At 39.2% G+C, this 57,671-nt stretch carries 51 protein-coding genes and 3 pseudogenes (1 of these 54 only partly in view); 36 read left to right on the top strand and 18 right to left on the bottom strand.

Features of this window, described 5'->3' with window-relative positions:
- Positions 1-228: 228 nt before the first annotated feature.
- From Q4557_RS04360 to galU, 21 genes are all read left to right on the top strand, one after another.
- Positions 229-1,365, top strand: a complete 1,137-nt coding sequence (locus tag Q4557_RS04360) for a polysaccharide export protein (RefSeq protein ID WP_303410935.1) — start codon at positions 229-231, stop codon at positions 1,363-1,365.
- A 32-nt stretch (positions 1,366-1,397) separates the two neighbouring features.
- Positions 1,398-1,841, top strand: coding sequence for a protein tyrosine phosphatase (locus Q4557_RS04355; protein WP_303410933.1), 444 nt, complete (start codon positions 1,398-1,400; stop codon positions 1,839-1,841).
- 106 nt (positions 1,842-1,947) lie between these two features.
- Positions 1,948-4,107: a polysaccharide biosynthesis tyrosine autokinase gene (locus Q4557_RS04350; protein ID WP_303410931.1), complete on the top strand. Its 2,160-nt coding sequence runs from the start codon at positions 1,948-1,950 to the stop codon at positions 4,105-4,107.
- A 209-nt stretch (positions 4,108-4,316) separates the two neighbouring features.
- Positions 4,317-5,387 carry a dTDP-glucose 4,6-dehydratase gene (gene rfbB / locus Q4557_RS04345; RefSeq protein WP_303410929.1) on the top strand — a complete coding sequence of 357 codons (1,071 nt, stop codon included), beginning with the start codon at positions 4,317-4,319 and terminating at the stop codon, positions 5,385-5,387.
- Between the two features lie 82 nt (positions 5,388-5,469).
- On the top strand, positions 5,470-6,339 hold the full coding sequence (gene rfbA, locus Q4557_RS04340; protein WP_303410927.1) for a glucose-1-phosphate thymidylyltransferase RfbA: 870 nt from the start codon (positions 5,470-5,472) through the stop codon (positions 6,337-6,339).
- A gap of 2 nt (positions 6,340-6,341) precedes the next feature.
- The gene (gene rfbD / locus Q4557_RS04335; RefSeq protein WP_303410925.1) at positions 6,342-7,217 is read left to right on the top strand and encodes a dTDP-4-dehydrorhamnose reductase; all 876 of its coding nucleotides are present in this window, start codon (positions 6,342-6,344) and stop codon (positions 7,215-7,217) included.
- Positions 7,217-7,762 (top strand): dTDP-4-dehydrorhamnose 3,5-epimerase, encoded by a 546-nt coding sequence (gene rfbC, locus Q4557_RS04330; protein WP_303410922.1) that lies wholly within the window; start codon positions 7,217-7,219, stop codon positions 7,760-7,762. The genes rfbD and rfbC (Q4557_RS04330) overlap by 1 nt, the downstream gene beginning before the upstream one ends.
- Positions 7,763-7,789: 27 nt before the next feature.
- A complete protein-coding gene (locus Q4557_RS04325) occupies positions 7,790-9,016 on the top strand; it encodes a nucleotide sugar dehydrogenase (RefSeq protein ID WP_303410921.1) in 1,227 nt (408 codons plus the stop codon).
- Positions 9,017-9,048: 32 nt separating this feature from the next.
- The gene (locus tag Q4557_RS04320) at positions 9,049-10,137 is read left to right on the top strand and encodes a glycosyltransferase (RefSeq protein WP_303410919.1); all 1,089 of its coding nucleotides are present in this window, start codon (positions 9,049-9,051) and stop codon (positions 10,135-10,137) included.
- Between the two features lie 93 nt (positions 10,138-10,230).
- Complete coding sequence (locus Q4557_RS04315; protein ID WP_303410916.1) at positions 10,231-11,307, top strand: hypothetical protein; 1,077 nt, start codon at positions 10,231-10,233, stop codon at positions 11,305-11,307.
- An 88-nt stretch (positions 11,308-11,395) separates the two neighbouring features.
- Positions 11,396-12,787: an O-unit flippase-like protein gene (gene wzx, locus Q4557_RS04310; RefSeq protein WP_303410914.1), complete on the top strand. Its 1,392-nt coding sequence runs from the start codon at positions 11,396-11,398 to the stop codon at positions 12,785-12,787.
- Positions 12,788-13,207: a serine O-acetyltransferase gene (locus Q4557_RS04305; RefSeq protein WP_303410912.1), complete on the top strand. Its 420-nt coding sequence runs from the start codon at positions 12,788-12,790 to the stop codon at positions 13,205-13,207.
- 3 nt (positions 13,208-13,210) lie between these two features.
- Positions 13,211-13,666: a serine O-acetyltransferase gene (locus tag Q4557_RS04300; RefSeq protein WP_303410911.1), complete on the top strand. Its 456-nt coding sequence runs from the start codon at positions 13,211-13,213 to the stop codon at positions 13,664-13,666.
- Position 13,667: 1 nt separating this feature from the next.
- A complete protein-coding gene (locus Q4557_RS04295; protein WP_303410909.1) occupies positions 13,668-14,741 on the top strand; it encodes a glycosyltransferase in 1,074 nt (357 codons plus the stop codon).
- A gap of 44 nt (positions 14,742-14,785) precedes the next feature.
- Positions 14,786-15,538 (top strand): glycosyltransferase family 2 protein, encoded by a 753-nt coding sequence (locus Q4557_RS04290; RefSeq protein WP_303410907.1) that lies wholly within the window; start codon positions 14,786-14,788, stop codon positions 15,536-15,538.
- On the top strand, positions 15,538-16,491 hold the full coding sequence (locus Q4557_RS04285; RefSeq protein WP_303410905.1) for an SDR family oxidoreductase: 954 nt from the start codon (positions 15,538-15,540) through the stop codon (positions 16,489-16,491). The genes Q4557_RS04290 and Q4557_RS04285 overlap by 1 nt, the downstream gene beginning before the upstream one ends.
- A 9-nt stretch (positions 16,492-16,500) precedes the next feature.
- The gene (locus Q4557_RS04280) at positions 16,501-17,049 is read left to right on the top strand and encodes a sugar transferase (protein ID WP_303410903.1); all 549 of its coding nucleotides are present in this window, start codon (positions 16,501-16,503) and stop codon (positions 17,047-17,049) included.
- Between the two features lie 110 nt (positions 17,050-17,159).
- Positions 17,160-18,326, top strand: a complete 1,167-nt coding sequence (locus tag Q4557_RS04275) for a nucleotide sugar dehydrogenase (protein WP_303410901.1) — start codon at positions 17,160-17,162, stop codon at positions 18,324-18,326.
- Between the two features lie 16 nt (positions 18,327-18,342).
- Entirely contained in the window at positions 18,343-19,347 is a 1,005-nt protein-coding gene (locus tag Q4557_RS04270; RefSeq protein WP_303410899.1) for an NAD-dependent epimerase, read from the top strand.
- 311 nt (positions 19,348-19,658) lie between these two features.
- Complete coding sequence (locus tag Q4557_RS04265) at positions 19,659-21,590, top strand: nucleoside-diphosphate sugar epimerase/dehydratase (RefSeq protein WP_303410897.1); 1,932 nt, start codon at positions 19,659-19,661, stop codon at positions 21,588-21,590.
- A 48-nt stretch (positions 21,591-21,638) separates the two neighbouring features.
- Positions 21,639-22,517: a UTP--glucose-1-phosphate uridylyltransferase GalU gene (gene galU / locus Q4557_RS04260; protein ID WP_303410895.1), complete on the top strand. Its 879-nt coding sequence runs from the start codon at positions 21,639-21,641 to the stop codon at positions 22,515-22,517.
- A gap of 101 nt (positions 22,518-22,618) precedes the next feature.
- Here the strand turns inward: galU and Q4557_RS04255 are convergent, their stop codons facing one another.
- Complete coding sequence (locus Q4557_RS04255) at positions 22,619-23,797, bottom strand: DUF3596 domain-containing protein (protein ID WP_303410893.1); 1,179 nt, start codon at positions 23,795-23,797, stop codon at positions 22,619-22,621.
- 5 nt (positions 23,798-23,802) lie between these two features.
- Positions 23,803-23,925: pseudogene (locus Q4557_RS04250) on the bottom strand (IS3 family transposase); the annotation flags it as partial.
- 279 nt (positions 23,926-24,204) lie between these two features.
- Here Q4557_RS04250 and glmM point away from each other — a divergent pair.
- From glmM to cysC, 9 genes and pseudogenes are all read left to right on the top strand, one after another.
- Positions 24,205-25,560: a phosphoglucosamine mutase gene (gene glmM / locus Q4557_RS04245; protein ID WP_303410891.1), complete on the top strand. Its 1,356-nt coding sequence runs from the start codon at positions 24,205-24,207 to the stop codon at positions 25,558-25,560.
- 222 nt (positions 25,561-25,782) lie between these two features.
- Complete coding sequence (rfbB, locus tag Q4557_RS04240) at positions 25,783-26,859, top strand: dTDP-glucose 4,6-dehydratase (RefSeq protein ID WP_303410889.1); 1,077 nt, start codon at positions 25,783-25,785, stop codon at positions 26,857-26,859.
- A complete protein-coding gene (gene rfbA / locus Q4557_RS04235; protein ID WP_198590466.1) occupies positions 26,852-27,766 on the top strand; it encodes a glucose-1-phosphate thymidylyltransferase RfbA in 915 nt (304 codons plus the stop codon). The genes rfbB (Q4557_RS04240) and rfbA (Q4557_RS04235) overlap by 8 nt, the downstream gene beginning before the upstream one ends.
- A pseudogene (rfbC, locus tag Q4557_RS04230) lies at positions 27,766-28,347 on the top strand (dTDP-4-dehydrorhamnose 3,5-epimerase). The gene rfbA (Q4557_RS04235) and the pseudogene rfbC (Q4557_RS04230) overlap by 1 nt, the downstream one beginning before the upstream one ends.
- Positions 28,344-29,459, top strand: coding sequence for a dTDP-4-dehydrorhamnose reductase (locus Q4557_RS04225; RefSeq protein WP_303410888.1), 1,116 nt, complete (start codon positions 28,344-28,346; stop codon positions 29,457-29,459). Before rfbC (Q4557_RS04230) ends, Q4557_RS04225 begins: the two are co-directional and overlap by 4 nt.
- A gap of 393 nt (positions 29,460-29,852) precedes the next feature.
- Complete coding sequence (cysD, locus tag Q4557_RS04220) at positions 29,853-30,758, top strand: sulfate adenylyltransferase subunit CysD (protein WP_076537299.1); 906 nt, start codon at positions 29,853-29,855, stop codon at positions 30,756-30,758.
- Between the two features lie 121 nt (positions 30,759-30,879).
- Positions 30,880-32,286, top strand: a complete 1,407-nt coding sequence (gene cysN / locus Q4557_RS04215) for a sulfate adenylyltransferase subunit CysN (protein WP_102475723.1) — start codon at positions 30,880-30,882, stop codon at positions 32,284-32,286.
- 101 nt (positions 32,287-32,387) lie between these two features.
- The gene (locus Q4557_RS04210; RefSeq protein WP_102437577.1) at positions 32,388-34,115 is read left to right on the top strand and encodes an SLC13 family permease; all 1,728 of its coding nucleotides are present in this window, start codon (positions 32,388-32,390) and stop codon (positions 34,113-34,115) included.
- Between the two features lie 73 nt (positions 34,116-34,188).
- Positions 34,189-34,827, top strand: a complete 639-nt coding sequence (cysC, locus tag Q4557_RS04205; protein ID WP_102437575.1) for an adenylyl-sulfate kinase — start codon at positions 34,189-34,191, stop codon at positions 34,825-34,827.
- Between the two features lie 434 nt (positions 34,828-35,261).
- Here cysC and Q4557_RS04200 read toward each other — a convergent pair whose 3' ends face one another.
- The 5 genes from Q4557_RS04200 to Q4557_RS04180 form a co-directional block, all read right to left on the bottom strand.
- Positions 35,262-36,656, bottom strand: coding sequence for an RsmB/NOP family class I SAM-dependent RNA methyltransferase (locus tag Q4557_RS04200; RefSeq protein WP_303410884.1), 1,395 nt, complete (start codon positions 36,654-36,656; stop codon positions 35,262-35,264).
- 193 nt (positions 36,657-36,849) lie between these two features.
- A complete protein-coding gene (locus Q4557_RS04195; RefSeq protein WP_303410882.1) occupies positions 36,850-38,184 on the bottom strand; it encodes a BamA/TamA family outer membrane protein in 1,335 nt (444 codons plus the stop codon).
- Positions 38,185-38,601: 417 nt separating this feature from the next.
- Entirely contained in the window at positions 38,602-39,591 is a 990-nt protein-coding gene (locus Q4557_RS04190) for a phosphoethanolamine transferase (RefSeq protein ID WP_303410983.1), read from the bottom strand.
- A 143-nt stretch (positions 39,592-39,734) separates the two neighbouring features.
- A complete protein-coding gene (locus Q4557_RS04185; protein WP_303410880.1) occupies positions 39,735-40,058 on the bottom strand; it encodes a phosphoethanolamine transferase domain-containing protein in 324 nt (107 codons plus the stop codon).
- Between the two features lie 184 nt (positions 40,059-40,242).
- On the bottom strand, positions 40,243-40,914 hold the full coding sequence (locus tag Q4557_RS04180; RefSeq protein WP_303410876.1) for a DUF2461 domain-containing protein: 672 nt from the start codon (positions 40,912-40,914) through the stop codon (positions 40,243-40,245).
- A 230-nt stretch (positions 40,915-41,144) separates the two neighbouring features.
- Here Q4557_RS04180 and Q4557_RS04175 point away from each other — a divergent pair, with 230 nt between their 5' ends.
- The 3 genes from Q4557_RS04175 (at position 41,145) to Q4557_RS04165 (ending at position 43,480) form a co-directional block, all read left to right on the top strand.
- Complete coding sequence (locus Q4557_RS04175; RefSeq protein WP_102437565.1) at positions 41,145-41,573, top strand: RimK/LysX family protein; 429 nt, start codon at positions 41,145-41,147, stop codon at positions 41,571-41,573.
- Positions 41,574-41,713: 140 nt separating this feature from the next.
- The gene (locus tag Q4557_RS04170; protein ID WP_102475771.1) at positions 41,714-42,352 is read left to right on the top strand and encodes a fumarylacetoacetate hydrolase family protein; all 639 of its coding nucleotides are present in this window, start codon (positions 41,714-41,716) and stop codon (positions 42,350-42,352) included.
- A 168-nt stretch (positions 42,353-42,520) separates the two neighbouring features.
- The gene (locus Q4557_RS04165) at positions 42,521-43,480 is read left to right on the top strand and encodes a diguanylate cyclase (protein WP_303410874.1); all 960 of its coding nucleotides are present in this window, start codon (positions 42,521-42,523) and stop codon (positions 43,478-43,480) included.
- 225 nt (positions 43,481-43,705) lie between these two features.
- Here Q4557_RS04165 and Q4557_RS04160 read toward each other — a convergent pair whose 3' ends face one another.
- From Q4557_RS04160 to Q4557_RS04135, 6 genes and pseudogenes are all read right to left on the bottom strand, one after another.
- Entirely contained in the window at positions 43,706-44,266 is a 561-nt protein-coding gene (locus Q4557_RS04160) for a CBS domain-containing protein (protein WP_102531623.1), read from the bottom strand.
- Between the two features lie 245 nt (positions 44,267-44,511).
- A pseudogene (locus Q4557_RS04155) lies at positions 44,512-44,656 on the bottom strand (IS3 family transposase); the annotation flags it as partial.
- 245 nt (positions 44,657-44,901) lie between these two features.
- Positions 44,902-45,771, bottom strand: coding sequence for a DMT family transporter (locus Q4557_RS04150; RefSeq protein ID WP_303410873.1), 870 nt, complete (start codon positions 45,769-45,771; stop codon positions 44,902-44,904).
- Positions 45,772-45,877: 106 nt separating this feature from the next.
- Positions 45,878-47,467, bottom strand: a complete 1,590-nt coding sequence (locus Q4557_RS04145) for a PAS domain-containing methyl-accepting chemotaxis protein (RefSeq protein ID WP_303410872.1) — start codon at positions 47,465-47,467, stop codon at positions 45,878-45,880.
- 306 nt (positions 47,468-47,773) lie between these two features.
- The gene (locus Q4557_RS04140) at positions 47,774-49,249 is read right to left on the bottom strand and encodes a CotH kinase family protein (RefSeq protein ID WP_303410870.1); all 1,476 of its coding nucleotides are present in this window, start codon (positions 49,247-49,249) and stop codon (positions 47,774-47,776) included.
- A 328-nt stretch (positions 49,250-49,577) separates the two neighbouring features.
- Positions 49,578-50,141, bottom strand: a complete 564-nt coding sequence (locus Q4557_RS04135; protein WP_102520740.1) for an isochorismatase family protein — start codon at positions 50,139-50,141, stop codon at positions 49,578-49,580.
- Positions 50,142-50,421: 280 nt separating this feature from the next.
- Here Q4557_RS04135 and lgt point away from each other — a divergent pair, with 280 nt between their 5' ends.
- The gene (gene lgt / locus Q4557_RS04130) at positions 50,422-51,219 is read left to right on the top strand and encodes a prolipoprotein diacylglyceryl transferase (protein ID WP_303410866.1); all 798 of its coding nucleotides are present in this window, start codon (positions 50,422-50,424) and stop codon (positions 51,217-51,219) included.
- Positions 51,220-51,354: 135 nt separating this feature from the next.
- Here lgt and Q4557_RS04125 read toward each other — a convergent pair whose 3' ends face one another.
- Entirely contained in the window at positions 51,355-51,777 is a 423-nt protein-coding gene (locus Q4557_RS04125) for a DUF6691 family protein (protein ID WP_303410864.1), read from the bottom strand.
- Complete coding sequence (locus Q4557_RS04120) at positions 51,770-52,189, bottom strand: YeeE/YedE family protein (protein WP_076537249.1); 420 nt, start codon at positions 52,187-52,189, stop codon at positions 51,770-51,772. Before Q4557_RS04120 ends, Q4557_RS04125 begins: the two co-directional genes overlap by 8 nt.
- Before the next feature lie 331 nt (positions 52,190-52,520).
- On the opposite strand from Q4557_RS04120, the gene Q4557_RS04115 reads away from it, so the two are divergent.
- Complete coding sequence (locus Q4557_RS04115) at positions 52,521-54,224, top strand: FAD-dependent oxidoreductase (protein ID WP_303410861.1); 1,704 nt, start codon at positions 52,521-52,523, stop codon at positions 54,222-54,224.
- Between the two features lie 352 nt (positions 54,225-54,576).
- Positions 54,577-55,464 (top strand): hypothetical protein, encoded by an 888-nt coding sequence (locus Q4557_RS04110; protein ID WP_303410859.1) that lies wholly within the window; start codon positions 54,577-54,579, stop codon positions 55,462-55,464.
- Between the two features lie 193 nt (positions 55,465-55,657).
- On the opposite strand, the gene Q4557_RS04105 is transcribed toward Q4557_RS04110, so the two are convergent.
- The 3 genes in view from Q4557_RS04105 to Q4557_RS04095 are tightly spaced (at most 47 nt apart) and all read right to left on the bottom strand, a layout consistent with a single transcriptional unit that may run on beyond the window.
- The gene (locus Q4557_RS04105) at positions 55,658-55,915 is read right to left on the bottom strand and encodes a hypothetical protein (protein ID WP_076537243.1); all 258 of its coding nucleotides are present in this window, start codon (positions 55,913-55,915) and stop codon (positions 55,658-55,660) included.
- 47 nt (positions 55,916-55,962) lie between these two features.
- Entirely contained in the window at positions 55,963-57,591 is a 1,629-nt protein-coding gene (pfaD, locus tag Q4557_RS04100) for an eicosapentaenoate synthase subunit PfaD (RefSeq protein ID WP_303410857.1), read from the bottom strand.
- Between the two features lie 9 nt (positions 57,592-57,600).
- Positions 57,601-57,671, bottom strand: the end of a protein-coding gene (locus tag Q4557_RS04095; protein ID WP_303410979.1) for a beta-ketoacyl synthase N-terminal-like domain-containing protein. The gene runs 6,025 nt beyond the window's last position; only the last 71 of its 6,096 coding nucleotides appear in the window; the start codon falls outside the window, past its right edge; the stop codon is at positions 57,601-57,603.

Below are 57,671 nucleotides of genomic sequence, written 5' to 3'. Positions count from 1 at the left end.
TGGATCCAAAGGTTAAGCGAGCGAACAAGAGGTATGGAAACCGAACTGGCACCTATATATGGCCATATTTCAAATGAACAGTTTCTAAAATCAAGCTCAAGTGCTTTGTTCTGTATGATTTGATTGCAATGGTTATAAATTAAATACTGAATTAAAAATGTCATTAGTAGTTTGAAGGTAGTGGCATTCTAAATATTATAATATAAATAAATCAAAACTTTAGGTGAAATGATGCTACAAAAATGGAGTAAGTTATCTAGACTTCTTATTATTACAGCACCTTTGCTACTTGCAGGCTGTGCGATACCCGGCTCAAATATAACTTCAGATGGTAAAAATGTTATTTCGACCAATGAAAATGTCGATTTAACTCAAGTCAATGTGTATGCGTTAACGCCTTCTACTATCAATCAATTCAAAAGTAAGCCTGTTATTTCGCAAAACAATCCTGTTTTAGAAAGTGCTATTGCGAGCTACGAGTACTTAATTGGTGTAGGTGATGTATTAAATATCACAATTTGGGACCACCCTGAATTAACTATCCCTGCTGGTTCATATCGAAGTGCGACTGACTCAGGCAATTGGGTGCATGCAGATGGTACAATTTATTACCCTTACATTGGTAATGTATCAGTAGCAGGTAGAACAGTAAGAGAGGTCAGAACCGAAATTACTCAGCGTTTAACTAAATACATCGAGTCCCCACAAGTTGATGTTAGTCTTGCAGCATTTAGATCTAAAAAGGCTTATATCACGGGTGAAGTATCAAAGCCTGGACAGTTACCATTAACTAATATTCCATTAACCATTCTTGATGCCGTCAGCTTTGTTGGTGGATTATCAGCAGATGCCGATTGGCGCGATGTATCGTTAACCCGTAAGGGCGAAACTGAAAGTTTGTCACTTTTTGCCCTAATGCAAAAAGGTGATTTGCAACAAAATCGTTTACTGCAAGATGGCGATATTGTTCACATTCCTAGAAATGACAATCAAAAAGTATTTGTACTAGGTGAAGTTAAAGATCCAAAACTACTAAAGATTGATCGATTAGGTATGAGCTTAACTGAAGCATTAAGCGAAGTTGGCGGAATTAATGAGTTTCAAGCTGATGCTACCGGCGTGTTTGTCATTCGTAGCCGAAATTCAGAAAACAATAATGAAATGCTAGCGGATATATTTCAATTAGATATATCAGATGCAACCGCATTAGCTATGGGTACAGAGTTTGAATTACAACCTTACGATGTAGTGTATGTGACTGCTGCTCCGATAAGTCGTTGGAACAGAATTCTTTCACAATTAATGCCAACGATAGCAGGGTTTAACGAGCTTACTGAAGGCGCATTACGAGTTAGAAATTGGTAGTTTTTTTGAGTATACAATTGAAGTGAGTAACTATGTTTGATCGAATTTTAGTTGTTTGTGTCGGAAATATCTGTCGTTCGCCGACGGGTGAACGAGTATTGAAAAACTTGCTACCCAATAAGGATATTACATCGGCAGGAATTGCAGTTAAAAGAAGTGGATTAGTTGATAAATCTGCAGATAAAACTGCAACAGAAGTTGCCATTGAGCATAATGTTGATTTGTCTGGGCATAAAGCTAAACAGCTTACCAGCAGCTTGTGTCGAGATTATGATTTAATCTTAGTGATGGAAAAGGGGCATATAAACGCTGTTGCGGAAATAGCGCCAGAAGCAAGAGGCAAGGTAATGCTATTTGGACACTGGCTTGATCAAAAAGAAATACCAGACCCTTATAAGCTAAGTAGAGAAGTGTTTGAACACAGTTATTCACTTATTGAGAAAAGTGCTCAATCCTGGGCGAGAAAATTGACTTAGTCAGTAAACTCAGCCGGTAACTGCAAGGCATAATATATGTATCATAAGATGCAAATATTTAGCTCCAAGCAAAGCAAATTAAAATAATTAATTATTAGAGTGAAAAATGGCCGTTTTAGAAAATAAAGCAACAACAGATTCAACAGACGAAATTGATTTAGGCAAACTCTTTGGTATGTTAATTGACAGTCGTTGGTTGATTATTACTATTACGGGTCTATTTGCTGTCATTGGTGTGGTATACGCACTACTCGCTACCCCTATTTATAAAGCTGATTCTTTGTTGCAAATAGAGCAAAAAAGTAACGGCATGTCAGCATTGGGGGAAATGGGAGACATGTTCGCCCAAGAATCGTCTGCAACCATTGAAATTGAAATCATTACTTCAAGAATGATTTTAGGTTCAACGGTTGATGCCTTAAATCTGCAAACCGTCGTTTCGCCAAGTTACTTGCTATTTTTTGGCAAAGGCTTAGCAAGGATGATGGGTGAAAAAAATAATATAACCGTATCAAGATTTGATGTACCTAAATTATATGATGGCCAAAGTTTTACATTAGTTGTGACTAATGATAATGCAGGCGAATATATTTTAGTCGATGAGAACGAAAATAAGCTGCTTAACGGTAAGGTTGGTGTAGAAGCGCAAGCTAAAGGTATTAGCCTTTATGTGTCAAGTTTAGAATCACAAGATGGTTTTGAGTTTAACATTGGCAAACGTTCTAGATTAGAAGCAATTCAGTGGGTACAAGAAAATTTATCAATTAGTGAAAAAGGTAAGCAAACTGGTATTTTACAGTTATCGTTTAGTGGCGAGGACTCTGTTTTAATCGAAAATGTACTTAACGATATTACTAACAATTATTTCTTACAAAATGTCGCCCGTAATTCAGCACAAGCCGAAAACAGCCTTGTCTTTTTAAAGAAGCACTTACCACAAGTAAAAACGCAGTTAACAGATTATGAAAATACACTGAATTCATATCGACAACAAAATGATTCTATCGATTTAGGCTTAGAAGCTAAATCAGTATTGGAAGTTATGGTTGCGCTAGAGGCGCAGTTAAACGAGTTAACATTTAAAGAAAGCGAAGTATCACAGCGTTTTACAAAAGATCATCCAGCCTATATAGCCTTACTCCAAAAACGCGATACATTGTTATCAGAACGCGAAAGACTAAATAAGCAAGTACAGAAATTACCAAAGACTCAACGTGAAGTATTACGTATGTCTCGAGATGTTGAAGTGAATCAACAAATTTATGTGCAATTGCTGAATAAAGTTCAAGAGTTGAATATTGTTAAAGCAAGTACAGTAGGAAACGTTAGAATTTTAGATAATGCCCAAGCTTATCCAAGACCAATTAAACCTAAAAAACCATTAATTGCGGTATTAGCTACCATGCTAGGTGCCATGCTGTCGGTGGGTTTTGTGTTAGTTCGAGCTGCTTTCCACCGAGGTGTTGATAGCCCAGAGCAAATTGAAGCATTAGGAATCCCTGTTTATGCAAATATTCCCAAATCAGAGTCTCAGGTTAAATTTGATCTTCGCAGAAAAAGAACGAAAGTGGTGAATGGAAAAGATGTGCTACTTGCAGAAAGTCATCCGGAAGACTTAGCCATTGAAGCTTTAAGAGCGTTAAGAACAAGTCTTCATTTTGCAATGATGGATGCTAAGAACAATATTGTGATGGTAACAGGTCCCGCACCTGCAATTGGTAAATCATTTGTTTCTGCTAACTTAGCTGCTGTTGTTGCCAATACGAATAAAAAGGTATTAGTAATAGATGGGGATATGAGAAAAGGCTATATGCAGCGTCATTTCGGTTTAGAGTGTGAAAGTGGTTTATCAGATATTTTATCAGGACAGCTAACGATACAAGAAGTGATAAAGCATACTTCTACAACTAATTTAGATTTAATCACTCGCGGGAGTGTACCACCAAACCCGTCGGAATTATTAACGCATAGTAACTTTAAAACTATGATTGAGTGGGCTTCAGAAAATTACGATTATGTGATTATTGATACACCACCAATTTTAGCGGTAACTGACCCTGGAATCGTGGGTAGGTATGCCGGTACAAGCTTGATGGTTGGCTGTTTTGAAAAGACCACGGCTAAAGAGGTTGAAATCTCTATGAGACGATTTGAACAAGCCGGTATAGAGATAAAAGGCTTTATTTTAAACATGGTGGAGAAAAAAGCTTCTTCGACATATGGATACGGCTATTACAACTACTCTTATCAAAGCGATAAAAAGTAGTTATTTTGAAGGGCCTATTGGGACTGTTTTAAGAAAAAGCATGAAACCTAGGCTCTGTATGGGATAGCGAAGATTCGACTGTCTCAAAATGGATAAAATGTGTCTCAGTTGGGTTTTAAGGGCTGAGGTGTAAATGTGTATATTTTCAGTACTTGTCACTCAAAGATAACCAGCTATTGTGGTTTAATTCATCAAATTTGGTAGTAAAAATGAAAATTCTTGTCACCGGTGGTGCAGGCTTTATTGGCTCTGCAGTTGTTCGTCATATTATCAAAAATACTCAAGATAGCGTTATTAATGTTGATAAATTAACTTACGCAGGCAATCTAGAATCATTAATTAGCATTGAAAATGACGAGCGATATTCATTTGAGCAAGTTGATATTTGTGATGCCGTGGAGCTTGAACGAGTTTTTAAACAACATAAACCAGATGCGGTAATGCACCTTGCGGCAGAATCTCATGTTGACCGTTCAATTACCGGCCCTGCAGATTTCATCCAAACCAATATCGTTGGCACTTATACTCTTCTTGAAGCAACAAGAGCATACTGGAATACGTTAGCGGATGATGCTAAAAAAGCATTTCGTTTTCACCATATATCAACAGACGAAGTTTATGGAGATTTACCACACCCAGATGAAGTACAAAGTGCTGAAGAGTTGACTCTTTTCACTGAAACAACCTCTTACGCGCCAAGCAGCCCATATTCAGCATCTAAAGCATCAAGTGATCATTTAGTCTGTTCTTGGCTACGTACTTATGGTTTACCAACGATTGTAACCAACTGTTCTAACAACTATGGCCCTTATCATTTCCCTGAAAAGTTAATCCCTTTAGTGATCCTCAATGCGTTGGAAGGCAAGCCACTTCCTATCTACGGTAAAGGTGATCAAATTCGAGATTGGCTATATGTAGAAGATCACGCGCGTGCACTCTACAAAGTGGTTACTGAGGGAAAAGTAGGTGAAACCTATAACATTGGTGGCCATAACGAAAAACAAAATATTGAAGTGGTAAACACCATTTGCAGTATTTTAGATGCCCTAGTACCTAAAGCTACGCGGTATGCTGAACAAATAACTTATGTAACAGACCGTCCAGGCCACGACCGTCGGTATGCAATTGACTCGAGTAAAATGAGTCGTGAACTTAACTGGCAACCAGAAGAAACATTCGAAACAGGCCTACGTAAAACGGTTGAATGGTATTTAGCTAATCAAACCTGGTGCCAGCATGTACAAGATGGTAGCTACCAACGTGAACGTTTAGGTATTTAGTCTGCTCTTACAATTTTTAGTCTCCAAGTTTTATTTTTTAGAAGGTAGAACGCAAGACCTCTACACCTAGGAACTTTTGTATATGAAAGGCATTATTTTAGCAGGCGGTTCAGGAACTCGTTTATACCCACTCACAAGAGGTGTATCTAAACAGTTATTGCCTGTATATGACAAACCAATGATCTACTATCCAATGTCAACATTGATGCTTGCTGGCATTAGAGAGATATTGGTTATTACTACGCCAGAAGATAATGAAGGTTTTAAGCGTTTATTAGGTGATGGTACGGATTTTGGCATCAATCTAACCTATGCAGTACAACCTTCACCAGATGGCCTAGCACAAGCATTTTTGATTGGTGAAGAGTTTATCGGTAAAGACAGTGTGTGTTTAGTCTTAGGTGATAATATTTTCTATGGTCAATCTTTTAGTAAAACACTGAAGAGTGCAGCGAATCGAGAAAACGGTGCTACAGTATTTGGATATCAAGTGAAAGATCCTGAACGCTTTGGAGTGGTTGAATTTGATGAAAATATGAAAGCGATTTCTATTGAAGAAAAGCCGATTAAGCCTAAATCAAGTTATGCGGTAACAGGATTATATTTTTATGACAACAGTGTTGTAGAAATGGCAAAACAAGTAGTGCCATCACACCGTGGCGAGCTTGAAATTACCACATTAAATGAAATGTACTTAAACCAGGGTTATTTGAACGTTGAGTTGCTAGGTCGTGGTTTTGCCTGGCTTGATACTGGTACGCATGAGAGCTTGCATGAAGCCTCTTCGTTTGTACAAACCATAGAGCATGTGCAAGGTCTTAAAGTCGCTTGCCTTGAAGAGATTGCATGGCGTAATGGCTGGTTAAGTTCTAAGCAGCTTGCCGATTTAGCTAAACCAATGATGAAAAACAGTTATGGACAATACCTAAACCGTTTAGCAACTGGAGTTTAAGGGTGAAAATATTAGTAACAGGTAAATACGGTCAGGTTGGTCACTGTTTAGTTAAATTACTTGAAGCACAGTCAGATCTAGAGTATCTAGCACTTGATCGAGAACAGCTAGATATCACTAATGCATTGCAAGTTAACAAAATAGTAAATGAATTTAAGCCAAACATTATTGTCAATGCTGCAGCTTATACTGCTGTAGATAAGGCTGAACAAGAACCTGAATTAGCTTATGCAATTAATAGAGATGGTCCTTTAAATCTAGCGTTAGCAGCTAATTATGTCAACGCCGCAATTATTCATATTTCGACAGATTATGTTTTCGATGGTAAAGGTGTTGAGTGCTATACCGAGTCAGCTGTAACATCACCTCAAAGCGAGTATGGACGTAGTAAGCTTGCCGGTGAGCATGCTGTAGCGCAGACTTGTAAAAAATATATTATATTAAGAACCGCATGGGTGTTCGGTGAACACGGTAATAACTTTGTTAAGACAATGCTACGACTTGCTAAAACGAGAACTTCGTTAGGCGTCGTTGCAGATCAATTTGGCGGTCCAACTTACGCTGGTGATATAGCAAGCGCCATACTTAAAATAACAAAGCAGATTATAAGCGATAGTCACAGTTATGGCATCTATCATTTTTCTGGTACCCCCTACGTAAGTTGGCATGCATTTTCTAAAAAAATATTTGAAATAGCATTAGAACAAAATGTACTTAGCCAGTCTGTCCAAGTAAAACCAATAACAACATTAGATTACCCTACTCCAGCTAAACGACCTGCAAATTCACGTTTAAGTTGCGATAAAATCAATAATGAGTACGGGATTAAACAAAGCGACTGGCAAGATGCATTAGCCCGAATTAAAGAGTATTCATAATGAAAGTAATTGATACAAATATCCCGGATGTAAAAATTATCGAACCAACGGTATACGGTGATGAGCGTGGTTTCTTTATGGAAACCTGGAATCAAAAACAATTTGAGGAATTAGTTACAGGAAAACCGACGCAATTTGTTCAAGATAATCACTCGAAATCTAAAAAAGGAATTTTGCGAGGTTTACATTATCAAACCGTCAATACTCAAGGCAAATTGGTAAGAGTCGTGTCTGGCGAAGTTTTCGATGTCGCAGTTGATATTAGAAAGGGATCACCTACGTTTGGGAAATGGGTGGGAGAATATCTTTCTGCTGATAATAAACGTCAATTATGGATTCCAGAAGGCTTTGCACATGGTTTTTATGTAACAAGTGAAGAGGCTGAATTTGTTTATAAGTGTACAGATTATTATTCTCCATCATCAGAATGTTCAATTATATGGTCAGATCCAGAAATAGGAATCAAATGGCCAATTTTAGTTAATCCGTGTTTATCTGAAAAAGATGAAAAGGCTAGTTTACTATCAGCCTCAATATGTCTTTAAATTTAAAGTAAATTAAGTAGGAATTGTATGAAAGTTACTAAATACAAAATTTGTGTGATTGGTTTAGGTTATGTAGGTCTTCCATTGGCTGTTGCTTTAAGTAAAAAATATTCAGTTGTTGGCTTTGATATAAATAGTAAGAGGGTAGACTCGTTAAAAAATAATATTGATTCAACTTTAGAGTTAAGTTCAGAAGAATTAATGTCAGCTGGTAATATATTGTACACACATAAAAAGGAAGATATCGTTGATTCAGAAATCTATATTGTAACAGTACCTACACCTATTGATGACAATAATACCCCAGATTTGAATCCTGTTATTAAAGCAAGTGAATTGTTGGGCGGCGTGATAAGTTACAATAATATTGTTATATATGAGTCAACTGTTTATCCAGGTGCAACTGAAGAGGTTTGTGTTCCTATATTAAGAGACACTTCAGGACTAGAATATAACAAAGAATTTTTTGTAGGTTATTCACCCGAACGTATAAATCCTGGTGATAAAAATAATAGATTAGAAAATATTAAGAAGGTTACATCAGGTTCGACAGTGGAGACAGCTAATATTGTTGACTCTATTTATTCTAGTATTATAAATGCTGGAACATTTAAAGCAAGTTCAATAAAGGTGGCTGAAAGCTCTAAGATAATAGAGAATGTACAAAGGGATGTAAATATAGCATTAATAAATGAGTTTCATCAAATATTAAGTTGTCTAAATATAAATACAGTTGACGTAATCGAAGCTGCTTCTACAAAATGGAATTTTATGAAACTGCACCCAGGGTTGGTCGGTGGTCACTGTATTAGCGTTGATCCATATTATTTGATACATAAGTCACAATCAGTAGGTTATATTCCTGATTTGATCAAAAAATCAAGAGAAATAAATAATGGAATGCCATCTTTTGTTGTTAATGACTTCATTAAGAAGCTTATACTGAACAAAATAAATCCAATAGAACTAAAGGTTGTTGTTTTAGGCTTTTCATTTAAACCTAATTGCCCAGATGTAAGGAATACTAAAGTTTTCGATGTTTACAATTTGCTTATAAAAAATGGATTTAATGTAATTGTTTATGATCCTATTGTCGATAAAGAAGAAGTATTTGAAGAATACGGGATTGATGTTATTACCTCAATTTCGGAGATTGATTTTAATGATTATACAGTTTCATTTATTGGTACGGAACATAATGATTTCAACGAATTGAGTAAAGAATTTAAGTTTACTTATAACTTTAAATCATAAGGATTTAGGGCCTAAGCTCTTAAATGAAATTGATGAAAAAAATATTATTTCTAACACACGAAAATATAAGTAAAACTGCTGTAGCTAAAGCAATGTTCTATGATGTAGCTTGCGAATTGAAAACTAAATATCATATATCTTTTTTTTCAGCTACAGATAGGCAATTTTTTTTGGGGGATGAGATTGAACACTTTGTGTTTAAGAGGAGGTATCAAGGTAGAATTTCAGTTTTAGATTTATTTAGTCTGTTAAAATCAATTTTTTTATTAACTAAGTTGTTAAAAGAAATAGATCTTGTTTATATTCGTTCTTATCCTATGGCAATAGTTATGCTATTACCATTGTTGATATATAAAAACAAAGTCATTTTTGATACAAGAGGCCTTTTTTTTGAAGAGTTATTTGATTCTGGTAAAATAAGGCGGTTGAAAATTATTCAATTGATTTTTAATTATATAGAATCATTATTGCTTCGTAATAGCGACTGTGTAATTTGTGTAAGTGAGGCGCAAAAGGAATACTATAAAAAAATATCCCCATCAAGTAGATGTGAAGTAGTTTATAATGGGACAAGAACTAATGGGATTGTAAAGTATTTAAAAGAAGATAACGTTACAATTGGGTATGTTGGTTCTTTAGTTTCATGGCATTTACCTAAAAGGACTGCAAATATACTCAAGATTTGTGAAGAGCAAGGCTTAAATTTTGTTTTCCATTGTCTAACTCGTGATATAGATATCGCTCAGGTTGTATTTAAAGATTTAAAAAACTTTAAAATTTATAGTCATAACTATCGAGATGAACCAATAAAGTTTGATCTTGGACTTTGTTTAATAATGGACTCTTTGTCTAAAAAAGTTTGCTTCCCTGTGAAGTTTTCAGAGTATCTTTCAGCTGGGGTTAAAGTTATATTTTCAGATAATATAGATGTTTGTGTTCAATTGGATAAAAAATATGTACTAGGTTTGCCTGTTTCTTTAAATGATAGTGACGAGGTTATTGCGCAAAATATTTTAGATTATTGTAGTAATAAAAAAAATCTTAATTTCACAACTTTCCCTAATGAATTAGAATTTTCAACTATGTTGGAAAAAATTAATTCTATTCTGAAATCATTATAGAAAATGAATTTGTATAATCACGAAAATAATTATCAAAAAATATTTTTTTCAATTATATTTTTTTTGATTCTGTCATATATCATGAGGTTCTTATTGCCTTTTGGTAGTGAGCCTGATTTTTTACATAGAATTAACAAGATTGTATCTGGTGAACGGTCACTATCTGCGGAATTTCTATTTTATTTTTATGGTGGTTTTGATTGGAACCCTACTTGTGCTTATACATATTCAATGAGTAGTATTACCGGTAATGTAGATGGTTTTATGTGTGGGGAGACGCTAGAGCAGAAATTTATAAGGTGGTTACTTCAAGTAAGCTATTTCATACCATTTTTTATTATTGTATTTAAAATGTACTTACTAAAAAATTTAGGGATACTAAAAAATAATGAGCTTGAATTTCGTTTTGTTGCACTTTTTTCAAGCCTAACATTTCCAAGTCTTATTTACTTTACTGGGGTTGCGGCTGAAGAGCAAATTACGCTTTTTTTATCTTTGTTTATTTCAGTTTTTATTAGAAACTTATTTGTAACACTTCTGCTTCTCTTTCTTATTTTCTTTGTGGAAATAGGAACTGCTATGGTGGTTAGTTTATTTCTTCTAAACTATTTTTTTTATCATTTCATTTTAAAAAAGGCTTCAATAAAATTTATAGAGATTTTATCTTTATTTCTAATCGTTATCTGCTTCATTTTTAAAATGCAATTATTAACAATATTGTTTTACTTACCAATTATTGGTAATAAAGTAATGGTTATTTATAATGCTTATACTTTAACTAGTTATGCAGATGTCGTAGATAAATACCCTTTATTATTTAGACCTCTTATGACTTTTATCTCAGGTGTTTTTATGACGCCACATGGTATAAAAGTGATTCTACTTTATCCGATTGTATTTTATTTTCTTATTAGATTGTATTTAAAATCAAGGAGATATGCATATGATTATAATGCTAAAAGTGGTTATGTAACATTGCTTCTTATTTTTACATTTATAACATGTACTGTATTTGTATTGCCTGGATATAGTAATGCTAAGTATTATATTTTTGTTTTACCATTTATTTTGCAAAATGCTATAGCTATTTATGGTTTTAAACCGGTTGTTCATTTTTCTATTTTTTGCAGCATAGTGGTATGCATTCAACTAGTTTTGGCTCGTATGTAGTGTAGCTAGTATAAATGTTTATCATATTGTATTTTTATAAAGTTAATTTATGTTTTTTATATTAAGTGCTGTATCTTGGTGGTATTAAATGTTGAATTTTTCTTCTGTCAAATTAGGTTATATTAGTCAAGGTCTAAGCGCTGGTATAAATTTGTTGATGTTACCTTTTGTTCTATTTTATTTGCCTAGTTCTTCTGTTGGTATTTGGTACAATTTTTCATTACTTTTAGCTTTGGTGTTGTTACTTGATTTTGGAATGTCATCAACTTTATTGCGTCATACCGCTTATGCATGGGCTGGAGCAATTGATATTCGTAAAGTTGGTTTATCTGAGCAATTTTCCGGGAGTGTTAATCAAGAATTGCTTTCAGATGTTTTTCGTTCAGGAGTTTATATATATCGAGTTATTTCAATTATCTCATTTATAATCATTTCTACTGCTGGTAGTTATTATATTTATAATATTGCCAAAACAGAATCTGATTTTGATATTGTTTTTATTTCATGGGCAATTTATGCTGCTGCTGCATGTTTCAATATTTATTCTTGTTACTGGATTCCTATATTAAAAGGAATAGGTTCTATATCTGAGTACTATAAAGTCAATGTTTTGATTAAATTGATACAATTAGTGTTGACTATTTTGGGTTTAATATACGGCTACGACTTAATTGCTATTTCCTCTGCTTACTTTATCAGTGTAGTAGTAGGTAGGTTTCTCTTTAAGTTAAAGTTTTTTAAAGCACTTGAAAGGGAAGATATATCTAAAGATTATTTTTTGTCCCTTTATGATAAAAAAAGAGTTACAGACTTAGTTTTAGTTTCTAAAACTAGTATTTTTAAGCAAGGTGGTTTGTCAATTTCCAACTATGTGTTAGATAAAGTTTCATTATTGTTTGTAACAATTTTTCTGGGGCTTGAATACTCCGCTAGCTATGGGTTGACAGTTCAAGCATTCAGTGTTTTGACAGTAACAAGTAATGTTTATTATCAAACTATGTCACCAAAAATAATTAACTTAAAAGTCCTAGGTGAAACACTTGAGTCTTTCAGGTTATTTTGCAAGTGCCTTAAAGTACAGTTTTTTATAATTTTGTTAGGTAGTTTATTTATTATAACTTTTGCGCCTACTCTGATTTCAATTTTTGAATCTAAGACTCAGTTACTACCATTCCATTTTTTGTGTATCCTTTTTGTTTATTATATTATTTTCAACTTTCAACTTTTGTGTGTTAATTATCTTATTATTAACAACCGATTCGATATGTTATTTGCATACATTTTATCAGGCTTTTTATATATTGTTTTAATGTTTTTATACAACTATTTTTTTGAAGTGGAATTAATATTTATTATACTTGTTCAATTGTTAATACTTATTTCTTACAATGCATGGAAGTGGCCTTATGTAGTTGTTAAAGATTCAGGTTTGACTCTTATATATATTTTGAGAAATTACTTTTCGATTTGGAGGTTATAGATGGATTCGAAGGTTGTGAAATTATACAGGATTAGTCATTATTTTTATCTAAAAAAAAGATTTTTCTTATCTAAAATAGTGCGTGTTATTATAAGGATTCTCTTTTCAGCTGAAATCCCCCCAAGTTGTTTATTAGGTAAAAATATTCAAATTAAGCATGGCGGTCTTGGAGTTGTGCTGCACGATAATTTAGTTGTCGGTGAGGATTGTGTCATATATCAAAATGTAACTATTGGTGGACGTGAAAAATCCGGAACACCAAAAATCGGTAACAATGTTTATATTGGTGCTGGCGCATGCATATTAGGCAATGTAAAAATTGGTAATAATGTCAAAATTGGTGCAAACTCCGTGGTAATTAAAGATGTTTCAGATGGTGAAACTGTAGTCGGTATTCCTGCATATGTTATTAGGAGGTAAGGGGTGAAAGTTGTAAAGTTGTTATTTCCTTTTATGTTTCACTCTGAGAAAATAATTTTTCTTCACCGAATTGGTGCTTTTTTCTATGAAAAAAACTATTTAAGATTGTCTTTATTCATCGAAGGCATTATTTTAACATTTTTTTCTTGTGCTATATCTTCACAGGCTAAAATAGGAAACAATTTCAAATTACCTCATCCACTTGGAGTCGTTATAGGCGCTGGTTGTATAATTGGTAATAATGTTTCGATATATCAAAATGTTACTCTCGGTAGGAAATCTCATGATCTTCCACTTTATCCTCAGTTGTTAAATAATATAATAATTTATCCTAATTCAGTCGTTTTAGGCGATGTTACAATTCATGATAATGCTATAGTAGGTGCATGTAGCTTAGTTATCAATCATATTGATAAAGATTCTATTAATGTTGGCTCTCCATCTAAAAGGATCCGTTAAGTTGAAAATTACACTAATATATCACCGAGTAGGTTATGGTGGTGCTAGTAAAATGTTTGTTTTTTTGGCTAATTTATTGTCAAGAAGTGGTTATACTGTAACAGTTCACACTTACTCAGATATTGATAATCCACATTACCCTTTAGATCCTAAAATAGTTCTTATAAAACGCAAAGTGTTGATTCACACTCCTATTGTAAAACGTTTTTTAGATTTTATTAGTGTTTTTAATGTTATTCGTTTAACTAAACCTGATTTAGTTGTTACTTTAATGTCGTCTAATAGCTTTTATAGCTATATAGCATGCCGTATTTTAGGTGTTAAAGTAATTGTCTCTGAACGAGGTGACCCTCATAAAGAAGTCGGTATATTTTCCAAACTTAAGCATTTAACTATGAATAATGCAGACGCTGCATTTTTTCAAACGCCAGGCGCAATGTCTTTTTTCTCTCAGAAACTGCAACGTAAATCTATTATACTACCTAACCCTGTCATTCCTGAGCATATTAAAATAAAGGCCTGGTCAAGCAGGGTAAGCGATATATCCTTTGTCGGTAGGTTCGAATTGAAACAAAAGCGTCAAGATGTAATGTTAGACGCGCTTGTTTTAGTAATAAAAAAGTTTCCGAATATCATTCTTAATTTTTATGGTGATGGTCAAGATCTAGATAAAGTGAAATTATTATCGCAACAAAAATCCTTAGATAACAATGTAAGGTTTTTTGGTGCTGTTAGTGATGTAAAACATAGGCTTGCTAATTCGAAGTATTTTGTCTTAACTTCAGATTACGAAGGTATACCTAATGCTTTAATAGAAGCTATGTCAGTTGGATGTGCATGTATTTCTACTGATTGTTCGCCTGGTGGTGCAAGATTTTTAATTCAAAATAATGTTAATGGTCTTTTAGTTCCTCAATCTGATTCCTCTGCGGTAGCAGATTCTTTGATTTATCTATTGCAAAATTCAGATGAGGCTGAGCGTCTCTCACATTTAGCGACTAATGTTAATGAGCAATTTAAACCTGAAGTTATTGGTGATAATTTTTTGAAGTTTATAAAATCAGTTATTAGTTAGCTTTTTTTATATAACTCTTTGATTTTTTTTGGAACTCAATTTAAATGAACAATATTTATATTTCTATTGTCAGTCATGGTCACGAAGATATGATTGTAAACAATGCGGAACTACTAAAAATCTCTATGTTAGAATTTGTTTTTGTTATCATCAAAGATAATCTATGTAGTGATAAGTTGAAGCAATTTTGCCAAGAAAAAGAGTTGCATTATATTAGAAGTAGCAATCCAATGGGGTTTGGTTGTAATAATAATCACGTTTTTGATTATGCTTCAAATATTGGGCTGGATTTTGAGGATTGGTTTTTAGTAATTAACCCAGATGTAAATATTTCAATTAATGAATTTTTAAAATTGAAAGCTTGTTTAACTGTCTCAAAATCAAGTCTCTTAACAGTAGATCTTTATAGTGATAAGTATTTAACTGTTAGTGATGATTCGCTTAGATTTTACCCAGGTTATTCAAGTTTACTTAATTTAGTAAGAGGTAGACCTGTCACTGATAGCTATAACAAACAGAACCTTAATAATCTTTCTGAAGTAGAATGGGCCTCTGGTGCTTTTTTAATTTTTCAGGCTGGTTTATATCACAACTTATCAGGTTTTGATAAAAAGTACTTTATGTATTATGAGGACGTAGATATTTGTTTTCGAGCAAATAAGTTATTTAATTCAAAGGTTACTTTTTTGAAAGGAATTAAGGCTTATCATAAAGGAGCTTTTGCTAACAGACGTATTTTTTCAAAACATTTTTGGTGGTACATATCTAGTCTATTTAAATTTTTAGTAGGTCGTTAATGAAAAATATATTATTGACTGGAGCTTCTGGCTTTATTGGTAGGAACTTGCTTAAATCGTTGAATGGTTTTAATGTAAGTACTTTGGGAGGAAAAGGAGATCCTTTTTCTAACGGTTATGAATACGACCGAGTAGAAATAAATTCGCTGACTGATTTCACTGAATGTTTAAAGGATATTAGTGTAGTTGTTCATTGTGCTGCAAGGGCACACGTTATGAGTGATATATCTTCAGATCCTCTTCAAGAATACCGTGAGGTAAATACATTTGGAACTTTAAACCTAGCTAGGCAATCAGTTGCAGCGGGTGTTAAACGTTTTATTTTTATAAGTAGTATTAAGGTTAACGGTGAATCGACAAGCTTTGGAATGCCATACAAACATAGCGATCCACATAATCCTCAAGACTTTTATGGTCAATCAAAATCTGAAGCTGAACTTCAGCTTATAGAATTATCAAATAAGACTGATTTAGAGGTTGTAATTATTCGTCCAACTTTAGTTTATGGGCCTGGTGTAAAAGCAAATTATTCTTCTCTACTAAATTTAGTGTCAAAAGGTTTACCATTGCCTTTCGGGCTTATTAATGATAACAAACGTAGTTTAGTTTCAGTAAAAAACCTTGTTGATCTGATAATAACTTGTATTAGTCATTCAAAAGCTATTAATCAGGTATTCTTGGTTTCCGATGATCATGATGTGTCTACGGCTTCAATCGTAAAGCATATGTCAGTAGGACTCGGAAAATCGAGTCGATTGCTGCCAGTACCTTTATGGTGCTTCCGCCTAGCTGGTAAGTTATTAGGCAAGTCTGATGTAGTCGACAGATTATTAGGAAGTCTGCAGGTTGATATCAAACATACTAAGGACACGTTAGGCTGGACACCTCCACAAACACTAGAAGAAGGCTTTAAAGATACCGCAGAAGCTTTTATTCTTAATAAAAATATTTAGGGTATTTAAATGATTCGTGTATTAGATTTTTTAGCAGCTTTTTTGGGTTTGTTGTTTCTTTGGCCAGTGTTACTTATTGTTACGATAATTGGCATGTTTGATACCGGTTCACCTATTTTTGTTCAAACCCGTGTTGGCCGAAAAAAAAAGCCGTTTAAATTGATTAAGTTCCGTACAATGTCAGTTGAAACCAAATCAGTGGCTAGTCACTTAGCGAGTAATGCTTCAATTACTAAGATGGGTACGTTTTTACGTAAAACTAAGATTGATGAGTTGCCTCAATTAATTAATGTGGTTAAAGGTGAAATGAGCTTGGTTGGTCCACGTCCAAATTTATTTAACCAAGAAGAATTAATCAAAGAGCGTGATGCTTTAGGTGTTTATGATGTTTTACCTGGTATTACAGGTTTAGCTCAAGTTCAAAATATTGATATGTCTACGCCTGCTTTGTTAGCAAAAACAGACAAGCGCATGATTGATAGCCTAAATGTTAAAGATTATTTTAAGTATATTATGATGACAGTTACCGGTAGTGGTTCAGGTGACGCGGTAAAATAATAGCTCCGCTCATCTATCTATTTTCCCTCGATTAAGTTTTGTTCTTTAACACCTGCTTTGCAGTTTTAAAGTTCTGAAAGTTATAAAATTAAAGGTTTATTAAAATAAATATGAAGATTGCTATTGCTGGTACGGGTTATGTTGGTTTGTCAAACGCTATGCTACTTTCGCAGCATAATGAAGTTGTTGCCATAGATATTGTCGAAGAAAAAGTTGAAATGTTGAATAATGGTATTTCGCCAATTGTGGATGAAGAAATAACAGACTTTCTTAAAAATCATGCTCTTTCATTTACAGCTACATTAGACAAAGAGTTTGCGTACAAAAATGCTGAGTATGTAATTATCGCAACTCCGACAGATTATGACGTTAAAACAAACTTTTTTAACACGTCGTCTATTGAAGCTGTAATTAAAGATGTAATGTTAATTAACCCAAAAGCGATAATGGTTATCAAGTCAACTGTCCCAGTTGGTTACACAAGTCGAATTACTGAGGAGCTGGGTTGCAGTAACTTGATCTTCTCACCCGAGTTTTTACGTGAGGGTAGGGCGCTTTATGATAACCTTTATCCTTCACGTATTATTGTTGGCGAACAAAGCGAGCGAGCTAAAATTTTTGCGAACTTACTAGTTCAAGGCGCAATTAAAGAAAATATCGATGTTTTATTTACAGACTCTACTGAGGCTGAAGCTATCAAATTGTTTTCTAACACTTATTTAGCGCTTCGTGTTGCTTATTTTAATGAGTTAGACACCTATGCTGAATCTCATGGCTTGAATTCACGTCAAATCATTGAAGGGGTTGGTTTAGATCCTCGTATCGGCAGTCATTACAATAATCCTTCATTTGGTTATGGTGGCTATTGCTTACCTAAGGACACTAAACAATTACGCGCAAACTACTCAGATGTACCAAATAATATCATCGGTGCAATTGTTGACTCAAATACCACGCGTAAGGATTTTATAGCAGATGCAATTTTAAAGCGTGAACCTAAAATAGTGGGTATTTACCGTTTAATAATGAAAACTGGGTCAGATAATTTCAGGGCATCGAGTATTCAAGGGATTATGAAACGCCTGAAAGCTAAAGGAATCCAGGTAGTGGTATTTGAGCCAGTGATTGAAGAAGACCACTTTTTCCACTCTGAAGTTATAAAATCGCTGGAAGACTTTAAAGCTTTGTCAGATGTTATTGTATCTAATCGCATGGTTGATGAAATCCGAGATGTAAGTGATAAGGTGTATACTCGTGACCTTTTCGGTTCAGATTAGTTTTTGAGGTAATGATATGAAGTATTTGGTCACTGGTGCAGCTGGATTTATTGGTAGTGCAGTTGTTGAAAAACTAGTAGCAAGCGGACATGAGATAGTTGGTATTGATAATATAAACGATTATTACGACCCTGATTTAAAACATGCACGTTTAAAACGTATCGAAAATGATAACTTTCGCTTAATTAAGCTGGATATCGCAGACAGAGAAGATGTTAAACAGTTATTTGAAAATGAGCAGTTTGATCGCGTTATTCATTTGGCGGCACAAGCTGGTGTGAGGTATTCGATTGAGAATCCTCATGCCTATGCAGATTCGAATTTAGTTGGTCATTTAAATATTTTAGAAGGGTGTCGCCATAACAAGGTACAACACCTTGTTTACGCATCTTCTAGCTCTGTTTATGGATTGAATTCTAAAACCCCATTTTCGACGTCAGACAGTGTAGATCACCCAGTTTCGCTTTACGCGGCTACCAAAAAGTCTAATGAGTTGATGGCTCATAGCTATTCGCACTTGTATGACATCCCAACTACCGGCCTACGCTTTTTTACTGTATATGGAAGTTGGGGCCGCCCTGATATGGCGCCGTTTATCTTTACTAAAAAGATCTTAGATGGCGAGACTATTGATATTAACAACAACGGTGATATGTGGCGTGATTTTACTCACGTTAATGACATCGTTGAAGGTGTTGTGCGTATTGCTGATGTTATACCCAATCGAGATGATTCTTGGACTGTCGAGAAAGGTTCTCCCGCGGCAAGTTCAGCCCCATACTCCGTCTATAACATAGGCCATGGTTCACCTATTAATTTGATGGGTTTTGTAAAGGCCATTGAAGATGAGTTAGGTATTGAAGCCAATAAAAACTTTAGAGAAATGCAACCTGGTGATGTGTACCAAACTTATGCGGAAGTAGCTGACTTATTTGAAGCAACTGGCTATAAACCGAGTGTAGGTGTCAAAGAAGGTGTTGCTGAATTTGTGAAATGGTATCGAGAGTTTTATAACAAATAGATCTATCTATCTATCTATTATGATTTTAGCGCTAGAGTATTGATTTACTTAAACTAGCGCTAATTTTTTCTGTCTCATTATCAAAAAAGTCGATAAAAATGTGTCTCATTGGTTTTTTGTTCACATTTATTCCTACAATTCCAGAGTAGTGCACAAGTTAAGTTTTTTCTTCGTGTTCTTTCATGCTCTCACATATAATATCCTAAGCTAGTTGTACGCATTACTCATATTACCCTGTAAATGGTATAGTGGATAGGCGTTCGTATTTAAAGAAGTAATACACTATGATTTTTAAGTTTATGGAGCGGAAAATGGATTTTTTGCAAAAGTTGTTTCGTTTAGAGCGTAGTCAAAAACGTTTAGTGAGTATCGCAATTGACACTGTTTTTCTAAGCTTTGCCTTTTGGGCTGCGTTATTAGTCAGAGTTGATGATGTCAGTGTGTTGCTTAATGGGCATTACTGGGCTTTGGTTGCTACAAGTATTCCTTTCAGCATTTTAGCGTTCGCCAAGCTTGGTTTGTACCGCGCGGTATTGCGTTATATGAGCTTACAAGCAATAACGGCTATTTTACTTGGTATTGTCGCGTCAACTGTCACTTTAGTGTTCGTCTCTTATTTTACTGAAGCGCATCTGCCTCGCACTGTTCCTATCATATATGCCATGTTCGCTTTGGTGTTTGTAGGGGGAACGCGTGCACTTGTTCGTTCTTTAGTTGGCTCAGGTATTAAACGTCACGGTGAGCCAGTGATTATTTATGGTGCAGGGGTCAGTGGTCGTCAATTACTGAACTCTTTGGTGCTAAGCCATGAATATTACCCTTACGCTTTCGTCGATGATGATGAAGCGCTACATGGCAGCGTAATCCAAGGTGTTCACGTTCATTCACCCTCAATCATACGTAAACTCATCACTCAAAAAGCAGCAACCAAAGTGTTGCTTGCAATACCCAGTGCAACCAGAGCCAAACGTAAAGACATTCTTAATCGTTTAGAGTCGTTATCTACTCAGGTGTTAACCATTCCTGCAATGGCCGATCTGGTAAGTGGTAATAAACTTTATAGTGATATTAAAGAAGTTGAAATTGATGATTTATTAGGGCGTGATTCGGTCGCGCCTAGACAAGATTTATTAACCGCCAATATTACCGATAAAGTGGTTATGGTGACTGGTGCTGGCGGCTCTATCGGCTCAGAATTATGTCGTCAAATTTTAAAAAAATCACCAAAAAAATTAGTGTTATTCGAACTGTCTGAATATTCGCTTTATGCCATTGAAAGAGAGCTATCTGCTACTGCAAAAGAGCTTGGGCTTAATGTGCGCATTTTGCCAATGATGGGCTCGGTTCAGCGTGAAAATCGTGTTCAAGCGATTATGGAATCTTTTGGCGTTCAGACTGTATACCACGCCGCAGCTTATAAGCATGTGCCACTGGTTGAGCACAATGTTGTTGAAGGCGTTCGCAATAACGTGTTTGGCACCCTATACACAGCAAGAGCGGCTATTGCTGCAAAAGTTGAAACCTTTGTTTTAGTTTCAACAGATAAAGCGGTACGACCAACTAACGTTATGGGCACAACCAAGCGTATGGCAGAGCTTGTGTTACAAGCTTTTTCAAAAGAGGATCATCAAACTCGCTTTTGTATGGTGCGATTTGGTAATGTTTTAGGGTCATCAGGCTCTGTAGTACCGCTATTTAGAACCCAAATTGCTAATGGCGGTCCAGTTACTGTGACTCACCCAGACATCACCCGTTTCTTTATGACCATTCCTGAAGCGTCGCAATTGGTTATTCAGGCTGGTGCTATGGGTAAAGGCGGTGATGTGTTTGTATTAGATATGGGTAAATCAGTCAAAATTGTCGATTTAGCCAGTAAAATGATCCGATTAAGTGGTTTTGATGTCCGTGATGAATTGAACCCTGAAGGTGAAATCGCGATTGAATATAGTGGATTACGCCCAGGAGAAAAACTCTATGAAGAGTTACTAATTGGTGATGATGTCACGGGTACTGAACACGAAAGAATTATGACAGCCAATGAGGTTCATCTGTCATGGGCAGAGTATTCGAAAATTCTTGAGCGCTTAGATTCCGCTTGTCATGCTTTTGACCATGCCACAATACGGGACATTTTATTAACCACGCCGACAGGCTTTGCGCCAACGGATGGTATTTGTGATTTGCTTTATCAGCAAACAGAAAAAAACAAACCAGCTGTTCAAAATGTGGTTAATTTAGTCTAGTATATTTTTATCATTATTTTTCAGTCACCTAATTAAATAAGGTTTTTCATGAAAGTTGTTATTCCCGTTGCAGGCCTTGGCACACGTATGCTTCCTGCAACTAAAGCGATTCCAAAAGAAATGCTACCTATCGTGGACAAGCCGCTTATTCAGTATATCGTTAATGAGTGTGTAGCTGCTGGCGTTAAAGAAATTGTACTGGTTACCCATGCCAGTAAAAATGCCATTGAAAACCACTTTGATAAATCTTACGAACTTGAATCAACGCTTGAAAAGCGTGTTAAACGTCAGCTGTTAGAAGAAGTACAGTCAATTTGCCCTAAAGACGTTTCTGTTATTAGCGTTCGTCAAGGTGAGGCTAAAGGCTTAGGGCATGCTGTGTTGTGTGCTAAACCTTGTATCGGTAATGAACCTTTTGCAGTGGTATTGCCTGATGTTATTTTAGATGAATATACAGCCAACCAAAAAACTGAAAATTTAGCTGCGATGATGGCACGTTACCATACCAGTTTTGCTAGTCAGATTATGGTTGCGCCAGTACCAGATAATGAAGTGAACAAATACGGTATTGCAGATTGTAATGGTGAAGAAATCTCCCCAGGTGATTCAGCTAAAATCAAAGCTATGGTTGAAAAGCCTGCCATTGGGACTGCTCCATCAAACTTAGCTGTTGTTGGTCGTTATGTGCTATCAGAAAAAATCTGGAATCTATTAGCTAAAACACCAGCGGGCGCGGGTGACGAAATTCAGTTAACAGATGCGATTGATATGCTAATTGAACAAGATACTGTTGAAGCGTTCAATATGACCGGTAAATCACATGATTGCGGCGACAAACTAGGTTACATGAAAGCCTTTGTTGAATATGGCCTGCGCGACAAAAAGCTCGGTGATGATTTTGCTAAAGTAATTAAAACATTGCTCTAGATTAGATTACTTCGCATTACCAATAAAACCAACTCACAATGAGTTGGTTTTTTGCTTTTAGAGGCAAAATTATAAAATGGGGATTTTAAACCCAAAGCTATTTACGAAAAGCCTTCACTTCGCATCAGCGTATCAAATGCATTTCCATCAGTACGTGATGCATTAGCTACATAAGGAGCATATACGTCAAACAATAAGCGAGTATCGCTGTGACCAAGCATTTGAGAGATGTACAAGGGATTCTCAAGGGCTGCGATATGAAGCACTGCTGCAGTGTGGCGCGTCTCGTAAGCGCGTCTGCGTTTAAGTCCAGCTTTAATCAATGTTGGGTACCATAATGCTTTACTCACATAGTGGGTATCCAGTGGCGCACCTGATTTGCCGGTAAACACAAAGTCAGAATAGGGGGCATAACCAGCCTCATACGAATCTTTAATGCGTTTAAAGGCTTCGTAGATGGTATCGCACACCTTTAAGTCTCGGCGTGATTTAGGCGTTTTAACATCACACACTTCACCATTTACCCAGTTCTGACGGATACGAATTAAACGGTGTTCAAAATCAATATGCTGCCATTCAAGGCCGTGTATCTCGCAGCTACGTATCCCAGTCCAAAATCGGATAATAAAGTAATCCTTCCACTCTTGTGGCACCTTGTCTAAAAACTTGCGCACCTCTTCAATCGTCATTGGGTATGACTCTGCTTTTTCTTCCTTGAGCGCTTTGTAGCGTCTTAAGGGATATTCAAATTTACATTCTTCAGCGGCCAAGCTAATGATGGCAATTACAGGCCAAAGTAAGAAATTAATACGGCAATTGGATAATTGACGTGTATCACTGTCTTTCATTATTTCCATCAGTTCCTGACGAAAATAATCTATTTGCGACAGGGTGATTTCATTTACCAAGGTATTACCGAATTCGGGTATAAGGTATTTATCGAGCGTGTTGCGCATGGTGCTTTTATAACTGTTTTTCCAAGCCCCTTTTTTGCGTTTAAACCATTGGTTGGCAAAATTATCAAAGAAAGGGTATTCACGATCAGGATGTTTGTCGCGTTGCCGTTGCTCAAATTTAGCGACCTTTTTACTTTTCGGAAAATAGTCACGATATTGAAAGCTGCCTAAATCAATCTCAGCATTCATTTTTTTGAGCATGGCTTTAGCTTGGGTGAGGTTTTTAGGGGTTGCCATCAGTTTACTGCCTTCACGAAAACGGCAGCCATAAAGCTGCATGTCGAACTGAATGCGCCCGTTTGGACGTATGCGAATATGAGCCATAGTGGTCAACCCAAACTGGACACTTTTAGTTGGAAATTTTCAAACGCTACTGGTGACAGATCACCATTAGCGGAATGTAGCCGTTCTAAGTTGTAATATTTCATATAAGTAGCCACGTCTTTTTCGAGACTGTTACACCCTCCCAGATTTCTTCATCCATTAAAGATAGCAGCACTACATAATCACCATTTTATATTTTTGAATTCTTTAAATACCAGTAAGGCTGCACCAAATCGCTTTGCTGTCTTGCTTTAATCCACAAAATTCAATTAAAGATTGCAGTGGCTTAAAAATGTCACAATTAGATGAGTAATTGCACTGCCTTTTCGTATATAATTTGCCTCCACTTGAAAAAGTGACCTTACTTTTGTTTTATACCAACATGGACTGTTGGTTTTGGAGTTGTTATGTCTCGTAAATATTTTGGCACTGATGGTGTGCGAGGAAAGGTGGGTGAGTTTCCGATTAACCCGTCTTTTGCGATGAAATTAGGTTGGGCTGCTGGGACGGTTTTAGCGTCAGCAGGCACCAAAGAAGTCATTATTGGTAAAGATACTCGTATTAGTGGTTACATGTTAGAAACCGCCATGGAAGCAGGCTTTTCTGCAGCAGGGATTAATATTGCTTTGGTTGGCCCAATGCCAACACCGGCTATCGCGTATTTAACTTCGACTTTTAGAGCTGATGCAGGTGTGGTGATCAGTGCATCACACAATCCGTATTACGATAACGGCATCAAGCTGTTCTCAAACTCGGGTACCAAGCTTAACGATGCTCAAGAATTAGAAATTGAACACTTACTTGATCAAGCCATTAATCATGGCGCAATGTCGTGTGTTGATTCGGCAAAGCTCGGTAAAGTGCGCCGTATTGCTGATGCTGCAGGGCGTTACATTGAGTTTTGTAAAGGTACTTTCGATAAGAATAAGTCCCTTGCAGGATTAAAAATTGTGGTTGATTCGGCTAATGGCGCAGCGTATCACATCGCTAAAGAAGTGTATGCAGAGCTCGGCGCTGAAGTGATCAGCATTAATGATAAGCCTGATGGCTTAAACATTAATGAGCGCTGCGGCGCAACTCACCTTGATAGCCTGCAAACTGCAGTGATGGTGCATGAGGCTGACTTAGGTATTGCTTTAGATGGCGATGCTGACAGGGTGTTGTTTGTTGATCACAATGGTCATGTGGTTGATGGCGATGAAATCATCTTTATTTTAGCCCAAGCGTTTCAACAAGCTGGTGAGTTAAACGGTGGCGTTGTTGGTACCTTGATGTCAAACCTAGGTTTAGAGCTGGCACTTAAAGAAATGGATATTCCCTTTATTCGCGCCAACGTGGGCGATCGCTACGTGGTTGAGCAGCTTAAAGAAACCGGTTGGTTGCTTGGCGGCGAAGGCTCAGGCCATATCTTAAGCCTTAAGCATACCACCACAGGTGATGGCATTGTGGCATCGCTGCAAGTGCTTGATGCTGTTATTGAGTCAGGTAAAAGCTTAGCTGAAGTTAAGTCAGGTATGACAAAACTGCCTCAAGTGCTGATCAATGTTCGCTTAAGTGCCAACAACGCCGATGAAATTATTGCCTCTGATGCCGTGCAGCAAGCAGTAACCGCTGCTGAGCAAGTGATGGGTGATAATGGCCGTGTTTTATTGCGTAAATCGGGTACTGAGCCATTAATCCGTGTAATGGTTGAATCAACCGATGCGGATATGACCCAAACCCAGGCGCAATCAATTGCGGATGTGGTTAAAGCGGCAAGTTAATAATTTGTCTTATCAATCAGGGTAGATTTATCTATGCTATTAAATGCCAGAGTATTGATACTCTGGCATTTTTGTTATGCGTGAGACATCAATTTCTATTGATAATTGGCGTATAATACCTTTAAAGCACTTTGATATAAGCACTTTGATATAAGTACTTTGATATAAGTACTTTGATATAAGCGCTTTAAAGGTCATTTTAATGTTGAAGGTTTACTGAGTATGATTTTAATCACAGGTGGTGCAGGTTTTATCGGTAGCACCTTAATACGTTACTTGTTAGCTCATACTCAAGAATCTATCGTGAATCTTGATGCCTTAAGTTACTCAGGTAACCTTGATTCATTAAAAGATGTCGCGAACTCAGAACGATATCACTTCGTTCATGCAGATATTTGTGATGCCAATAGTCTAAAACAGGTTTTTGCCAAGTTTAAACCGACAGCGGTAATGCACCTTCCTGCAGAAAGTCATGTGGATCGCTCCATTGATAATGCCAGTGCTTTTATGCAAACCAATATCATCGGGACATTCACATTGCTTGAAGTGTGCCGTGAGTATTGGAACACGCTAGCAACTGATGCTAAAACAGCGTTTCGATTTCATCATATTTCAACCGATGAGGTTTTTGGTGACTTAGATAGTGATGAACTGCCATTTTCTGAGCAGACGTCATATAAACCAAGCTCGCCTTATTCTGCCTCAAAAGCTTCTTCCGATCATTTGGTCAATGCTTGGCAGCGTACTTATGGTTTGCCAGTGCTGGTTAGTCATTGCTCAAACAATTATGGTCCTTACCAACTTCCTGAAAAATTGATCCCCCACACCATTTTAAATGCCTTAGCGGGTAAGCAGTTAACCGTTTACGGTAATGGCCTGCAAGTAAGGGACTGGTTACATGTAGAGGATCATGTTCGCGGCCTTTATCAAGTGCTGACACATGGCGAAGTAGGCCAAAGCTATAATATTGGTGGTCTTAATCAAGTGACCAATATTGATGTGGTTAACAGCATATGTGCGCTATTAGAGCAATTGGCACCAGAGGCTAAGCAAGGCTGCCAATCTTATGCTGAGTTAATTACCTATGTTGACGATAGGCCCGGTCATGATAGTCGCTATGCCATTAATGCATCGAAAATTCAAACACAGTTAGGCTGGCAACCCGTGCATGATTTTAATTTGGGGTTAGCTGCAACGGTTAAATGGTACATCGATAATCCTAGCTGGTGGCAACAGATCTTAACTGGTGACTACCGCCTTAACCGACTTGGGCTCGCTAATGGAAATATCAATGAGTAGTTTAAGCGCTGTGCAGCCCATCACTTCTGCACAGTATAAAGGCATTATATTAGCGGGTGGCACGGGCAGTCGCTTATTTCCGCTAACCCTTGGCACTTCTAAACAGTTATTACCTGTCTATGATAAGCCGATGATTTATTATCCCTTATCGGTACTCATGCTGGCGGGTATTAATGACATTTTACTGATCTCAACCTCTGAAGATCTGCCCAGCTTTAAACGCTTATTAGGCAACGGTGAACGCTTTGGTATTAAGCTCAGTTATGCAGAGCAAGCAGCGCCAGAGGGTTTAGCGCAGGCGTTTATCATTGGTGAGCAGTTTATTGGTGATAGTAACGTGGCATTAGTGTTAGGCGATAATATTTTCTATGGGCAAAACTTTACTGAAAAGCTAAAACAAGCTACAGCCAAAGCGTCTGGTGCAACCGTATTTGGCTATCATGTTAGCGATCCCGCGCGATTTGGGGTCATTGATTTTGACGATAATGGCATTGCCCTAAGTATTGAAGAAAAACCGAGCGTCCCTAAAACCAACTTTGCCGTTACAGGGCTTTATTTTTACGATAATGAGGTCGTATCCATTGCTAAAAGTATTACACCCTCATTAAGAGGTGAGCTTGAAATTACCGATGTGAACATGGCTTATCTGGCTAAAAAAGCCTTAACTGTGGATATATTAGGGCGAGGGTTTGCTTGGCTTGATACCGGAACCCATGATGCACTGCTTGAAGCGAGTCATTTTGTGCAGACCATTGAGAAACGCCAAGGCTTAAAGGTGGCCTGTCTTGAAGAAATCGGTTTCATTAATGGTTGGTTATCTGTTGATGAGTTAGCGCAACAAGCACAATTTCATCAAAAAACGGCATATGGCACTTACCTAAGCCAACTCGTAGAGGAACATCGTTGATGAAGGTTATTGATACTACCATTTCTGATGTCAAAATCATTGAGCCTGAAGTGTTTGAAGATGAACGTGGCTTTTTTATGGAAACCTTTCAACAAGCTCGTTTTCAACAATTGCTAAAAGCCAATCAATCCTTTGTGCAGGATAACTAATCACGCTCACATTATGGTGTGCTTAGAGGGCTTCATTTTCAAACCCAGAAGCCGCAAGCTAAATTAGTGAGAGTCGTTAGAGGCAAGGTGTTTGATGTGGTTGTTGATATCCGCCCACAGTCATCAACTTATGGCGCTTGGGTTGGGGTTGAGTTATCTGAGACCAACCAGCGACAATTGTGGGTGCCTGAAGGCTTTGCCCATGGCTTTGTTGCTTTAGAAGCGTGTTGTGATGTTGAATACAAATGTAGCGATTATTATGACCCTAAAAATGAAGCTTGTCTTAGCTGGGACGATGCTGACTTAGCCATTAATTGGCCTATTAGGGAGGTCATTCAATCTGCTAAAGATCAACAAGGGTTATCTTTTCAGGCGTTAAAAGCAATGCACAATGAGCAGGCGTTAACCTTAAAGCCGGACATCACAAAGTGAAGCTGTTATTAACAGGCGCTAATGGTCAGTTAGGTTTGAGTATTAGGCGCTGCATTGCAGATCATAATGCCTTTTTAGCCAAGAATAATGGCAACTATTCTAGAATTATTAGCAGAAATATTAGCAGTGTTAATAACACCGACTTGTCATCTCAATGCATGCCAAATGAGCTACAACTTCTCACGGCAGATAAATCAGATTTAGAGATCAGTGACGCTAATGCGGTCATGGAAATGATTGATAGGCTTAACCCCGATTTAATCATCAATTGCGCCGCCTACACCCAAGTGGACCAGGCTGAAACACATCAGCAGCTTGCTGATGATGTGAATGCCACAGGGGCGAAGAATCTTGCCTTAGCGGCGCTAAAAGCATCTATTCCACTTATTCATATCTCAACCGATTATGTGTTTGATGGCAAAAGTGGCAGGCTGCCATCTCAAGCTGCAAGTTCAGCGCTGCCTGTAGATGAGCCCAAGCTTGCTGGTGGCCTTGAAGCAACCTTTGCAACCGCCTCTAACACTGCTATTGAAACTGCAATTGAAAACAGTCCAAGCCCATATTCTGAAACTGCTGTGCCAAATCCGCTGAATATTTATGGCGAGTCTAAGTGGCGCGGCGAGCAATTGATTACTGATATTCTGCCGCAGCACATTATCATTCGAACGTCTTGGCTGATAAGCGAATTTGGGCATAACTTTGCTAAAACGGTGCTGAGATTAGCCAAAACTAAACCGACTCTGGCGATGGTGGCCGATCAAATAGGTTGTCCTACTTATGCGGGGGATTTAGCCAAAGCGATATTAAACATCGCTGCGCAAATTCAGCAGGGTAAAACAGTTTGGGGCACTTTTCATTACTGCGGCGATACAGCTACCAGCTGGTATGGTTTAGCAAAAGCCATTGTCGATGAAGCAAGTGTACAAGCTAAGTTACTAACAGTTCCTACACTCAAGGGGATTGATACTCAGGACTATCCTTTGCCTGCTAAGCGGCCACCCTACAGTGTGCTTGATTGCCAGCAGATAAAAATGGCTTGGGGTATCGATGCTTGTGATTGGCAAGTATCAATTAAAACTTTGATTAGAAATCTCGATATTGATGTTTTATAACTTTTTTTAAGAGTATTTATAACGGTTTACAGATTTTGCTCAAGCTCAGCTTAAGTAATCGGCTACACAAATGCTAACTCATTAATCGGCCTAATCCTCCCAGTGTCTTTGGTTAACATCTAACCTTTCGCAGTTAGCTTTTCAGTTGTCACTCTCTACCACTTAGATGATTGGAGGAGTTAGTTATTACTTTTTAGATCATTATTCCAAACAAACCTTTTCATCCTTTTTATTCCTTTTTGTTATATTCAACCCTTCATTAATAACTTTTACTATCAGTTGATACTGGTAATATGATTGCATGCAACTTTGGATTAACAATCATCGTTATGAGACGGATCATCATTTGTCTGTTTAAAGCGTATGAATTATTAAAGGTTTATTGGAATAGATATGTCGACACAATTGACTCATTTAAAGCAACTTGAAGCAGAATCCATTCAAATTATGCGTGAAGTCGCCGCAGAATTTGATAACCCTGTCATGCTCTACTCGGTAGGTAAAGACTCCTCGGTTTTATTGCACCTTGCGCGTAAAGCTTTCTATCCCGGCAAAATTCCATTTCCTTTGATGCATGTTGATACCAACTGGAAGTTTAAAGAGATGATTGCTTTTCGTGATCAAATGGCCGAAAAGTACGGCTTTGACTTAATCGTTCATAAAAACCCTCGCGGTTTAGAAATGGGCTGTAGCCCGTTTGTTCATGGTAGTGCTAAGCACACCGACATCATGAAAACTGAGGGCTTAAAGCAAGCGTTAGATATGCATGGTTTTGATGCTGCTTTTGGCGGTGCACGTCGTGATGAAGAAAAATCCCGTGCCAAAGAGCGTGTGTATTCTTTTCGCGATAACAAGCACAGATGGGACCCTAAAAACCAACGTCCTGAGTTATGGAATATTTATAACGGTAAAGTGGATAAAGGCGAAAGCATTCGCGTTTTCCCATTATCAAATTGGACTGAATTAGATATCTGGCAATATATTTATCTTGAAGGTATTGAAATCCCATCGCTTTATTTAGCTGCAGAAAGACCAGTTTTAGAGCGTGATGGCACCTTAATCATGGTTGATGATGACCGAATGGAGCTTGAAGAAGGCGAAGTCATTGAGCATAAGATGGTGCGCTTTAGAACATTAGGTTGCTATCCACTCACTGGCGCAGTTGAGTCGGTTGCACAAACCTTACCTGAGATTATTCAAGAGATGCTGCTTTGTACAACATCTGAGCGTCAAGGACGAGTGATTGATAATGATTCATCCGGTTCAATGGAAAAGAAAAAAATGGAAGGGTATTTCTAAGCTTTTTAAAACCTCATTTTTATGAAGTGTTTGGCACTTCTGATTATTTGAACCATTACATTACCAATGTGTTGCTGCAGTTGAATATACGCTCAGAGCAGCGCGTTAGCTTAAGGAATTTATGATGTCTAATACCGCTTTAATCGCTTCAGATATTGAAGCTTATTTAAACGTCCATGAAAATAAAGATATGCTGCGCATTTTAACCTGTGGCAGTGTTGATGATGGTAAATCGACCCTTATTGGTCGTTTGTTGTATGACAGTAAAATGATTTTTGAAGATCAAATGGCGGCCATTGAAAAAGACTCAAAACGCTTTAATACCACAGATGAGTCGTTCGATTTAGCCTTATTGGTTGATGGCCTGCAGTCTGAGCGTGAGCAAGGTATTACCATTGATGTGGCTTATCGCTATTTTGCCACCGAGCAACGTAAATTTATTATTGCTGATACTCCAGGTCATGAGCAATATACCCGCAATATGGCAACGGGCGCTTCGACTGCTGATTTAGCGATTATTTTGATTGATGCAAGGCATGGGGTGCAAGTACAAACTCGCCGTCACAGCTTTATTTGCTCTCAGTTGGGTATTAAGCACGTCATCATTGCCATCAATAAAATGGACGCGGTGGATTACGACCAAAGCGTTTATCAAAATATTAAGAAAGACTATCGTGAGTTTGCTGAAAACCTGCAGTTTAACGATATTCGCTTTGTGCCGATTTCAGCATTAAAGGGCGACAATGTCGTCAACGAGAGTGCCAACATGACTTGGTACCCGGGTTCAACCATGATGAAACTGTTAAATACCGTGACGGTTGCCAAAGATAAAACCCACCCATTTCGTATGCAAGTGCAATACGTTAATCGTCCAAATCTGGATTTTCGCGGTTTTTGTGGCACGGTTGCATCGGGCGATATCCGCGTTGGTGATACCGTCAAAACCTTGCCTTCAGGTAAAGAAAGTAAAGTTAAATCTATAGTGACCTTTGATGGCGAGCTTGAAAAAGCCACTATCGGCATGGCAATTACCATCACCTTAGAAGATGAAATTGATATTAGCCGTGGTGACATGCTAGTTCGCCCTCATGAACTGCCATTATCAAGCAGCAATTTTGAGGCCGATGTGGTGTGGATGACTGAAGAGCCATTACATGTCGATCGTGAATATGCCATTAAAATGGGCAGTAAATCAGTTTATGGCTATGTCGAGAATGTGAATCACAAAGTCGATGTGAACACCCTAGAGACATTTGATGCACATCAACTTGAACTTAATGAAATGGGTAACTGTAACTTTGCAGTCAATGAAGCTGTGCAGTTTGATGCTTATGATATCAATCGAACCACTGGTGCGTTTATCATTATCGATCGCCTAACCAATGTCACCGTGGGCGCGGGGATGATAAGAAATTCATTAGAAGGCAAAGCAGCAACCACTGAAGCCAAACCTTCAGCATTTGAAATCGAATTTAACGCATTGGTTAGAAAACATTACCCTCATTGGGGCGCAAAAGTCATAGGCTAAGCTAGTACAGATGAGCACCTAGGCTTTATCAAAAAGCTGCAATGCGATTGATTAGCTTGCAGCTTTTTTTGACTTTGTATCCTTGAGGTTGGTTTCTATTTATGTCTACAGATGCATACTTAACAATAAGTATTTTCATACTAACGATTTGTGGTTTATTAAAATTTCAAAGTCGACCTGCTGCCGTGTGCGGTGTGACCTTATTATCATTAGTTGCACTTGGGTTGGTGTCTAAAGCGCAATTATTATCGAGTATTGCTAACCCTGGGTTAATCACACTCATTCTATTAATCATTTGCTCTTTCGGGTTAGAGAAAACCCGATTGCTGAGAGTTATTGCCTCAAAAGTGATTGTTGTTGGCTATAAAGCCACTTTTTTACGGCTGTTTGGTGTCACCACGATTTGTTCTGCGCTACTTAACAATACCGCGGTGGTGGCGACGCTTTTGTCGCCAATACGTAATAACCCGCATCATTTTGCCAGTAAATTATTATTGCCTTTATCCTACGCGGCAATTCTCGGTGGCACGCTGACTTTAATTGGCACCTCAACCAATTTGATTGTAAATAGCCTGTATATTGATGTTGAAGGGCGTTCATTAGCCTTTTTCTCTTTTACCGCTATCGGCTTAATACTGGTGATTTGTTGCGGGGCCGTGTTAGCTGTGTGTGTCAGGTTTTTGCCAGAAAATGAACAGACTCTTGATGGTAATAAAGGTTATTTTATTGATGCAAAAATCATCGAAAACTCAGAGCTGATTGGCCGCTCTGTCGAGGCCAATGGTTTACGGCATTTAGAGTCATTATTTTTAGTTGAGGTCGTTAGAAAGGGAAGGTTAATCACCCCGGTCGCGCCAACAGAAGTGTTACAACAAGATGATCGACTTATTTTTAGTGGTGATATTGCAAAACTAGGACAATTAGGCCAGTTTTCAGGGCTTGAAACATTTGCCCATAAAAATGATTTAAAAGGCTCAAATCTCACTGAAGTGGTGGTAAAGCAAGAAAGTATTTTAGTGAGAAAAACACTAAAGAAAGTCGGCTTTAGAGCACTATTTGATGCCGCCGTGGTGGCGATTCGCCGAGATGGCGAAAATGTCTCTGGCAAACTTGGTGAAGTCGAGTTACAAGCGGGTGACTTTTTAGTGTTATCTGTCGGTGAGGATTTTAAATCTCGACGTAATTTAAGCAAAAACTTTATTGTGCTTAGCGGCGTCGAAACTGAGATACGCCTTAACGGCTGGAGGGCATGGTTAGCTGTCGGTGGCTTTTTAACTTCAATAGCCCTTGCCGCATTTGGGGTCATTGATTTACTTGAAAGCTTAGTGATTTTATTAGGGCTACTGGTGTTTAGTCAGTCACTTAACGTCAATGAAGTGATGCGCCGATTACCGGTCAATATTTGGCTCATCGTCGCCTCTGCCATTTTACTTTCCCATGCATTGGTTAATGCTGGCGTTGTCGAATTAATTGGTGATGTGGTTAATCAGAGTGTCGATAAAGAGCATGCTTATATTGCCTTGATTATGGTTTATATTCTCACATGGTTGATGACTGAATTAGTGACCAACAATGCTGCTGCAGCGCTAATGTTTCCCATTGCTTATAGTTTGGCGCTCGGTTTTGGGGTGGATGTTTTACCTTTTGTGATGACTGTGGCATTTGCTGCCAGTGGCAGTTTTATTAGCCCTTACGGTTATCAAACCAATTTAATGGTGTTTAATGCAGGTCAATATAAGCTAAAAGACTTTGTCAAAGTCGGTTTGCCCGTCAGTATTGTTTACGGCTTAATCGTGAACATCAGCGTGCCAATATTTTTCCCGTTTTAATGGGCAGCTTTAAACAATAAAAACATAATATTTGTCAGTATTAACAGAACTAAAAAGTGAACAAGGAATAATCATGTCAAATACACCCTACCAAGACGTTAATGTGCTTGGTGACAAGTCAACAGATGTTGTTTGGCACTTGGCAAGTGTGTCTCGGGCACAGCGCATTAAGCTAAATGGTCATAAGCCTGCCGTTTTATGGTTCACAGGGTTAAGTGGCTCTGGTAAATCTACAATTGCCAATGCAGTTGATAAAATGCTTCATGATCTAAACTGTAAAACCTATGTGCTCGATGGTGATAACGTTCGCCATGGCCTAAATGGTGACTTAAGCTTTACTGATACTGATAGAGTTGAAAATATTCGTAGGGTTGGTGAAGTATCCAAGCTATTTGTCGATGCGGGGCTGATTGTGTCTACTGCTTTTATTTCGCCTTTTTTAGCTGATCGCGACATGGTGCGAAGCCTGTTGGCAGCAGATGAATTCATCGAAATCTTTATTGATACCCCGTTAGCGATTTGCGAACAACGCGACCCTAAAGGGTTATATAAAAAAGCCAGAGCGGGCGAGATTAAACACTTCACCGGCATTGACTCAGCTTATGATGCGCCGACGAATGCTGAAATTCATGTGAAGACCGCAGAGCAAGATATTGAGCAATGTGCTTTACAAGTGATTAGCTATTTAACAGATAACGGTTACTTATCGTAAGGCTTGGTTTTAAGCATGGTAGAAAGCACTTCTCAGCCAAAGATTTTTACACAAGGTTTGGCTTCAAAGAATCCACATTTGATCCTATGGTGCTTATGGCTAGAGTAAAAAATATTGAAGCGGCTCAAAAAGCATTAATATAAAGGATGTAAAGTGTGCCTAATAATTATTCCTGCTATTCAGAGAGCTTGAACAAGTGCGGCACACTAAAGTAACAAACTTTATTATAAGAAAACGATATCCGCCCTCAGAAAATTATTAAACTATTGAGTTATAACCGTTCATGGTAACCATATTTTTTATCAAATTTTAATACGGGCGTACAGTACTGCTATTGAGTGCTGCCATTGAATAATTAAAAAGGCCTTCACAAATATTTGTGAAGGCCTTTTTTGATAATAGTTATTGTCATCGTTTATTGATAAATAGGGACATTACTTTCTCATCATTCTCACCACATACATGCCGTCACTATTGGCTTCAAAGGGCCATACGGTAATATGCTCAAGCTTAGCTTGGGTAAATGGGTGTACGCTGGTGATCAACTCAAAGTCACTATTGTGTTGTAAAAATTGCTGCACCACTTGTTCGTTTTCAAGCGGTGATAATGAGCAGGTTGCGTAGACGAGTTTGCCGCCTGGTTTTACCGCCTTTGAACTGCGAGTTAAAATATCTAACTGCAGTGCGGGTTTATCTTCGATACAGCTTGGCTCATCTATCCAGCGCATATCTGGGTTTCTGCGCCATGTGCCAGTGCAACTACATGGGGCATCAACCAGTACGCCATCAAAATGGGCTTTGGCTACCGGTAAAGCATCGCTTTTCCAGCGCGCCACAGTAATGCTGTCAAAGTTTGCTCGTTTAGCGCGCTTATTAAGCTCTTCTAGGGCTTTTGAACGAATATCTGATGAGGTAATAGTACCTGCTGTATTGTTGTTTGAGGCGGCATTTTGCAGCATCAATGAGCGCAGCTGTAATGTCTTACCGCCCGCGCCACTACAGGTGTCCCACCATTGCTCGTTTGCTAAAGGCTGACAGACATTGCCGATAACTTGCGAGGCTAAATCTTGAATTTCAAGTTTGCCCTGTTTGTATAAATCAACGTCATTGAGGTTAATGCTTTTGCTGCCAAGGCTTAATGCATCAGTAAAGTATTCATTGGCTAGGGCATCAATACCAGCTGCTTGTAATGTGGTAACAGCTGATGCTGTATCAATGCGCTGCGCTCTTGCCCAAATGGGAGGACGGCTACTCATGGCTTCAATCAATTTTAGTTTGTTTTGCTGATCATCAATGGTGCATAGCGCCCAAAACCAATCGGGTAATAGTTGAGTTTCAGCAAATTCAATGGTCGTGAATAACTGGCCCATAAGGCTATTTTTATGGCTAACATCAAAGTTTGCACTTGATTGCGGATTAGATGAGTTAGCAACATCATTAGCGTCAATGGTTTGATTTATCAAGCTGACTTGTTCGGGGCTTAAGCCGCCAAATTGTTGCCACGCATCAGCAAACTGACGCCATTGATGCTGCTCAAGTAAGGCACAAGTGCTGAGCATTTGATACCAAGTTTGTTGCTCATGCTGAGAACCCAGCTGTTTTAACCAGCCCCACCAACGAAATAGCCCAAATAAGGTTTCGCGGATCACGCGGCGATCTTTTGAGCCATGCTTTTTGTGCTCACGGAAGTAGTTTGCCACAATCCTATCAGCAGGCATTTTGGTGTCTAATACTTCATCGAATAACTTTTTGATGGTGGCAGAGTAGCTTAATGCTCTTTTTTCTGCGGGAGTATTAGCTTGAAGATGGGGTTGATTAACTGGTTCCATGACTCACTCAGGTTGGCTTTGCAGCGCAATGGGGATAATAGTGCTGCAGTTTACCATGACTGCTACTGTTGTTAAATCCGTGGTTGCAAGGTCAACAGCGGTTAAATCAAGGTATGTGACCTCAAATGCGACTAATCCTTAGATTAGTCGCCTTCCATTTTGTGGATAAAAGACAATTTAGTAAACAGCTCTATTAAAATGGGTGGTCTACCATCACCCAAGCATTGGTGGCTTCATCTGATTGGGCGATATCAAACCTTACAATGATCCCTGCGGTTAATGCTCTAAGAGAAACGCCGTAATCAAATTTCAAATCGGTTAATAATTCATTGGCGGTATAAGCCTCGCCAACGCGGCCAGCTTCAACAAAGCCCACCAATTGAAACCAATCTAGACGTAAAAATTTAAGCCAGTTTACATCTTCGATGGGGTTGTTTTTGAAGGTATAGCGATATTCTGCAGTGCCGTATATGGAGGCTTTATCATGAAAACGACTGTTGTCATAACCGCGCATTCGATAAAAACCACCAAGTGTTGCGCCTTCGCTGTAAGGGGCATCATTGGTGATCCGCCTGCCTCCTTCGTCGTTATACTCAAGCTTCCATGAGGGCGAGTAACCTGTCCAAAAATTTAACGCTAATATACGCTGGGATGCCCAGTCGGAGGCGCCAAAAGAGAAGTATTTACTGGCTTCAAATTCGATAAATGTCCACTGATTATCAGAATCTAGCCAAGCCGCATCATGGGAAATGGCGACAAACTGCTTACTGCCGTAACTGGGGTTTCGTGAAAAGTCGGTATTATCATAAAGCAGTCCTAAACTCATCGCATGAACGGCGCCATCTAATTCTCCGTCTTCAAATTCAAAGGTTTCAAAGCGGTTAAATTGTTTCAGTGTCGCCACTGTGGCTCCAGACTCAAGCGGATTCCAGCTGTCACCGCCAGAGGGTTTTGAGCTCAGCAAGCCGCGGGTTAGTTCATAGTGTACTTGGCCTTTATCACGTGTTGCGCCAATGGGTAGGGTGTATTCAAGCTGTATATTCCACCAGTTTGACGAGCCATCAGCTTGTAAAAACTGTTCATTTGATGAGTCATTACTACCAGGGATAGGTGTGCCTGCAGGGGTATAATTTAAGGTGCCCCCTGCGTAGGCTTTTTTCTGTGGATAATAACCGACAAAGCCAACGGCACTTAAAAAGAAGCGTTCGGTTCGTGGTATTTTAAAGTTCCAAATTCCTGCGCCAACACCGTAACTGACATCGCCACCATAGACAGTAGCGCCAATCGTCATTTGTTCTTGTCCATAACCACTGACCATAGTGCCAATGCCTAAGTTTAATCCCATTGAGTCAGTGCTGAAAGCGTAGGGGAGTATCAGCTCTTCGGTACCAACCCTTGGGGACTCAGCGCGATTAACGATGGATTTGATATTCTTTGGCGCGCTATGGGCAAAAGATTGCGTCAGTAATAGTGAAAAGGCCAAAAGGGCGGTGAAATAGTATCGAGTCGAAGCTCGGGAAAAGCGCATTTTTATCATCCGTGAGCCTTTAACATTGTCGGTGAGTACGTAATTAACGGGCTGATAGCTAATCATTTTATTTATTAGATAAATATAGATGAAGTTGATTAAAAATCTAATTCGGCGGCTAATTTAGGCCATATTTATTGCGACTAGTTTGAGGGCGACGAGTGATAGCAGAGATTAAATCGCTATCACTAAATGCTATTTTGTCCCCAAAAGCTCAGTTGTTTGCTTGCAAGAATGGCTAAGATCAAGCGAAGTATCGAGTAAATGGGTATCGACGCCATACAAGCCGATAAGCGTATTAAACAAATTGTCATGGGAATGTGTCCCCTGACTCACTTGCGTGATGATACATTGACGGTCGAGTTGCTTTGACTGGGTGTAGCTTTCTGGTAACCATAGATACCAAGGCACATGGGTTTACTCTGCTGGCGCAAAGGCATAAGGGGTGCCATGAAGATACATGCCGCTTTCACCTAGTGATTCACCATGATCAGAGATATACATCATTGCCACTTCATAATCGCTGGCATATAGCTCTAATAGTTTTACGATTTCTGACAAAATATAATCGGTATAAACTAAGGTATTGTCATAGACATTGATGATTTCTTCATCACTGCAATTTTCAAGATCGCTGCGCTCGCAGGCGGGGCTAAAATGCTGCTTATCTTTAGGGTAACGCTTGAAATAGGTAGGCCCATGGCTCCCTATCGTGTGCAATATCAATAATTGATTGGTTAAGGTTTGCTGCTTATTTTCTAATCTCTGCTCGATATGTGAAGCGAACTCGCGCACCAGAACTTGATCATAACAGCTACTACCGTCACACAAGTCATCACTTGAGTCAGTCGGAATATTAAACTCAATCACATGGGCTGCCAGATGTTTATCACCGCCATCATTGTCAAGCCACACCACTTCTGCGCCTGCTGTATGAATAATGTCTAGTAGGTTGTCACTGGCCAGTGCTTTTTCACGGTTATAATTATCGTGAGTGAGGTCGGAAAACATGCAAGGTAATGAATGCGCGGTCGCGGTGCCACATGAGCTGACGTTATTAACAATAATGAAGTCTAAATTTTCAGTGTAAGGATTGGTGTTTCGATGATAACCGTAATAAGCCATATTTTGAGCGCGGGCTGTTTCGCCGACGACCAGTACAAATAAAGTTGGCTTAGTTGGGTTGATATCGATTAAGCGTGCATCTTGGCCTCTAACGGTATAAGGCAAGGGGGTGACAAAGTTGTTTTTATAAAGATATTTTACCGTATTGAAAGCATGGGCTGGTATGATCATTTTTTTAAGGTAAGTATTATTTCGCCCCATGGACACATAGTCCTTATAAAAGCCTAGCAGCACGACTCCTATTAAACCTAAGCCTACAACCACTAATGTTGAGCGTCTCATTAAGGATTTAACTACGCTTTGTGATGGCGTTAGGCGCACTCACCACAACCATATGGTTGGAATTAGTCCAAAACCACGATATATAAAATAGACGTGGTGCTGATATAGGACAGGGCTTCGCCAGTATTGGTTTCAAAGATATTTTAAATCATGGCGTAATCAAAATATACCTGGTATTTCATGGTGCCATACATGGCTGCTGCAGAGGTGAGCAGTAAGATTGTCAGTAAGGGTTTAAAGATAAACCGAGACGAAAATAAACAAAAAACAATGATAAAAATGCCCAAGAGTACGAGCGCCGGCGTAAGAGAGAACACTAAATGGCTATCAGTTGATAATTGAAAAATACGTTGGATAAGCCCAAAGTTAATCACCAGCGCAAAATACAGCGCCATCAGCACTATCATCGTTTCTTTGCTGAGTTCTTTTGGATTAATGGCAGAATATAGGCGCGAGAATGCTGTCATCTTAAATGCCTTCTGCTAATGTTAGTCTCTAGTTTTATACTAGTTGAAATTTGGATAATTGGCCGCTAATTCACCGACACTGGTTTTCAGTGTCTTGGTTAGTCTCGTTTAGCGGCGAATGTTTATCTCTTTAAAGCAAACTCTATCCACGGCCGTTTTATCACGATGATATAAGTCATTATCACTAAAAATCTAAGTCTAAGGCAAAGCATAAATAGCTCATTAAACCAATGGTATGCTTGAACTCTTCAGCGCAGAACTCAACAAAATTATCAGCGCAAACTTGCTCAATGGTGACAGGTTTGATGGCAATAAAATCTTTGCGCTTTAATTCTTCAATGAATGGATGATCTTTATCAAATCCACGCGGTGGTCTTATTAAACTGTCCCCAGATAACTCAAACCCAGCTGCGGCTAATTGTACCGAAGCCTTTTTATAACCGTTAGGGTTTTCATCAATACAATGACGAATGGCATTGAGGGCTTTTGATTCAGGATGCCATATTCCTGCCGCTAAAAAACAACCATCATTGGCAAGGTGTAAATATATGCCCGGGGCATGGACATCTTTTGCTTGAAAATGCCGAAACTGAATACCGACGTTAAGCTTATAAGGGCTTTTATCTTTACTGAATCGACTGTCTCGTTGAGGGCGCATCATACTGCCACCGACTTTTTTAGGTACTGCAGTCAGCCTTGGCGATAAGCTGAGGATGGGCCCTTGCATGGCTTCGATAAACTTAAGGGTTGGGGTGCGCACCAAATCTTCATAGGTTTGCTGATGTTGCTTAAACCATTCTCGGTTGTTGTTATCAGCTAATTGACTTAAAAAATTAAAGCTTTGTTGAGAATACATTGGCTGCCTTATTAGTCTTAATCATTCATTGTCTCATAACGGCATATGATAACCATTAGTTCAAATACTTGTTCAATCATATAGATTAAGGTTAAATTCAATCTATTAACAGCTAGGGTTAAGTATCAGAAAGGCTTATATTAAGCTAGCGCTATGCACTGTCAAAGGCTAATTATTGCAGTATTGATAGTCTAGCCTTGGGATTAAACAGAAAACGTTAAAGGTTTACCATGACGACATCGTTACAAGTGCTTGGTTGGTGTGAATGGGCCACATTTCCAGAAATTGCTAATGAACGGGTCAATATGAAAATTGATACCGGCGCCAAAACATCATGCTTACATGCTTTTAAAATTGAACCCTTTATAAAAAATGACCAAGATTGGATTAAAGTGTGGTTTCATCCTCAGCAAAAGTCGCTGCGTGAAGTTGTGTGTGAGTTTGCGGTGTTTGATCGTCGTAATGTCAAAGATTCTGGCGGACATATAACCAGCCGTTATGTGATAAAAACGCCGATTATCATTGGTGAGCATCATTTTGATATTGAGCTGACATTGACTGCTCGTGACAATATGCAATTTAGAATGCTGCTGGGCAGAAGGGCATTATCAGGAAGATTTTTGGTAGATTCATCCGCATCATACTTGCTTGGCGCTTAATTTAAATTGGTTTTTATTCACAAAACTGAGTCATAAAATAAGGACTTATCGTGGCTTTACATTCCGTATCAATCATCAACCCAACCGTTAGCTCATCGTCTTCGGCTTTAGCTGCTATTTCTAATTCAAGCCCTGTAAAGATGACGCCTTCTAAAATCGTCTGTATTGGTCGTAACTATGTCGATCATATCCAAGAGCTGGGCAATGAGATACCTGCAGATATGGTGGTATTTTTAAAACCCAATTCGGCCATCACAACAGAGCTTATTGCCTTTCAACAAGAGCCTATTCATTACGAAACTGAGTTATGTTTTGTCATGAAAAATAACCAATTTTCAGCTGTAGGTGTGGGGTTAGATTTAACCAAAAGGGCACTGCAATCTAGCCTCAAAACCCAGCAACTACCTTGGGAACGGGCAAAAGCCTTTAACGGCTCGGCGCTATTCAGTGACTTTATTCCCCTTGATTCATTAGGTAAATCAGCCTGCGAAAAGTGGGCTTTTCAATTATCAATCAACGAAAAAGTTATCCAAGTGGGTCACAGCGACTTAATGATGTATAGCACATCTGCCATTAAGCAATCGTTAACTGAATTTATCAGTTTAGAAGACGGTGATATTGTGATGACCGGTACCCCAAAAGGTGTGGGAATGGTTAATGCTGGTGATGTTTTTACCATTAAACTATGGGCAGGAAAAGAGTACCAGGATAGTCATTCAATTGAGGCTTACATGTCGAACAATACGCCTTTGCTAACCCAGCAATGGTTGGCTAAATAGTTTTGTTCAAGATAGTAATCTGATGCTTAGCCGCGAAAGCTTAAAGAGGAAATTTTGATTTTAAGGTCTATACTTTTAGCGAAAGACCTTTATCTTAAATCCTGCTAAAAGGAAAGTTAGTCTGTTATCAGGCTAATAAATTAGCTATAAATGAGCGGCTAATTAAATATGACATTTCCTAATTCCTGTATAGAAAAGTATTATCATTTATATCAAAACTTGTTCAATTTCTCTGGTGTGTCATGGTGGTTAATCGATTTATCTGAAGACTCTAATACCTATTATTGCAACGATAGTATGTGTGACATGTTTGCTTTGGATAAACAATTAAATCATCACAGCGTTAAAAGAACCTGTCCCATTGCTGGAGATTACAATAAAAATATTGCTATCAAAGATTCCCAAAAAGCCAACAAGATCCGCGATGACTACCTTAAATTAAAAAATGGCGTTATCGAAGAGTTCAATAATCGTTTTCCTTATTACGACAGTCGCGTTGATGAAGTACTTTATTTTACCAGTAAGGCAAGGGCGGTTCTGCGTGATGATAAGGGCAACGCAATCATATTATTTGGAGTGATTGAATGTGAACGCACCAGTGCTGAGCTGTTTAAATTATTGAAAATTGATAGCTTAACTGGGCTTAATAACCGCCGTGAATTCGATTCTCAATTAGATTTCGTCATTAATTTAGCCAAAAGAGAACAGAAAAATGTCTCTTTAATCATGTGTGATATTGATTACTTTAAAGCTTACAACGATAGTTTGGGTCATTATCAGGGCGATCAATGCTTAATAAAAGTGGCTCAGTGTATTGCCCGAGTATGCAGCCGTTCGACAGATGTGGTGTGCCGCTATGGTGGCGAAGAGTTTGCCATTATTTGTTATGGCGAAAATGTAGATACGGCTGCACTGGCAGAAGATATTCGCAAAGGTGTCTATGAATTAACTATTCCTCACTTTCAAGGGGCGGAATCGTTGGTCACACTGAGTGTGGGTTTTGTTACCATGACGCCAGATGCTGATACAACGGCCAGAGAGTTTATTGAAAAAGCGGATAGTGCGCTTTATCGCGCCAAAGATCAGGGCAGAAATTGCAGCATTGAATTTACACTTGAAGTGGCTTAATCACGGTGTCTTTATCAATATCTGTCGAGATCCCCGTGATCCGAGCGAAGCGAAAGTTGCGGGGTAGTTCACTAAGTTGACTGGATACGGTTTGGGCGATGGTATAAGTACAATTTTGGTTAATCTGAATATATGGATCTAGAATGATAAATCTATAAGCCTGTAGAGTAAGGCTTATAGATTGAATTTGTATCATTGCTAAGAGTTAATTTGCCGCTAATTTCTCTAGCCGGCAGTATTAAAAATGTGGCTAAATGAAGGGCGTTGATGAATTTCAATAGGCACACTGAGTTTTCTGGCTAAGTCACTGGCAGCAATGATACCGCGAATATGATCCTGTTCGTGATCAATCACCAGCATATGGTGTAGACTATTTTCTTTTAAAATACGTACCACATCGCTGACTTTAGCGGTAGAAATTTGATCGTAGTCGAACGCTTGAAGATCTTCTCTTTTTACCATGACATCAGTCACTAGCACTTCATCAATGTTGTGTTCTAGCTTTTTCGCTGTCATTAATAAATTATGATGTGAGAGCTCTTGCATGGTAACCACACCAAGGAATTTATCATCCTTATCAATAACAAGTCGCATATAAGCATGGGTTTTTTCCATGATTTTACCTGTGCCTACCGCAGTGGTTGACGCATCAACTACGATTGGACGGGCAACATCAAAGTCAGTAAAAATATCTAATGCAGGTGAGTCCATATGTGCAACTTGAACTTTGCTTGACCATAGTAAGTGATCGACAGATGCGGTGCTGAATAGTTGTAAATTTCTCATTGGCTAACTCCGTTACATTAAAATAAGTAGATCTGGTAACTGAATATAGCGTTGGCTAACTTTCAGGATTGGTGCGACGTTTAAAATTGAGGGGCATCAAAAAAACCATAACCTTAGGCAGTAAGAATAGCGCTGCTTAAACATGTAAGGCAAGTACATGAATGACATTTAATATTGGTTAAGCCATTGTTGTGGTTGTGGGTTTTATGTGTGGTGTGTGCCTACTTGTGTTAATGTCGAACCTCTCTAAATTGACGAATCCATTTATCCATGGTTGGCTTGCCTACACTCATGGTTTGAGCAGCTTCAACAATTGAGTAATTTTGAGCTAGCACTAAATTGAGAAGATTCAAGTTTGAACCCTGCGCGAAAAAGTCTTCTTGTACGTTGCTCATAGTGTCACCTGTTAACTTATGAGGTGATGATATCATCTCTAACTAGGTGGCCAAATTAGCTATGACACTACTGACTCCACTCCACAAACTAAGTGCTGCTGTTGCAAGACAACGGCTATCAACAAAGTATGGCGACACAGAAATACAACACAGGCATTTTTACAAACCTAAAAACAGCTACGTTGGAATGTGCTACGACCTAAGGCCAACACTTAACGCGAATAGCGCTATAAAGATGCCTTATTGCTTTCGCATCAGTAAATACATTGCCGCACTAAGCAGTAGCATGGCAATGGTTGTATAAATCCAGTTAACATCGATATTGCCACCTGTCATTAATACAAACACCGGGATTAGAAAAACATAAGCTGAAACTTGTTGCGGTGCTAATTTTACACTGGCTTTTTGAAACAGGAAAAAGCTAATCGCAGTGGCAAAAACAGCAAGGTATAAGCACGCCAACCAAGCATTGCCAGAGACCTGTTGCCAGTTGAAGTCGATTATCTGTGGGGTTAAACAAACCGATAATATAATCGCGGCAGCGATTAGGCTCCAGCCAGTAAATACCATAAAGTTCTCTTGTCGATAGCAGGCTTTTATGACCAGAGGATTAGCTGCCATAGCAATGCAGCCCAGCATAAACAGACTGTAACCTGTGTTCCATTCAAAATCCAAGTTAGCATTCGATTGCTGCAGGACTAAAAAAAGTGACGCACTAAAGCCGACAATAAGTGCTAACCAATGGCTTAACTTACCCACCTTTCTATAAATTAGCATGGTTAATACAGCCGTAATTAACGGCAGCGCAGTGGAGAGTGCACTGGTGGCAAAGGCCGAGGTTTTAGTTAAGGCACTAAACATGGCAGAAAAATAACCCAGTGCGGGCAAGGATACTAAGGCATAACGCAATAGGCTTTTAGCGCTAGGTAAATTAAAGCGCCGAGTAACAATTAATAGGACCACAAATAATGAGGCAGCAATAACGTATCTAAGCCAAGTGGCAATCATTGGTGGAACCTCAAGCATTAATTGCTTGCCTACAGGAAAAGTCATCGCAATGATGAAGGTGAAAAATAGCATTTGGATATGGGGACGCGCCGACTTAAACATATGTAAACCTTAAATGAAAAAAGGGGCGAAAACTCGACCCTTTAGTGTTAATTCTAGCGACTTTTTCACATCGTGCTTTTTAAATAGCGACTTTGCTCTATGGGAATTAATGCTCCCTTTGAACGCTTTGTTGCCAAAACTGCTTCGACAAGTTGGCCGTTTTATTGGATAAACGAGTCATTTGCTCACATTTGATTTTAGCTTGGTCTGTTTGCGCTAAGCTGGTATTGGATAACTCATTAATCACCACGATGGATTGACTGATATCTTCGGCTACCGAGGCTTGTTGGCTCATGGCGGTGGCATTCATTTCTGCCATCGCCTGAATATTATCTAACGAGGCGCGTAACTGATCAAAAGCGCTATCGGCATCCTCTGCTAATTTCACTGAAAGATCTGCTTGTGCCTGACCTGCATCCATAGCTTTAGCTGCGCTTTGGGTACTTTGCTGAAAATTGCTCACAATGCTACCAATTTGAGTGGTGGACTCAGTGGTTCGCATCGACAATTGACGCACCTCATCAGCCACTACGGCAAAACCTCGACCAGATTCCCCCGCTCGGGCGGCTTCAATGGCGGCGTTAAGCGCCAACAAATTAGTTTGCTCAGCAATGCCTTTTATCTCACTAAGTACTGCTGAAATAGCATGGCTGTCATGTTCAATTGATTCAACAATGGTTGAGAAATGGGTCACTTCTTGTCTTAACTTACTAATGGCAGCAACTACATTCACCATACGTTCCTGACCTAATGTGGAAGCGTTATGACTACGGGTAATTTCTTGAGCTGTGTTATTGGTGTTATCACTGACTTCAGTAAAGCTGGTGGTCATTTCCTCCATGGCTGTGGCGACCTGAGTAGTTTGCTGGCATTGGCTTTGAGCACGCTCACGCGTATCAATAATAGTCTGATTAAGTTGCTCACTTTGTTCACTAATTGATGTGGCTGAATCAGCCATGCGGCCAACGACGCCACCGGTTTCAGTGATTAAGTAATTTAATGCTAAATCGATTTTGCTTATGTCAGTTTGGCTACCGGTTAAAATGCCGCAGGCAATGGGGTCGTCAATGATGGTAGTGGCTTTAACCATTAACGCTTTCAAGGGTTGGCAAAGGTAGTTTATGCCTAGTGCTGCGACAATAGTGCAGATTGTCGCGGCCGCAATGCTAAGGGCTGGAGTTGAAATCATGCTGGTGGCAATTGTGCTGATTAACAAGATAAACATTGCCCATAAACTTAGCTTGCCGACAAAACTCATGATGGGACTAGCGAGTTCTTTTGGCGCTATGCCATCATTGAGTTGCTGATAAACCTTTTCTGCAGTCGCAATTTGGGCTTTGGTTGCTTTACGACGAATCGACTGAAATTCATGTATTTCACCATTTTCATATACTGGCGAGATATAGGCATTAACCCAGTAGTATTTACCGCTTTTAGTACGGTTTTTGACGATACCAACCCAAGGTTTTCCGGAGTTAATACATTGCCACATAGACTCGAATGCTTGGGGCGGCATATCTGGATGGCGAACAATATTATGGGGCTGCCCATGTAATTCATCTGCGCTAAATTCTGAGATGTTGATGAACTCTTGATTGGCGTATTTAATGTTTCCTTTAAGGTCGGTGGTCGATAACAGAATGCAGTTATTGGTGAGTGCTCGCTCACTATTTATAATAGGTTGATTTATACGCATGGTAACCATTAGAGGATATAAAAGTGGCTACATTTTGCCTGAGCTGCATTATGGATAAATTGATAGCGGTCAAGTATTTATGATCTATTGTTAAGATTTAAATATTAGCATTTCAATATGTTAACTTTAAAATTAATCTGTTTCACCGTGTCTTATTATTACAAGGGCAAAATGACCAAGTGAAATAAAACAGCTAAGCAGCCAAAAGGGGGAATTACTTTCCTCAGGTCTTTTGTCATTCCCTAATTTGTTGCTTAGACCGAATTTTGCAATAAATAGATTAACAATTTAAAGCTTCAGAAATCACTATTGCTTATCAAGATAGTCAACCACGGCCTCAGTGCGATTTTCTGCATGTTCGATTAACTCATCAATAGCGCGATAGAAGTCACTTGAGCTTTCTAAGAATGAATAACCTGACAATTCAGTGGTGGCATAGGGCTCAATTAATGCTGAGTAACTGTTGTAGATCGCCTGCATTTTATTCGTTTCATAGGCATCATTAATTACAGTGAGTAAATATTGGTTATAGGTATCGCGATAAGTGTCATCGGCATAAATTTTAGCAATCAGTGGCCAGCTGTTTGAATTAATATCGGCAAAATCTAACGCTAGAGCGCCGCCCATTTTGCCATCTTGTAAGGCTTCATTATTGTCCCATGGGATCCAGGTGAGTTTTGCGGTATCTGGGTCGTTGTATAAGTAAAAATTATGCGGCATTAGGCCATAGGTGTCCCAGTTTTGAATCACCCCGTTTACGGCTAAATACTTAAGGAACACATCCACATCAAATACCGCTTCAAGGTTTGCGCGCCAGGTTTGTGGGTCAGTGCTGGCAGTATCGTCATGTAAGGCGTCAAATAATGCGAGGATATCTGACCAATCCTCATCATCTTCATTGGTTTTCTTCTCAAAGTTGTCTTGGCTAAATGTGCCTTCAATAAACATGGCTCCATCATCTTCTGGTTTATATAGGTTGCCATCATCGCTAGCAAACTGGCTATCAATCACAGTATCGTCGACTTCTTCAACCAGCGTATATAAGCCAAAATATTCAGGGCCGTCACCATGATCAACATACAAGGTGTAAAAAGCGGTATGTGATACTGCAAGGCCCGCATCTTTAAAGACATCAGCAGCGACTTTTTCACGTAAAAGTGACTCATCATCATAGTTATTTTTCAGGCTTAACTTTTTGAAACCATAAAAGCGTTGGTTATCGATTTGGGGGTAATCATCTTCAAATTCATCAAAATCTAACTTAAACGACAACTTAAGCACGCCGTTCTGCCAGCTTGATTGCAACGACGAGTTACCTTTAAAGCGGATCCCAACGCGATACCATTGCTTGCCTTCATAATAGATATCCGCAGGCACCATTATTGGGTTTTCATCGCTATCTAGAAGACTATTAGAACCTGAAGATGTGCCAAAACTGCCGTAGGTGTTCGTCATATCATCGAGCATGCTATTCCAGCGGTCTTCGGTAACCACAAAATCTAAGCGTTTGACTTCAGTATCACTGAATACTTCTTCAAAATTAGGATCGACATTTTTACTGTGAGTCTCATCAGTCCAATCAATGGTCTCAAAATCTGTGTCACTGTAATCCTCTTCTGGAATGATAATGCCAGTTTCAGGTGTGGTGTCTTCGGGATCTGTGGTTTCGTCGTTACCGCTGCAACCTGAAAGTAATAAACCACAGCTAAGGCTTGCGAGTAATAAAAAATGTAAGGGGATCCCGGTTAATCGAGTCGATGAAAAGCAAGCAATGTTGAGCATAAGAAACTCCTGATAATGACGCTATTTTTTGGTAAATGAACGGAATACAAGGTTATTGTCAGGTTAGGGTAATCAATTAAAGTGCAGAACTGGTGCAGAAAGGGTGGAACAAAGCAGTAGTTTTATTGAACTGTCTTGATTGAACCGCCTAGATGGCACCATTTTGATAGGTCGTTAGTTAAGCGGTGCAGTCAATCGCTGCAATCAACTATGGATTTAGGGGGCTGAAAGCGGTTAAAACGATGGGACTGTATTATTAACCTAGTGCTTACTCGTTGTCAGTTAAGACTATACGTGGTCAGTTAAGACTAGGCGTGGTCAGTTAAGACTAGGCGTGGTCAGTAGAAACTCTAGCGACAATATCTGCAGTGGTACCGGTTTCAGCCAGCTTTGGGAATATAGAGTTAACGCTATTGTTATGAACATCCATATTAAAATCAGTAATGGCATCTGTAGCGATGGTGACATTGTAGCCCAGCTCAAATGCTTGTCTTGCGGTTGATTCCACCCCCATGCTGGTGGCGATACCACTAATGACTACTTGGGTGACTTTTAATGATGCTAAGTACTTATGCAGCTCAGTTGAAGCAAAAGCGCCCCAAGTGTTTTTGGTTAACTGTAAATCCTCTTGCTGAGGTTGTAACTCATCAATCAAGTGGCTCCAATTTTCTGGTTTTTGTTGCTGCACTCTGACTTGTTCGGTGCGCCCAGGAGCGATGCCATCAACATTAACTAATACAATGGGCAAACTGGCATAGCGAAATAACGACACTAACTTACAACTATTCTCGATGACTTCTTGGATGGGGTGGCAAGTATCTAAGGTCACCAGACCTTGTTGTAAATCGATTACGATCAAGGCTGTTTGGGCATCAATGGTGGTAATACTCATAACGATAGCTCCTAGTTGTTAAGCGGCTTTGAGTGACGAGGATCAATACACCCAATATACCATCATAGCTTAACGGACAAGGGCTAGCATTTCTGAGTCGGCAGTATCGTTGGTTTTTGGTGATAAATGACAGCAGTAACGGAAAATAATTTTACTTGGGATAAGGATGATTTTGCTGCTAACTCAGAGCCCTGAGTAATAACTGCTTGAATTACCACCTAGAAGCACGTAATACTCTTGCTAGCATGTTTATTGTTCAATCTGATATGGAGCATCGATTTTGGAGCATATAGTTTGGAATTTAGACCCTGTTATGTTGTCGTTTATGGGGCTAAAAATACATTGGTATGGCGTGTTGTTTGCCACCGCCATTATCAGTGGTTTTTTGGTTATGAGGCGTATTTATGTGCTTGAAGAGCTTGATGTTGAGTCATTAGATGATTTAGTCATATATTGCGTGGTTGGCATTGTTGTGGGGGCGCGATTAGGGCACGTGTTATTTTATGAGCCAGGCTATTACTTTGCCAACCCCTTAAAAATATTTGCCATTTGGAAAGGCGGGCTTGCCAGTCACGGCGGCACGGTCGGCGTGTTATTAGCCATGTACCTTTATAAACGCAAGGTGCAGTTACCGTTTTTATTCTTGATGGATCGCATTGCCATTGCTACGGGGATTTTCTGCTTTTTCGTCCGTATGGCTAATTTTACCAATTCAGAAATTGTCGGGGTGCCAACTGATAAGCCTTGGGGAATAATTTTTCAGCGTATTGATATGCTGCCACGTCATCCGGCGCAATTATATGAAGCAATCACCTATTTAGGGCTATTTATTCTAATGTGGCTGCTATATCGCTTTACTGAGATGAAACAAAAACAAGGGGCATTATTAGGGCTATTTCTAGCGTTGGTTTATGGCTCACGTTATTTAATTGAATTTGTAAAAGTAAGACAGGCTGACTTTGCCCAAGATTGGAGTATGAGTGTAGGGCAAATGCTTAGCGTGCCATTTGTGCTATTGGGGCTAGGGTTAGTGGTTATGGCTTATATGAAAAAGCTGCCAGATGCTTCAGTCAGTTAGCTTTAAGCGATAAAAAAATGCCAGCGATTATATCGCTGGCATTTTTCAAAAAGGGATAGATATTTTGGTGCTGCAAAATGCTAAGCGCTCACTTGAGCTTAATCGCGCAAGGTCCTACTGCGTTTCTTAAGGGGACTAGCTTTTCATTGGCCAAGAGATTTTTTTACTCCCGTAGTAGCCAAGCAGCATACTGGCCATGAACCAGTAAATCGCCGACTCACCGCGTAACAAACTTGCCACCGCAGGTCCTGGGCAAATGCCTACCATTCCCCAGCCAAGACCAAAAATAACTGAGCCAATAATTAACTTAGGTGTAAGCCCCTGTGGCGTCGTTGGCATTTCATCGCCATTAACGGCATGAGTACGGGGTTTGATTAAAAAATGATAACTTGGCAAAAATACCAATAGTGCGCCACCAATAACAAACGCTAAGCTGCCATCCCAATTGCCGGTGACATCCAAAAAATTAAACACCTTGTAAGGGTTTACCATTTGCGAAATATTCATACCTAAGCCAAATAACAGCCCGGTGATTAACCCTACTAAGACCTTAAACATGCACACCTCCAGACAACCACACCACTAACGCCGCACTTAACATAAATATCACAGTGGCAATCATTGAGCGCATTGATAGGCGACCTATGCCGCAAATACCATGGCCGCTAGTGCAGCCATTAGCGAGTTGGGTACCAATACCGACAGCTAACCCGCCAACCAATAACCAAGTTAATGAATAGTCAGGTAAAGCGGCAGTGTGAAGGCCCATTAAAGGGTCAAACAATAAACTGGCAGCCATGGCGATAACAAAAGCCACTCGCCATGCTCTGTCTTTGTTGTTAGCGCCAAAAATGCCGCCTAAAATGCCACTGATCCCGGCTGTTTTGCCACTCAATAGCATGAGCATGGTTACCGAAAGGCCTAATAGCATTCCGCCAAATAAGGCACTCCAAGGGGTGAATTCTGTCATTCAACACTCCAATATAATTTAACGGCTGTAACACCTAATTGTCAGCGTGGTAACAATTAACGCTATCGCGCAGCATTAATTTCACACAAGCCATTGTTAAAGCAAGGTTTTAGAGCAGTATACAAGAGCGGGTATATTAATAAAATCTAATCTTATGAAATTTTGTTTAACTAGTTGTGCATTAGAAAAAACTTATGGATAATGTGTTTTATTCAATATGTGGACTATATAGAACGATGAATAAAAAGTATGGCAGACGACATCGTCGCAAAACACTAAGTTGCCATTACAGTTATTTCAGTTCAGCAATCGGTTGTAACGGGAGAGAGTCATGTCAAAAATTTTAATTATCGGTGGTGTAGCGGGTGGCGGATCAGCTGCAGCGCGTGCTCGTCGCCTTAGTGAAGATGCTGAAATCATCATGTTTGAACGAGGCGAGTTCGTATCGTTCGCCAATTGTGGTTTGCCTTACCATATTGGTGGTGACATCAAAGATAGAAGCAAGCTATTGCTACAAACGCCAGAAAGTTTCTTGGCACGCTTTAACGTTGATGTTCGCGTCATGAATGAAGTAACTGCAATCAATAGCGTAACTAAGTCGGTCACGGTAAAAGATTTGATCAGTGGCAATGAATACACTGAAACTTATGACAAGCTGTTACTTAGCCCAGGTGCTGGCCCCATTGTTCCGCCTATTGCTGGCATTGATAATCCGCTGACGCACTCGTTACGCAATATCCCAGATATGGATCGCATTCTTAATACCATCAAAACCAATAAACCCGAGCACGCAACAGTGGTTGGCGGTGGCTTTATTGGGTTAGAAATGATGGAAGCGTTTCATCAACTAGGGATAAAAACCACTTTAATTGAAATGGCCGAGCAGGTGATGACTCCTGTTGATCGTGAAATGGCAGGATTTGCTCATGCTGAAATTCGCCAGCAAGGTGTGGATTTAAAACTTGGAGTAGCACTTGAAGCTGTTGAGTTTACTCCTTGCGATCATATCTTAAGTATTGAGTCGGGCGAAAATGAAGCCCACCAACACAAGCAAGGTAAGTTAAGCCTTAGCCTTAATAATGGTGAGTCCTTAGAGACTGATATTCTTATTATGGCCATTGGTGTTCGACCTGAAACCAAACTTGCTAAAGAAGCGGGTTTAAAAATTGGCGATTTAGGCGGTATTTATACCAATGAAAACATGCAAACCAGTGATCCAGATATCTATGCCGTTGGTGATGCAGTAGAAGACAAAGACTTTGTGACTGGTAAGCAAACCTTAGTGCCGCTAGCAGGGCCAGCTAACCGCCAAGGGCGTATGGCAGCAGATAATATGCTTGGCCGCAATGAAACCTATAAGGGTACACAAGGCACCGCAATTTGTAAGATTTTTGACCTTGCAGTTGCTTCAACAGGTCAAAATGAAAAGCAATTAAAGCGTGATGGCGTTGAATACCAAAAAGTGTATGTGCATACCGCAAGCCATGCAAGCTACTACCCAGGCGCAGAAATTGTCTCGTTTAAAATGCTATTTGACCCTAAAACAGGCAAGATTTTTGGCGCTCAAGCAGTGGGCAAAGATGGGGTCGATAAACGTATTGATGTGATGGCGGTTGCCCAACGTGCCGGTATGACAGTTGAACAGCTACAAGACCTTGAACTGACCTATGCACCGCCTTATGGCAGCGCTAAAGATGTCATCAACCAAGCGGCATTTGTAGCCAATAACCTTATCAAAGGTGATGCAAGCGCGATACATTTTGAAGAAATGGATGATTTATCGGCAGATCAACTCTTGTTAGATGTCCGTAACCCAGGCGAGCTTGAAGCGGGTGGCTGTATCGCTGGCTCGATTAATATCCCTGTAGATCAACTGCGTCAACGCATGAGCGAATTACCAAAAGACAAAGAAATCGTCATTTATTGTCAAGTAGGCCTGCGCGGTAACGTCGCTTATCGTCAGCTGGTGAATAACGGCTTTAAAGCCCGAAACCTTATCGGCGGTTACCGCACCTATAAGTTTGCTAAAGCATAAAACCTGTTTTATAAGTTTTAGTTCTAACGCCAAAGCCAGCATTATTTGCTGGCTTTTTGTTTTGATAAATTGGTGTCTATTCCAAAGGTTCAAGTAGCTTGTGCGATTTTATTATTTTTAACCGGCAACATTAACAGTGGTCAACCCATAATGTTACCGTCGTTGTAACAATGTTTAATTTGTTGTTGTTCGTTTACCGATACGATGTGCAGATGCGGAGTTTTTGAGCTAATTGCATTTTGAGGGGTAACAAAGCAATGAATAAAATTTTATTCAATTTTTAATTTTGCAACAATCAATATATTCCTGTAAGCACTGATTAAAGGTGTTTGTGTATTGATAGAGTGAGCTAATGCTTAAATTGAATCAGCAAGTCAGAATCCAAGTTGATGATGTATTTATTCAATATCATATATTTGATGTTAACCAACCTATCATGGTGACCTTTCCGCCTGGTACTGAATTTTTTGGTGATAGTAAAATCGCTTCAGGTCAGTCGCCATGGGGTTTTGACTTTTTTGCTAAACGTCAAATGAATGTAATCTCTTTTGTGCATATTGGCGAGCATAACCTATTCGAATCACCCATTTTTGAATCATTCATAGATGATCTCAGTGACGATTTAGCTATTTTCCCAAGCAGAATTGGTTACGGTGCCAGTCGAGGTGGTTTTGCTGTAGCATTGTATGCTGACAAGTTAGCAATTGACCGTGCATTATTATTGATGCCTGTGAGTACCTTTAACGCTAATATTGTGCCATGGGAGCCCAAGGCGGCTAAATACAACAGTCTACGCGGTTTAGATGCCAGCCAGTGTCGTGCCGCATTAACGATTATTTATGATCCATTAACTGTGGTTGATAAGCTGCATAAAAGACGGTTTAGTCATTGCGTTAAATCATTAACTATTACAGGTGTTGGTCATCGTATACCTCGGGCTTTACTGAATTTAGGGATGCTGTCTTCTGTGGTATTGGAATATTGGCAAGGTGATATCAACAGCGATAATTTCTATCAACGCACCCGTAATAGACGTAATTTATCCTATTACTTTAAGCATATTCGTACCGTAAATACTGGCAAGCTGACTAATAAACGCTTAATGATTATTTACCGTCACAAGTTGGCTTACCACTTGAAAAATCTTGATGTTAATCCTAAAAAGATCATAGCTAAGCTAAAAGTTAGCCTGTCAAAAAAAGTGATTAGATCAATGAAAATTTTTAGACTTCAGTCATAGCGTAATTAGGCGTAAGGCGTACCTATTGGTTAAGCTTAAAAGTGGCAGTAGATTAGGAAATTTTGTCGTACTAGAAGTTGAAATTAACCATGAACTTTAAGCAACAAAAAAGGCATCTTTCGATGCCTTTCTTTTTAAGCTTTAAACTTTGAATAAACTAAATTAGCTTATTTAAGCTAATTAGTTCAGCCAATTACTTCAACAGCGCCACTGCTTCCATATCCAGTTCTATATCAGTACAACCTTTGGCACAATATATTCCTGGTGCTTTGTCTGTCGGCTTCGCCTTTTTAGTATTAGGCGGCAATTGCAGCGTGAGCGGTTTTTTACATTCACTGCATTCTGCGCTGTTGCCTTTCAGCATGCGCTTTATCAAGTTCTTTTGTTGGTTAAATGACTCTTGTGTGGTGCCATTTACCGCTGAAAAATCCAGTTTTTGTGTTTCGCTCATTACCGCTACCTATATGAAAATTGTCTTAGCTTGATTACAGCACTTAATCACTTGACCTGATCAAGCGGGCTCCAACGTTGTAATGCTACTGGTATTGCTACGCCTTGGGCGGTCAGTAGATTAATACGTGCTTGATAAGCTGCGCCGTGCATCAAGTGTTTTGCTAAGTCTACCGCATTTCGCTGGGTATAATCATCTAAATAGCTGCCTTTTGCCCATTCATTGAACGCGCCAAGTGCTGGACCTGCCCAAATTTGGTAATCCATTTCACGGCCAACTTCACCTGAATTCGACCAGCGACTTGAAAGGCCAAGGTACCAACGGAAAATAAGCGCCATTTTACGTTTTGGATTACCTTGTGCGCGTTCGATTTGCTTAGGATCGCGTTCGTTAAAATGCGCCACTGTTCCTGCCCAAATCTCATCAAGGCTTGAACGGAATACTTGTTTTTCAAGTTTTTCACGCTCCTCTGCTGGAATCGCTTCAATTGACTCATAACGGCTATAAATCTCGTATAGCTTATTAGCACGCATTGGGAATAGGGTGCCGCGTTTAACCACTTGCAGTTTCACGCCCATTTCGAACATGTCCGCAGCTGGTGCCATGGTCACGTCAGCCATTTCAGTGGTGGCAAGCAGTTTACGAGTATGTTCACTGGCGCCTGCTTCAACACACGCTTGGTTGATAGAGCCGGTAACAATATAAGCTGCGCCCATATTGAAGGTCGCCAGCGCGGCATCAGGGGTACCCACGCCGCCACCACAACCGACACGAATAGGCGGGTTGTAGTTGTATTCAGCTTGTACCTTGTCTTTTAAGGCCAAGATAGTCGGCAGTAACGTCACTAAAGGTCGGTTATCGGTATGACCGCCAGAGTCAGCTTCTGCAGTAATATCATCAGCCATAGGAACAAGCTGAGCTAGCTCCATTTGCTCGGGGGTGATTAAGCCTTCATCAACCAATTTTTGCAGTATTTTAACTGGCGCAGGTTGCATGAACTTAATCGCGACTTCGGTGCGGCTCACTTTGGCGATAACTTTGTTAGCAACAACCACATTGCCGCTAGCATCACGGCTTAAACCTGCCGCGCGGTAGTAAACAATTTGCGGTGTTAAGCCTAAGAAAGCCGATGCTTCAACGGTGCGTACTTTATGTTTTAAAAATAACTCAACGCTACCACGCTCAAGGGCTGGCTCGCTTGGGCTGTGAATTAAGTTAAACATGTATGGGCCGTTTGGCAGCGCCGTTTGAATGCGGTTAATGGCTTGCTCTACCCGTGAAGGAATTAAGCCCGCAGCGCCAAACGAACATAAGATGCCCGCTTGACCGAGGGCGATAACTAATTCTTCAGATGAAATACCATTAGCCATTGCGCCAGCATAGTATGCGTATTTAACCCCGTGTACACGGCGGAAGTTACTATCACCTAAGCTCTGGGTGCCAAGTGCGGGTGCAAAAGCGCTGACAGGTAAGTCTTGGCCGCTGCTAATGCTTTCTGTGACAACTTGGGCTTTTTGAGAAACCCCTAAGCCTTTTTCAGGATGGCTCACCAAGTAACAAGCTTGGGAAAGCTCTTTTAATTTATTACCGATAGCGGCAGGGTCAAAGCTGGCATCACTTGGGGCAACTTGCCAAGGCCATGGAGATAGCTTTTCGTTTTGAGTGCTAATTGTCATTATTAATCCTTATGCCTCTTCGATACAGATTGCGATATCTTTTACTTCGTAAATTCTTAAGCCGTCTTTGCTTAAGTTTG

This window comes from Shewanella sp. 5_MG-2023, from assembly GCF_030547465.1.
GTDB lineage: Bacteria > Pseudomonadota > Gammaproteobacteria > Enterobacterales > Shewanellaceae > Shewanella.
Note: the sequence above shows the minus strand (reverse complement) of the source record. Positions and strands in the feature narration are given on the sequence as shown.

Bases quoted from the DNA above. Each gene is read 5' to 3' on its own strand.
- Q4557_RS04360 (WP_303410935.1), top strand. From the start codon at position 229: ATGATGCTACAAAAATGGAGTAAGTTATCTAGACTTCTTATTATTACA.
- Q4557_RS04355 (WP_303410933.1), top strand. From the start codon at position 1,398: ATGTTTGATCGAATTTTAGTTGTTTGTGTCGGAAATATCTGTCGTTCG.
- Q4557_RS04350 (WP_303410931.1), top strand. From the start codon at position 1,948: ATGGCCGTTTTAGAAAATAAAGCAACAACAGATTCAACAGACGAAATT.
- rfbB (WP_303410929.1), top strand. From the start codon at position 4,317: ATGAAAATTCTTGTCACCGGTGGTGCAGGCTTTATTGGCTCTGCAGTT.
- rfbA (WP_303410927.1), top strand. From the start codon at position 5,470: ATGAAAGGCATTATTTTAGCAGGCGGTTCAGGAACTCGTTTATACCCA.
- rfbC (WP_303410922.1), top strand. From the start codon at position 7,217: ATGAAAGTAATTGATACAAATATCCCGGATGTAAAAATTATCGAACCA.
- Q4557_RS04325 (WP_303410921.1), top strand. From the start codon at position 7,790: ATGAAAGTTACTAAATACAAAATTTGTGTGATTGGTTTAGGTTATGTA.
- Q4557_RS04320 (WP_303410919.1), top strand. From the start codon at position 9,049: ATGAAAAAAATATTATTTCTAACACACGAAAATATAAGTAAAACTGCT.
- wzx (WP_303410914.1), top strand. From the start codon at position 11,396: ATGTTGAATTTTTCTTCTGTCAAATTAGGTTATATTAGTCAAGGTCTA.
- Q4557_RS04305 (WP_303410912.1), top strand. From the start codon at position 12,788: ATGGATTCGAAGGTTGTGAAATTATACAGGATTAGTCATTATTTTTAT.
- Q4557_RS04290 (WP_303410907.1), top strand. From the start codon at position 14,786: ATGAACAATATTTATATTTCTATTGTCAGTCATGGTCACGAAGATATG.
- Q4557_RS04285 (WP_303410905.1), top strand. From the start codon at position 15,538: ATGAAAAATATATTATTGACTGGAGCTTCTGGCTTTATTGGTAGGAAC.
- Q4557_RS04280 (WP_303410903.1), top strand. From the start codon at position 16,501: ATGATTCGTGTATTAGATTTTTTAGCAGCTTTTTTGGGTTTGTTGTTT.
- Q4557_RS04275 (WP_303410901.1), top strand. From the start codon at position 17,160: ATGAAGATTGCTATTGCTGGTACGGGTTATGTTGGTTTGTCAAACGCT.
- Q4557_RS04270 (WP_303410899.1), top strand. From the start codon at position 18,343: ATGAAGTATTTGGTCACTGGTGCAGCTGGATTTATTGGTAGTGCAGTT.
- Q4557_RS04265 (WP_303410897.1), top strand. From the start codon at position 19,659: ATGGATTTTTTGCAAAAGTTGTTTCGTTTAGAGCGTAGTCAAAAACGT.
- galU (WP_303410895.1), top strand. From the start codon at position 21,639: ATGAAAGTTGTTATTCCCGTTGCAGGCCTTGGCACACGTATGCTTCCT.
- Q4557_RS04255 (WP_303410893.1), bottom strand. From the start codon at position 23,797: ATGGCTCATATTCGCATACGTCCAAACGGGCGCATTCAGTTCGACATG.
- glmM (WP_303410891.1), top strand. From the start codon at position 24,205: ATGTCTCGTAAATATTTTGGCACTGATGGTGTGCGAGGAAAGGTGGGT.
- rfbB (WP_303410889.1), top strand. From the start codon at position 25,783: ATGATTTTAATCACAGGTGGTGCAGGTTTTATCGGTAGCACCTTAATA.
- rfbA (WP_198590466.1), top strand. From the start codon at position 26,852: ATGAGTAGTTTAAGCGCTGTGCAGCCCATCACTTCTGCACAGTATAAA.
- cysD (WP_076537299.1), top strand. From the start codon at position 29,853: ATGTCGACACAATTGACTCATTTAAAGCAACTTGAAGCAGAATCCATT.
- cysN (WP_102475723.1), top strand. From the start codon at position 30,880: ATGATGTCTAATACCGCTTTAATCGCTTCAGATATTGAAGCTTATTTA.
- Q4557_RS04210 (WP_102437577.1), top strand. From the start codon at position 32,388: ATGTCTACAGATGCATACTTAACAATAAGTATTTTCATACTAACGATT.
- cysC (WP_102437575.1), top strand. From the start codon at position 34,189: ATGTCAAATACACCCTACCAAGACGTTAATGTGCTTGGTGACAAGTCA.
- Q4557_RS04200 (WP_303410884.1), bottom strand. From the start codon at position 36,656: ATGGAACCAGTTAATCAACCCCATCTTCAAGCTAATACTCCCGCAGAA.
- Q4557_RS04195 (WP_303410882.1), bottom strand. From the start codon at position 38,184: ATGCGCTTTTCCCGAGCTTCGACTCGATACTATTTCACCGCCCTTTTG.
- Q4557_RS04190 (WP_303410983.1), bottom strand. From the start codon at position 39,591: ATGAGACGCTCAACATTAGTGGTTGTAGGCTTAGGTTTAATAGGAGTC.
- Q4557_RS04185 (WP_303410880.1), bottom strand. From the start codon at position 40,058: ATGACAGCATTCTCGCGCCTATATTCTGCCATTAATCCAAAAGAACTC.
- Q4557_RS04180 (WP_303410876.1), bottom strand. From the start codon at position 40,914: ATGTATTCTCAACAAAGCTTTAATTTTTTAAGTCAATTAGCTGATAAC.
- Q4557_RS04175 (WP_102437565.1), top strand. From the start codon at position 41,145: ATGACGACATCGTTACAAGTGCTTGGTTGGTGTGAATGGGCCACATTT.
- Q4557_RS04170 (WP_102475771.1), top strand. From the start codon at position 41,714: ATGACGCCTTCTAAAATCGTCTGTATTGGTCGTAACTATGTCGATCAT.
- Q4557_RS04165 (WP_303410874.1), top strand. From the start codon at position 42,521: ATGACATTTCCTAATTCCTGTATAGAAAAGTATTATCATTTATATCAA.
- Q4557_RS04160 (WP_102531623.1), bottom strand. From the start codon at position 44,266: ATGAGAAATTTACAACTATTCAGCACCGCATCTGTCGATCACTTACTA.
- Q4557_RS04150 (WP_303410873.1), bottom strand. From the start codon at position 45,771: ATGTTTAAGTCGGCGCGTCCCCATATCCAAATGCTATTTTTCACCTTC.
- Q4557_RS04145 (WP_303410872.1), bottom strand. From the start codon at position 47,467: ATGCGTATAAATCAACCTATTATAAATAGTGAGCGAGCACTCACCAAT.
- Q4557_RS04140 (WP_303410870.1), bottom strand. From the start codon at position 49,249: ATGCTCAACATTGCTTGCTTTTCATCGACTCGATTAACCGGGATCCCC.
- Q4557_RS04135 (WP_102520740.1), bottom strand. From the start codon at position 50,141: ATGAGTATTACCACCATTGATGCCCAAACAGCCTTGATCGTAATCGAT.
- Q4557_RS04125 (WP_303410864.1), bottom strand. From the start codon at position 51,777: ATGTTTAAGGTCTTAGTAGGGTTAATCACCGGGCTGTTATTTGGCTTA.
- Q4557_RS04120 (WP_076537249.1), bottom strand. From the start codon at position 52,189: ATGACAGAATTCACCCCTTGGAGTGCCTTATTTGGCGGAATGCTATTA.
- Q4557_RS04115 (WP_303410861.1), top strand. From the start codon at position 52,521: ATGTCAAAAATTTTAATTATCGGTGGTGTAGCGGGTGGCGGATCAGCT.
- Q4557_RS04110 (WP_303410859.1), top strand. From the start codon at position 54,577: ATGCTTAAATTGAATCAGCAAGTCAGAATCCAAGTTGATGATGTATTT.
- Q4557_RS04105 (WP_076537243.1), bottom strand. From the start codon at position 55,915: ATGAGCGAAACACAAAAACTGGATTTTTCAGCGGTAAATGGCACCACA.
- pfaD (WP_303410857.1), bottom strand. From the start codon at position 57,591: ATGACAATTAGCACTCAAAACGAAAAGCTATCTCCATGGCCTTGGCAA.